Annotated in this window: 50 protein-coding genes (2 of these 50 cut by a window edge); 15 read left to right on the forward strand and 35 right to left on the reverse strand. The window is 40.5% G+C overall.

Annotation, left to right across the window (positions count from 1 at the left end; translation table 11 throughout):
• The 5 genes from B5G52_RS01810 to B5G52_RS01830 all read left to right on the forward strand — a co-directional run.
• On the forward strand, positions 1 to 356 hold the 3' portion of the coding sequence (locus B5G52_RS01810) for a chloride channel protein (RefSeq protein WP_087530997.1). Its footprint begins 1,327 nt before the window's first position; only the last 356 of its 1,683 coding nucleotides appear in the window; its start codon lies beyond the left edge, outside the window; its stop codon occupies positions 354 to 356.
• A gap of 18 nt (positions 357 to 374) precedes the next feature.
• On the forward strand, positions 375 to 809 hold the full coding sequence (locus B5G52_RS01815; protein ID WP_087530998.1) for a CopD family protein: 435 nt from the start codon (positions 375 to 377) through the stop codon (positions 807 to 809).
• 81 nt (positions 810 to 890) lie between these two features.
• Positions 891 to 1,907, forward strand: a complete 1,017-nt coding sequence (locus B5G52_RS01820) for an aspartate carbamoyltransferase (RefSeq protein WP_087530999.1) — start codon at positions 891 to 893, stop codon at positions 1,905 to 1,907.
• 48 nt (positions 1,908 to 1,955) lie between these two features.
• Positions 1,956 to 3,236, forward strand: a complete 1,281-nt coding sequence (hemL, locus tag B5G52_RS01825; protein WP_087531000.1) for a glutamate-1-semialdehyde 2,1-aminomutase — start codon at positions 1,956 to 1,958, stop codon at positions 3,234 to 3,236.
• Between the two features lie 138 nt (positions 3,237 to 3,374).
• Positions 3,375 to 5,216 (forward strand): methyl-accepting chemotaxis protein, encoded by a 1,842-nt coding sequence (locus B5G52_RS01830; protein WP_087531001.1) that lies wholly within the window; start codon positions 3,375 to 3,377, stop codon positions 5,214 to 5,216.
• A gap of 18 nt (positions 5,217 to 5,234) precedes the next feature.
• On the opposite strand, the gene mrcB is transcribed toward B5G52_RS01830, so the two are convergent.
• From mrcB to B5G52_RS01880, 10 genes are all read right to left on the reverse strand, one after another.
• Positions 5,235 to 7,583 (reverse strand): penicillin-binding protein 1B, encoded by a 2,349-nt coding sequence (gene mrcB / locus B5G52_RS01835; RefSeq protein WP_087531002.1) that lies wholly within the window; start codon positions 7,581 to 7,583, stop codon positions 5,235 to 5,237.
• A gap of 132 nt (positions 7,584 to 7,715) precedes the next feature.
• Positions 7,716 to 7,877, reverse strand: a complete 162-nt coding sequence (locus tag B5G52_RS01840) for a YqaE/Pmp3 family membrane protein (RefSeq protein WP_087531003.1) — start codon at positions 7,875 to 7,877, stop codon at positions 7,716 to 7,718.
• Between the two features lie 148 nt (positions 7,878 to 8,025).
• Entirely contained in the window at positions 8,026 to 9,090 is a 1,065-nt protein-coding gene (gene fba, locus B5G52_RS01845; protein ID WP_087531004.1) for a class II fructose-bisphosphate aldolase, read from the reverse strand.
• Between the two features lie 217 nt (positions 9,091 to 9,307).
• A complete protein-coding gene (locus B5G52_RS01850; RefSeq protein WP_087531005.1) occupies positions 9,308 to 10,483 on the reverse strand; it encodes a phosphoglycerate kinase in 1,176 nt (391 codons plus the stop codon).
• Between the two features lie 94 nt (positions 10,484 to 10,577).
• The gene (epd, locus tag B5G52_RS01855) at positions 10,578 to 11,594 is read right to left on the reverse strand and encodes an erythrose-4-phosphate dehydrogenase (RefSeq protein WP_087531006.1); all 1,017 of its coding nucleotides are present in this window, start codon (positions 11,592 to 11,594) and stop codon (positions 10,578 to 10,580) included.
• A 180-nt stretch (positions 11,595 to 11,774) separates the two neighbouring features.
• On the reverse strand, positions 11,775 to 12,035 hold the full coding sequence (locus tag B5G52_RS01860) for a hypothetical protein (RefSeq protein WP_087531007.1): 261 nt from the start codon (positions 12,033 to 12,035) through the stop codon (positions 11,775 to 11,777).
• Between the two features lie 9 nt (positions 12,036 to 12,044).
• Positions 12,045 to 12,674: a 3'-5' exonuclease gene (locus tag B5G52_RS01865; protein WP_087531008.1), complete on the reverse strand. Its 630-nt coding sequence runs from the start codon at positions 12,672 to 12,674 to the stop codon at positions 12,045 to 12,047.
• A gap of 24 nt (positions 12,675 to 12,698) precedes the next feature.
• Complete coding sequence (locus B5G52_RS01870) at positions 12,699 to 14,537, reverse strand: DUF294 nucleotidyltransferase-like domain-containing protein (RefSeq protein WP_087531182.1); 1,839 nt, start codon at positions 14,535 to 14,537, stop codon at positions 12,699 to 12,701.
• A 109-nt stretch (positions 14,538 to 14,646) separates the two neighbouring features.
• Positions 14,647 to 16,371 (reverse strand): sodium:solute symporter family protein, encoded by a 1,725-nt coding sequence (locus B5G52_RS01875; RefSeq protein ID WP_087531009.1) that lies wholly within the window; start codon positions 16,369 to 16,371, stop codon positions 14,647 to 14,649.
• Between the two features lie 11 nt (positions 16,372 to 16,382).
• Positions 16,383 to 16,646 carry a DUF4212 domain-containing protein gene (locus B5G52_RS01880; protein ID WP_004586074.1) on the reverse strand — a complete coding sequence of 88 codons (264 nt, stop codon included), beginning with the start codon at positions 16,644 to 16,646 and terminating at the stop codon, positions 16,383 to 16,385.
• A gap of 383 nt (positions 16,647 to 17,029) precedes the next feature.
• Here B5G52_RS01880 and B5G52_RS01885 point away from each other — a divergent pair, with 383 nt between their 5' ends.
• Positions 17,030 to 20,470, forward strand: a complete 3,441-nt coding sequence (locus B5G52_RS01885) for a PAS-domain containing protein (RefSeq protein ID WP_087531010.1) — start codon at positions 17,030 to 17,032, stop codon at positions 20,468 to 20,470.
• 138 nt (positions 20,471 to 20,608) lie between these two features.
• On the opposite strand, the gene B5G52_RS01890 is transcribed toward B5G52_RS01885, so the two are convergent.
• Both B5G52_RS01890 and B5G52_RS01895 read right to left on the reverse strand, forming a co-directional pair.
• Positions 20,609 to 23,245 (reverse strand): DUF2339 domain-containing protein, encoded by a 2,637-nt coding sequence (locus B5G52_RS01890; RefSeq protein ID WP_087531011.1) that lies wholly within the window; start codon positions 23,243 to 23,245, stop codon positions 20,609 to 20,611.
• Between the two features lie 123 nt (positions 23,246 to 23,368).
• Positions 23,369 to 24,733 carry a hypothetical protein gene (locus tag B5G52_RS01895; RefSeq protein ID WP_087531012.1) on the reverse strand — a complete coding sequence of 455 codons (1,365 nt, stop codon included), beginning with the start codon at positions 24,731 to 24,733 and terminating at the stop codon, positions 23,369 to 23,371.
• 287 nt (positions 24,734 to 25,020) lie between these two features.
• On the opposite strand from B5G52_RS01895, the gene B5G52_RS01900 reads away from it, so the two are divergent.
• On the forward strand, positions 25,021 to 25,587 hold the full coding sequence (locus B5G52_RS01900) for an RNA polymerase sigma factor (protein ID WP_087531013.1): 567 nt from the start codon (positions 25,021 to 25,023) through the stop codon (positions 25,585 to 25,587).
• A gap of 17 nt (positions 25,588 to 25,604) precedes the next feature.
• Positions 25,605 to 28,373 (forward strand): serine/threonine-protein kinase, encoded by a 2,769-nt coding sequence (locus B5G52_RS01905; protein ID WP_087531014.1) that lies wholly within the window; start codon positions 25,605 to 25,607, stop codon positions 28,371 to 28,373.
• 144 nt (positions 28,374 to 28,517) lie between these two features.
• Here B5G52_RS01905 and B5G52_RS22260 read toward each other — a convergent pair whose 3' ends face one another.
• Entirely contained in the window at positions 28,518 to 29,876 is a 1,359-nt protein-coding gene (locus tag B5G52_RS22260) for a PQQ-binding-like beta-propeller repeat protein (protein ID WP_140394289.1), read from the reverse strand.
• Between the two features lie 229 nt (positions 29,877 to 30,105).
• On the opposite strand from B5G52_RS22260, the gene purU reads away from it, so the two are divergent.
• A complete protein-coding gene (gene purU, locus B5G52_RS01915; protein WP_087531015.1) occupies positions 30,106 to 30,936 on the forward strand; it encodes a formyltetrahydrofolate deformylase in 831 nt (276 codons plus the stop codon).
• A 54-nt stretch (positions 30,937 to 30,990) separates the two neighbouring features.
• On the opposite strand, the gene B5G52_RS01920 is transcribed toward purU, so the two are convergent.
• Both B5G52_RS01920 and acs read right to left on the reverse strand, forming a co-directional pair.
• Positions 30,991 to 31,644 (reverse strand): response regulator transcription factor, encoded by a 654-nt coding sequence (locus B5G52_RS01920; RefSeq protein WP_087531016.1) that lies wholly within the window; start codon positions 31,642 to 31,644, stop codon positions 30,991 to 30,993.
• Positions 31,645 to 31,741: 97 nt separating this feature from the next.
• Positions 31,742 to 33,682 (reverse strand): acetate--CoA ligase, encoded by a 1,941-nt coding sequence (gene acs / locus B5G52_RS01925; RefSeq protein WP_087531017.1) that lies wholly within the window; start codon positions 33,680 to 33,682, stop codon positions 31,742 to 31,744.
• A gap of 295 nt (positions 33,683 to 33,977) precedes the next feature.
• Between acs and B5G52_RS01930 the strand changes: the two genes are divergently transcribed.
• Positions 33,978 to 35,141 carry a DcaP family trimeric outer membrane transporter gene (locus B5G52_RS01930; RefSeq protein WP_087531018.1) on the forward strand — a complete coding sequence of 388 codons (1,164 nt, stop codon included), beginning with the start codon at positions 33,978 to 33,980 and terminating at the stop codon, positions 35,139 to 35,141.
• A gap of 147 nt (positions 35,142 to 35,288) precedes the next feature.
• Here B5G52_RS01930 and recA read toward each other — a convergent pair whose 3' ends face one another.
• Positions 35,289 to 36,335 (reverse strand): recombinase RecA, encoded by a 1,047-nt coding sequence (gene recA, locus B5G52_RS01935; RefSeq protein ID WP_087531019.1) that lies wholly within the window; start codon positions 36,333 to 36,335, stop codon positions 35,289 to 35,291.
• A gap of 65 nt (positions 36,336 to 36,400) precedes the next feature.
• Positions 36,401 to 36,892: a CinA family protein gene (locus B5G52_RS01940; RefSeq protein WP_087531020.1), complete on the reverse strand. Its 492-nt coding sequence runs from the start codon at positions 36,890 to 36,892 to the stop codon at positions 36,401 to 36,403.
• A gap of 21 nt (positions 36,893 to 36,913) precedes the next feature.
• Between B5G52_RS01940 and mutS the strand changes: the two genes are divergently transcribed.
• Positions 36,914 to 39,484, forward strand: a complete 2,571-nt coding sequence (mutS, locus tag B5G52_RS01945) for a DNA mismatch repair protein MutS (protein WP_087531021.1) — start codon at positions 36,914 to 36,916, stop codon at positions 39,482 to 39,484.
• Positions 39,485 to 39,556: 72 nt separating this feature from the next.
• On the opposite strand, the gene rpoS is transcribed toward mutS, so the two are convergent.
• From rpoS to B5G52_RS02000, 11 genes are all read right to left on the reverse strand, one after another.
• Complete coding sequence (rpoS, locus tag B5G52_RS01950) at positions 39,557 to 40,537, reverse strand: RNA polymerase sigma factor RpoS (protein WP_087531022.1); 981 nt, start codon at positions 40,535 to 40,537, stop codon at positions 39,557 to 39,559.
• Between the two features lie 57 nt (positions 40,538 to 40,594).
• Complete coding sequence (locus B5G52_RS01955; RefSeq protein ID WP_087531023.1) at positions 40,595 to 41,419, reverse strand: peptidoglycan DD-metalloendopeptidase family protein; 825 nt, start codon at positions 41,417 to 41,419, stop codon at positions 40,595 to 40,597.
• 41 nt (positions 41,420 to 41,460) lie between these two features.
• The gene (locus tag B5G52_RS01960) at positions 41,461 to 42,039 is read right to left on the reverse strand and encodes a YqaA family protein (protein WP_087531024.1); all 579 of its coding nucleotides are present in this window, start codon (positions 42,037 to 42,039) and stop codon (positions 41,461 to 41,463) included.
• Between the two features lie 9 nt (positions 42,040 to 42,048).
• Positions 42,049 to 42,687, reverse strand: a complete 639-nt coding sequence (locus tag B5G52_RS01965; protein WP_087531183.1) for a protein-L-isoaspartate(D-aspartate) O-methyltransferase — start codon at positions 42,685 to 42,687, stop codon at positions 42,049 to 42,051.
• On the reverse strand, positions 42,677 to 43,441 hold the full coding sequence (gene surE, locus B5G52_RS01970) for a 5'/3'-nucleotidase SurE (RefSeq protein ID WP_087531025.1): 765 nt from the start codon (positions 43,439 to 43,441) through the stop codon (positions 42,677 to 42,679). The genes B5G52_RS01965 and surE overlap by 11 nt, the downstream gene beginning before the upstream one ends.
• Positions 43,442 to 44,470, reverse strand: a complete 1,029-nt coding sequence (truD, locus tag B5G52_RS01975; protein WP_087531026.1) for a tRNA pseudouridine(13) synthase TruD — start codon at positions 44,468 to 44,470, stop codon at positions 43,442 to 43,444.
• Complete coding sequence (gene ispF, locus B5G52_RS01980) at positions 44,467 to 44,949, reverse strand: 2-C-methyl-D-erythritol 2,4-cyclodiphosphate synthase (RefSeq protein ID WP_087531027.1); 483 nt, start codon at positions 44,947 to 44,949, stop codon at positions 44,467 to 44,469. The genes truD and ispF overlap by 4 nt, the downstream gene beginning before the upstream one ends.
• On the reverse strand, positions 44,946 to 45,647 hold the full coding sequence (gene ispD / locus B5G52_RS01985) for a 2-C-methyl-D-erythritol 4-phosphate cytidylyltransferase (protein ID WP_087531028.1): 702 nt from the start codon (positions 45,645 to 45,647) through the stop codon (positions 44,946 to 44,948). The genes ispF and ispD overlap by 4 nt, the downstream gene beginning before the upstream one ends.
• Positions 45,637 to 45,927 carry a cell division protein FtsB gene (gene ftsB, locus B5G52_RS01990; RefSeq protein ID WP_087531029.1) on the reverse strand — a complete coding sequence of 97 codons (291 nt, stop codon included), beginning with the start codon at positions 45,925 to 45,927 and terminating at the stop codon, positions 45,637 to 45,639. Before ftsB ends, ispD begins: the two co-directional genes overlap by 11 nt.
• A gap of 72 nt (positions 45,928 to 45,999) precedes the next feature.
• Positions 46,000 to 46,617 (reverse strand): hypothetical protein, encoded by a 618-nt coding sequence (locus B5G52_RS01995; protein ID WP_087531030.1) that lies wholly within the window; start codon positions 46,615 to 46,617, stop codon positions 46,000 to 46,002.
• 63 nt (positions 46,618 to 46,680) lie between these two features.
• The gene (locus B5G52_RS02000) at positions 46,681 to 47,157 is read right to left on the reverse strand and encodes a DUF2947 domain-containing protein (protein WP_087531031.1); all 477 of its coding nucleotides are present in this window, start codon (positions 47,155 to 47,157) and stop codon (positions 46,681 to 46,683) included.
• 60 nt (positions 47,158 to 47,217) lie between these two features.
• Here B5G52_RS02000 and B5G52_RS02005 point away from each other — a divergent pair, with 60 nt between their 5' ends.
• Genes B5G52_RS02005 through B5G52_RS02015 form a run of 3 tightly spaced genes read left to right on the forward strand, consistent with a single transcriptional unit; the run spans position 47,218 to position 49,547 of the window.
• Positions 47,218 to 47,457, forward strand: a complete 240-nt coding sequence (locus B5G52_RS02005; RefSeq protein WP_087531032.1) for a DUF1653 domain-containing protein — start codon at positions 47,218 to 47,220, stop codon at positions 47,455 to 47,457.
• A gap of 52 nt (positions 47,458 to 47,509) precedes the next feature.
• Entirely contained in the window at positions 47,510 to 48,358 is an 849-nt protein-coding gene (locus tag B5G52_RS02010; RefSeq protein ID WP_087531033.1) for a MoxR family ATPase, read from the forward strand.
• A 1-nt stretch (position 48,359) separates the two neighbouring features.
• On the forward strand, positions 48,360 to 49,547 hold the full coding sequence (locus tag B5G52_RS02015) for a VWA domain-containing protein (protein WP_087531034.1): 1,188 nt from the start codon (positions 48,360 to 48,362) through the stop codon (positions 49,545 to 49,547).
• A gap of 74 nt (positions 49,548 to 49,621) precedes the next feature.
• Here B5G52_RS02015 and B5G52_RS02020 read toward each other — a convergent pair whose 3' ends face one another.
• From B5G52_RS02020 to tkt, 5 genes are all read right to left on the reverse strand, one after another.
• On the reverse strand, positions 49,622 to 50,284 hold the full coding sequence (locus B5G52_RS02020) for a hypothetical protein (RefSeq protein ID WP_087531035.1): 663 nt from the start codon (positions 50,282 to 50,284) through the stop codon (positions 49,622 to 49,624).
• Between the two features lie 45 nt (positions 50,285 to 50,329).
• Positions 50,330 to 51,562, reverse strand: coding sequence for an NRAMP family divalent metal transporter (locus tag B5G52_RS02025; RefSeq protein ID WP_087531036.1), 1,233 nt, complete (start codon positions 51,560 to 51,562; stop codon positions 50,330 to 50,332).
• 132 nt (positions 51,563 to 51,694) lie between these two features.
• Complete coding sequence (gene raiA, locus B5G52_RS02030; protein WP_087531037.1) at positions 51,695 to 52,051, reverse strand: ribosome-associated translation inhibitor RaiA; 357 nt, start codon at positions 52,049 to 52,051, stop codon at positions 51,695 to 51,697.
• Positions 52,052 to 52,234: 183 nt separating this feature from the next.
• Positions 52,235 to 52,546: a pyrimidine/purine nucleoside phosphorylase gene (locus B5G52_RS02035; protein WP_087531038.1), complete on the reverse strand. Its 312-nt coding sequence runs from the start codon at positions 52,544 to 52,546 to the stop codon at positions 52,235 to 52,237.
• A gap of 503 nt (positions 52,547 to 53,049) precedes the next feature.
• Positions 53,050 to 55,041, reverse strand: coding sequence for a transketolase (gene tkt / locus B5G52_RS02040; RefSeq protein ID WP_087531039.1), 1,992 nt, complete (start codon positions 55,039 to 55,041; stop codon positions 53,050 to 53,052).
• Between the two features lie 276 nt (positions 55,042 to 55,317).
• Here tkt and metK point away from each other — a divergent pair, with 276 nt between their 5' ends.
• Positions 55,318 to 56,469, forward strand: a complete 1,152-nt coding sequence (gene metK / locus B5G52_RS02045; RefSeq protein ID WP_087531040.1) for a methionine adenosyltransferase — start codon at positions 55,318 to 55,320, stop codon at positions 56,467 to 56,469.
• A 241-nt stretch (positions 56,470 to 56,710) separates the two neighbouring features.
• On the opposite strand, the gene B5G52_RS02050 is transcribed toward metK, so the two are convergent.
• Positions 56,711 to 57,103, reverse strand: coding sequence for a diacylglycerol kinase (locus B5G52_RS02050; RefSeq protein ID WP_087531184.1), 393 nt, complete (start codon positions 57,101 to 57,103; stop codon positions 56,711 to 56,713).
• Positions 57,104 to 57,275: 172 nt separating this feature from the next.
• Positions 57,276 to 57,671, reverse strand: partial view of an START domain-containing protein gene (locus B5G52_RS02055; protein ID WP_087531041.1) — the 3' portion only. 264 nt of this gene lie beyond the right edge of the window; the window shows 396 of its 660 coding nt (coding positions 265–660); its start codon lies beyond the right edge, outside the window — the gene reads right to left on this strand; it ends in the stop codon at positions 57,276 to 57,278.

Raw genomic sequence — 57,671 nt, forward strand, 5'->3', positions numbered from 1 at the left:
TGGATGAAATGGATGAGAACTTTAAGTTACTCTACTCTGATGACAAAGAACAAATTAAATCAAGCCTTGATGCAGTTAACAGTCAAACCCCGTTAATTGTTTATGATGAAGAAAATGGTTATCGTTTAGCTGAATATGACTTGAGTTTAATGTCAGATCAAAATATCTCGATAAATTATATCAATTTACAAGGTGTAAGCAGCCAAGCCACACTCGCTGATGCATTTGATATATTAAAAGATAAGCGCACAGGCGCCGTGTATATATATAATTTACTCGACAACCAACAGATTATGGGAATTATGCGTTGGGATCAGATCCGCCATATCCTCACCATACGTAATAGCTTACTGTAACAAACTAAAGAGAACATTATGAGCGCCTTACTCGTTTACAAAGCCTTGCATGTATTTTTTATGATAGCCTGGTTTGCTGGCATTTTTTACTTACCTCGGCTTTTTGTCTATCACGCAATGAACGAAGAAAAATCATGTAGCTCGATGCTGAAGATAATGGAGCGCCGTTTATTACTATTTGTTACTCCCTTTGCCGTATTAACAGCCGTTTTTGGTGTATTGATGATTGTTGAATACGGCCGTGAGTGGTTTAAATACAGCATGTGGTTACATTACAAGTTAGTTTTGGTCATTATTTTGTACCTTTATCATGCATATTGCTTTAAGTTATTGGCTGACTTTAAACACGACCGTAATAAGCGCAGTGATCGTTTTTATCGTATTTTCAATGAACTCCCTGTTTTAGTGCTGCTTGCTATCGTATTTTTAGCCATCACTAAACCAAGCTTGTAAAATTTGATATAATATCGCGCGATTGCGTGTCCATCATTAATGGTTGATCGCGCCCCTTTTCAATGTAATAGGATAACCCCAATGTTAAGTTTCGAAGGTGAAAATATTCTTTCTGTTAATCAGCTCAACCGAGACTGTATTGAACGTATTTTTTCAGTAGCCAAAAAAATGGAACCATACGCTAAAAAGCAAAAGCGTACCAATGTGTTAGAAGGCGCAATCTTAGCAAACCTATTCTTTGAACCAAGTACCCGTACCCGCGTAAGCTTCGGTACTGCCTTTAATTTATTAGGCGGCCTAGTACGTGAAACCACTGGAATGCAAAGCTCTGCTTTGGCAAAAGGTGAATCACTTTACGATACCGCCCGTGTGATTTCAGCTTATGCTGACGCCGTAGCTATGCGTCATCCTGATGCCGGCTCTGTGGCTGAGTTTGCAACCGGTTGCTCAGTTCCGGTTATTAACGGCGGTGATGGTCCAAATGAACACCCAACTCAAGCCCTCCTTGACCTACTAACCATCGAACGTGAGCTTAATCGCTTTCAGCAGGGTATTGATGGCATGCATATAGCTTTAGTGGGTGACTTAAAATATGGCCGTACCGTTCATTCATTATCTAAATTGCTGTGTCATTATAAGGACGTAAAATTTTCAATGGTCGCACCTGATGGCTTGCAAATGCCGAGCTATATTTTAGACGCTGTTGATAATGCCGGTCATAAAATCGAAATTGTCGATAAAATGGAAGGCAATTTAGCTGCCGATATTGTTTACCAAACTCGCATTCAAGAAGAGCGCTTCCCATCACAAGAAGAAGCCAATAAATACCGCGGAGGTTTCCGCATTAGTCAGTCAATTTATAACGCTCACTGCAAGCCTAACTCAGTGCTTATGCACCCATTACCTCGTGATAGCCGCTTAGAAGCCAATGAGCTAGATAACGATTTAAACAGTAATGACAACCTAGCAATTTTCCGCCAAGTACAAAACGGAGTATTGATCCGCATGGCATTATTTGCATTAACGTTAGATGTTGCTGACAAAGTAGAAAACTATGAAGTTGAAGTACCTTGGTTTAGCCGTAAACGTAACGACTAAACAAGAAATGTATTTTAATGTAACCATGAAAACTCAATAGGAATATTCATGACAATTAGCCAAGATTTATTTGCCCGCGCCCAAGCCTCAATCCCTGGTGGCGTAAATTCACCGGTACGTGCTTTTAACGGTGTAGGTGGTACGCCACTGTTTATTACCAAAGCCCAAGGGCCATTTACTTTTGATGCCGATGGCAATCGCTATATCGATTATGTAGGTTCATGGGGACCTATGATCATGGGTCACAACCACCCTGCAATCAAACAGGCTGTACTTGAAGCCGTTGAAAATGGCTTAAGCTATGGCGCGCCTACCGAAACCGAAATTTTCATGGCGGAGAAAGTAAAACAGCTGGTGCCATCAATTGAAAAAGTACGCATGGTAAGCTCTGGTACAGAAGCGACCATGAGCGCCATTCGCTTAGCACGTGGTTACACTGGCCGTGATAAAATTCTTAAGTTCGAAGGTTGCTACCATGGTCACGCCGACTCTTTATTAGTTAAAGCGGGATCTGGCGCACTGACTATGGGTGTACCTAACTCCCCAGGTATCCCTGAAGACTTTGCCAAACATACATTAACGGTTTCGTTTAATAACTTGGATGAAGTAAAAGCTATTTTTGCAAAATACGCCGATGAAATCGCGTGTATCATCGTAGAACCAGTTGCTGGTAACATGAACTGTATTCCACCAGTACCAGGCTTTTTAGAAGGCCTGCGTGCAATCTGTGATCAATATAAATCAGTGCTTATTTTTGATGAAGTTATGACTGGATTTCGTGTCGCACTTGGTGGCGCACAGGCGTATTACAACATCAAGCCAGACTTAACCTGTTTAGGCAAAGTCATTGGCGGCGGCATGCCTGTAGGCGCGTTTGGTGGTAAGAATGAAATCATGGATTACATCGCCCCTGTAGGCCCTGTGTATCAAGCTGGCACACTTTCTGGTAACCCTATTGCTATGGCTGCTGGCTTAAAAGCGCTTGAGCTACTTGAGGTTGCCGGTCTTCATGATGAGCTTGAAGCAAAAAGCAAAGCGATTTGTGAAGGCTTTGAAGCGGCAGCGAAAAAAGCGGGTATCCCACTGACCACTAACTACGCCGGTGGTATGTATGGATTTTTCTTCACAGAGCAAGAAAAAGTAACCACTTACCAACAAGCGACACAATGTGACTTAGAACGCTTTAAAAAGTTCTTCCACTTAATGCTAGAAGAAGGTGTCTACTTAGCACCATCAGCATTTGAAGCAGGCTTTGTTTGCTCTGAACACTCAGAGCAAGAAATAGCCGATACCATTGCAGCCGCTGATCGAGTATTCGCCAAGCTTTAACACATTGTTTAACGCTCTTTATAAAAAAGCCCGTAAGGGCTTTTTTTTGTTTTTAGGCTAATATTAGTGAATGAAAGTAGTAAGCTCTTCGGTCTTATATTACTTACCCAGCCCATTTGCCCATAACAAGAGAGCATTATGCCAGGATTACGACACTTTACGGCCCCTGCCATCAACTTGATGGAACACTTAAAATATAAAACTAAAATCGGTTTAGTGTTTGGTATTTTACTCGCTCCGCTGGCATTAAGTTTATTTTTCTTGCTCAGCTTACTAACTGAAAGCATACATATTTCCACAATGAAGCGTCAAGGCCTACAAACCTATGAAACTTTACTTAATAACCAAATGGCTGGAAAAGTTAATAAAAGCGCTGTAATTGCTCGCGAATATGGTTTTAATGTAAGGGATGAGCAATATACTGATGCGCTAGAGTTAATCTCCATTCAATCTCAACTCGCTGTTGATGAACACTTATCAAGTGCTTACTTAAACCGCGTATTGGTTACTAGAATCCCCGCGCTCATCAAGCAAATAAATTTAGCTAATGATAGTGCTAATACTGTTCTAAATAACCAAGCGTTTACTCCGACGACCTTTATAGCGTTATCAAATTTAACGAAGTCATTACCTCAGTACCAAGCACAAGTGCAAAAAACACTTACTATAGCGACAGATGCAAACCCCTTGGTTGATGAAAAGCTATCCCCTTTACTATCAAAACTGCAAAAAAGTGTTACTCAATTTAAAAACATTATCGATAATAAAATGCTGGAGCCAGACAATTTATCGATATCTAAAATTGAATTTTCCCGTTACTACAGCACCGTCCAAAATGACTTACAACAACTTATAAACCAAAGCATCCCAACCCTTACAAAGCTAATAACTGATAAACTGCAGCAGCAGCGCATGATAAGAAATATCGTGTTAATTGCTTCATTCATATGCTTACTTAGCGCAGCTTACCTATTGATTGGCTTTTATTTGGCTGTTGTTGGTGGAATCACTCGCTTCGCTAATGCGGCTGAACAAGCTGCTGATGGTGATTTAAGTGCGACCTTAGCATCCCTCGGTAATGATGAAATGAGTATAATTACAGCTCGTTACAATGCACTACTTAAAGCATTTACTCAATTATTAGCGGACGTAAAAACCACAACTGTCGATTTAAGTGAAGCTACACACTCTTTAGAACAAACAAGCTATAAAACAAGTGAAGATGTGACTGAACAACAAAGTCGCGTGAGTGCGATACACAGTGCCCTTAGTGATATGTCAAACAGTGCTCACGCTGTCGAGGAGTCGGCAGTTCAAGCAATGCATATTGCACAAGGCGCTGCCGGACATGTTAAAGAAAGTTCAACTAATACCATGGAACTTGCTAGGTACATGGAAGACTTACAAATTGAATTTAAAGAAAATCAAAAAGCATTAGACCGATTAGCAACGGATAGCCAAAACATCGGTAATGTAAGTAAGGGAATTAGTGAAATAGCCGATCAAACCAACTTACTCGCTCTCAACGCTGCCATTGAAGCTGCTCGAGCTGGCGAGCAAGGTCGTGGATTTGCTGTGGTCGCTGATGAAGTACGTACTTTGGCATCACGCACCCAACTACAAACTCAAGAAATCCATCAGATTATCAGCTCATTACAAAAAGCTTCCGATGATACTCAACAAAAAATGCAAACTAGCGTAACTAAAATGGCTGAATGCGTTAACTCAGCTAACAGTACCAATTCTGTACTACAAAATGCGCAAACCAGTATGTTAGAAATAGAGCAACAAGGTGAGCTTATTGCCCAAAGAGTTCAGGAGCAATCAAAGGCAACAGCTCAAGCACTCAATGACGCAGAGCAAATAAGTACTCTTGCGATACAGACACAAGCATCTGCTCAATCAGGCCTTGGTGATGCTCAGAAGTTAAGCCTGTTATCAGAGCGGCTATCAAATGCAATGAGTAAGTTTAAAGCTTAACAGCTTTAAACTTACTCCTTAGCGCTGACAACTTGGCCTAGGTTCAAACTCTGCAGCGCGCAGTGGTAATTGGATTACCTTGCCACACCCTGGTGGGGCTTGCATTCCTGTTTGTTCATTAACAAATGCCCAACGAATTGTTGGAGGCCGAGTATCAGCAATCGATTCCGGGTTCAATGGTTTTAAATAGCGAATATACGTTTCTAGTGCGCCAACACTGCCCGTTAGCCCAGTACTTTTATTATCGTCTCGGCCAATCCAAGCTACTGTAACTGTGCTTTGATCAAACCCGGCAAACCAACTATCACGTAAATCATTACTGGTGCCTGTTTTACCTGCTAATTGAACTGAAGGAAAATGCGCATTTAATCGCTTGGCGGTACCATCTTTGGTCACCCGTTTCATAGCATATTTAGTCATATAAGCAGCCGCTTGATCAAACCGTGGTTCTGAGCGAACATGGTGCTGATACAGAACCTTCCCCACTGAATCAGTCAATGCTGAAATAGAGGTTAACTCTCGGTATTCTCCATCAGCGGCAAGCGTTGTATAAAGTTGAGCGACCTCTAAGCTCGACATCTCAATCGCCCCTAATAGCAATGATGGGTATTGCTCAATATCCTGTTTAGCGCCAAGTTTAGATAATGTAGTTGCCACTTTATCAACTCCCACATCTAACCCCAAATTAACCGCTGGAATATTAATACTTTTACTGAATGCTTTATAAAGTGGCATCATGCCGCGATATTGGTGATCAAAATTTTCAGGCTGCCAAACTTTACCTTGCTGATTTGTTACTTGAACAGGAGAGTCATCTAATAATGTAGCTAAGTTATAATTAGCTGACTCAAGTGCTGTTAAATAAACTGCAGGCTTAACTAACGAGCCAATATTTCGCTTTGTATCCAGTACCCGGTTAAAACCTAGAAAGCGTGGATCTCGACCAGCTACTAACGCTGATACACCACCTTTTTCAACATTAACAGACACCATAGCGGCTTCTAGTTGTTCTGTTGTAGCTCGCCTTTCAAGATACGGTAGACTTTCTGTGATGGCTTCTTCCATCGCCGCTTGCTTTTGTAAATCAAAATATGTAAATACTCTGACCCCCGCATCAAGTACCTCTTGATCTGGGAGTAATCGTTTAAGCTCACGGTCCACTAACTCTAAATAACCTGGGTATGATTTAGGAAGGCTATCTTTCATTGGAGCGATATCAATTGGCCGCTGCAATGCAGCTCGGTATTCGCGAGTATCAATAAGTTTATTATCAACCATGAGTCGTAATACGAGATCACGGCGCTCCATCGTGCGCTCGCTGTATCTTCGCGGGTTGTAGTACGATGGTCCTTTCACCATTGCAACAAGCAGGGCTATTTGGTCAAACTCCAGCTCATCTACTGGTTTAGAAAAATAAAACTCAGATGCTAAACCCATGCCATGTACACCCTGGTTATATGATTGACCAAGATACACTTCATTTAAATAAGCCTCTAAGATTTGGTCTTTAGAATAGCGATAATCCAAGATCAATGCGATAAGTGCTTCGTTGAATTTACGAATAAGGGTACGATCACGGGTTAAATAGATATTTTTAGCTAATTGCTGAGTTAACGTGCTGCCCCCTTGAACGGTGCGGCCAGCTTTAATATTACTATATAAAGCGCGCATAATAGATAATACAGACACCCCATGGTGCTCATAAAACTTTTGATCTTCTACCACTAACAAGGTGTCTTTAAGCATTGCTGGAAATTTATCAAGAGGCACAAACTCACGATCCTGTTTTGAATCATTCCCAATTCGGGCTATTTGCACTGGCTCTAAACGTGCGCTGTTTAGTCGTCTGCCAAATTTATCTTTGATCGTTGCTAATTTTTTCCCTGTAAAGCGCAGCTCAATGACTTGTGCACTCTCTAAGCCATCAAAAAACTCAAACTCACGGCGAAAAATTTTAATGCTATCGCCACTTTTTATATACTGACCAGTACGACTTAGCTTATTAACTGACGAGTAATTTAACCGATCAAGCTCCCAAAGCACTTCTTGGCTTGATAAAAACTGCCCTGGATAAAAGCTCATTGCACGAGCATATACCTGTGCTGGCAGTTGCCACTTATTACCTTCAAACTGACGAGTTATTTTGGCATCAAGATAGATTAAATAAAGAGCCATAGCGACAACTCCTGCAAGACTCAATTTCCAAAAAATAGAGAATAGTTTACGGCCAAAGCTTCGCGTACTAGTGTTTTTTACCGTTTTTTTCTTGGAGGCTTTTTTTGCAGTTTTAGCCGTATTGCTAGCCGCCTTTTTTACAGGGCGCTTTGTTGAGGTTTTCGATGAGCGAGGTTCTTTTTTATCAGCCATTGATGTTGTTATTAATTTCCAGAGGTTAATTTACAGGTGCGAGCTTAGCATATAGCTATACACGCTAACACCTGTAAAGTTAACAGTAACTGAAACTTAATCGAAGCTACTGAATTTATTTCCAGCGATGCCTTAACGTGTACACAGCCAAAGGGCATGAATTACCGCGGGTATAAAAAAGATAAAACACAGAACAATATTAATGATCAAATCTTTACCTACTCCAGCCTTTAAAAAAACCGCAACTGGAGGTAAAAACAACGACAAAATAATGAGTAGTAATTTATTATCCATGATAGTCCTTGTAATTGATATTTAACTCTTTTAAAGCATAGTCTGTAATGAAAAATTAGCTACATGTATTTGTTTTAATAGTTTTTGACTGGCTTAAAAAAAGCCAGAAACTCACAGAGACTCTGGCTTTTTGATTCAATTACTTAAATTATTTAATTTGCGGATCTAATTCGCCAGTTAAATATTTAAGGTGCATTTCATCAAGTGAGATTGGCTTAATCTTGCTTGCTTGGCCTGCTGTACCAAATGACTCATAACGCGCAACACATATTTCTGTCATTGCTTTAGTTGCTTCAGCTAGGTATTTACGTGGGTCAAAGTTTGCAGGGTTTTGTGCTAAATGACGACGAATAGCCCCTGTTGATGCTAAACGTAAATCAGTATCAATATTGACTTTACGCACACCAAACTTGATACCTTCAACGATCTGCTCAACTGGCACGCCATAAGTTTCAGGGATTTCACCACCGTATTGGTTGATGATTTCAAGCCACTCTTGTGGTACTGACGAAGAACCATGCATAACTAAGTGCGTATTAGGAATACGCGCATGAATCGCTTTAATACGATCAATTGCTAAAATATCGTCTGTTGGTGGGCGAGTAAATTTATAAGCGCCATGTGAAGTACCACACGCAATTGCTAGTGCATCAACATGTGTTTTACTTACAAAGTCAGCAGCTTCTTCAGGATCTGTTAGCATTTGATCTGTAGTTAATTTACCTTCAGCACCAACGCCATCTTCTTCGCCAGCTTCACCCGTTTCAAGTGAACCTAATACACCTAACTCGCCTTCTACTGATACACCACATGAGTGTGCAAGTTCAACGGTTTTACGTGTAACATCAACGTTATAATCATAACTTGAAGGTGTTTTACCATCGGTCATTAATGAGCCATCCATCATGACTGATGAAAAGCCTAATTGAATAGAACGTTGGCAAACGCCAGGTGATGTGCCGTGATCTTGGTGCATTACCACAGGAATATGTGGCCATTCTTCAATGGCTGCTAAAATCATATGACGAATAAATGGGGCACCAGCGTAGGCACGAGCACCTGCTGAGCCTTGCACAATTACAGGGCTGTTTGTTTTATCAGCCGCCATCATAATAGCGCGGATTTGCTCTTGGTTATTAACGTTAAATGCTGGTACGCCGTAACCATTTTCAGCTGCATGATCAAGAAGTTGTCGCATACTGATTAAAGCCATTGGGTATTCTCCAAATTGTCGATAGCTGCGCGCACGCACAAACTACCTAGTTCGAACGGAATAGTTTAATTCGATGCAATCACTACATCACGATAGAATCGACACTCGCCAAACCTACCGGTAAACCAAAACCAACAATTAAATAAGGGTGAGAGGTATTTAATTAATGGTCTTTGCTGGTGCAAGTAATACTACTCACACCAGCGAGCAACTAATTTTACTTAGCGCGCTCTTCTAGCATAGCAACAGCTGGCAGTTTTTTCCCTTCTAAAAATTCAAGGAAAGCACCACCGCCTGTTGAAATATATGAAACTTTATCTGCAATACCATATTTATCAATGGCTGCTAGCGTGTCACCGCCTCCTGCTATCGAAAACGCATTTGAGTCTGCAATCGCTTGTGCAATAGCACGTGTACCATTACCAAATTGATCAAATTCAAACACACCAACCGGACCATTCCAAACCACAGTACCTGCATTAGCAATGATTTTTGCCAGTTGGTTTGCCGTATCTGGGCCGATATCAAAAATCATGTCTTCGCTGGTTACTTCGCTCACATCTTTCAATGTTGCAACCGCTGACTCTGAAAACTCATTTCCTACAACCACATCAGTTGGGACAGGAATTTCACCATTATTGCTTTTAGCAGCAGCACTTAATTTATTTGCTTCATCAATTAAATCAGCTTCATAAAGTGACTTACCTACAGGGTAGCCAGCAGCTGCAATAAAGGTATTCGCGATACCGCCACCTGTTACTAATTGATCAACAATGGTAGAAAGTGAATCAAGTACAGTTAACTTAGTAGACACTTTAGAACCACCTACAATAGCTACTAAAGGACGTGCAGGGTTATCAAGTGCTTTACCTAATGCGTCAAGTTCAGCAGCCAGTAATGGGCCTGCACAAGCAACATCAGCATATACGCCAACACCATGAGTAGAAGCTTGTGCGCGGTGAGCCGTACCAAATGCATCCATTACATACACGTCACATAATGCAGCCAGTTTCTTAGCTAGTGTTTCATCATTCTTCTTTTCACCAACATTAAAGCGCACGTTTTCAAAAACAACCACTTCATTATCAGCAACTTCAACGCCATCTAAATAATCTTTTTCAAGACGCACTGTCTGCTCTAGTGCTTCATTTAGATAATCAACAACAGGAGCAAGTGAAAACTCTTCGTTGTATTCCCCTTCCGTAGGGCGGCCAAGGTGTGACATCACCATTACTTTTGCGCCTTTTTCAAGGGCTAATTTAATACTAGGTAATGCTGCACGAATACGTGCATCAGAGGTCACTTTACCTGCTTTTACGGGTACATTTAAATCTTCACGAATTAACACGCGTTTGCCGTTTAAATCTAAATCTGCCATATTTATGACCGACATGGACTTCTCCTTAGTTAACGATACTGACTTGAGTAAAAACTTTTAATTATAATATTTAGCTATTTAATTTAGCTTTTTAATTTAGCTCTTTAATTTAGTTACTTGCAACCATCATGCACTTTGCTGTGTCGAGCATTCGGTTGGCAAATCCCCATTCATTGTCACACCAGACTAATAACTTTATCAGTCGTTTATGACTAACACGTGTCTGTGTGCCATCAATAATACAAGAGTGTGCATCATGGTTAAAATCGACAGACACTAATGGTTCTTCGGTGTAACTTAAAATCCCTTCGAGACGATCTTTCGCTGCGGCCTTTAATACTTTATTAACCGCAAGTAAATCCACATCGGTATTCACTGTTACGCTTAAATCCATCGCAGTTACATTGATAGTCGGTACGCGTACAGCAATCGCTTCAAAACGGCCATGGAATTTAGGCAAAATACGCTCAATACCACGGGCTAGTTTGGTATCAACTGGAATAATAGATTGACTCGCAGCACGGGTGCGACGTAAGTCATGATGATACGCATCAATCACTTGTTGATCGTTCATTGACGCATGAATTGTGGTAATCGCCCCTGACTCAATCGCAAAGGCATCATCAAGTACTTTTATAACTGGCACTATGCAGTTAGTCGTGCATGAACCATTTGAAACAATTGTTTGCGCTGCGGTTAATTCATCATCATTAATACCATACACGATTGTGGCATCAACATCAGCATCTGCAGGTTGAGAAAATAGCACTTTCTTCGCACCAGCATTTAGATGTAACTGAGCATGTTCGCGAGAGTGAAACACACCGGTACACTCTAAAACAACATCCACATCTAATATTTGCCAAGGCAGTTCAGCGGGATTTTCCTCGCAGAATAAGGCGATAGAATCATTAGCAACGGTAATACTATCTTCGCCAAGTGTTACGGGAAACTTAAAGCGTCCATGCGAAGTATCGTATTTAAGGAGATGCGCGATCCCTTGAGGATCCGCCAGTTCATTTATTGCAACAATTTTGATCTCATCGTTTAAGCCTGACTCATACAGGGCACGAACAATATTCCGACCAATTCGACCAAAACCATTGATTGCAAGTTTGATTGCCATTCGTTAGAAAATCCACTCTATTTGCTTGCAGATAAAGGCCACCTGCCTTTTTGATGCGCGTATTGTAATCGACCTTGCTGTTGAATATAAGAGGTAACGTTAAATAAATGTGTAGCACAAGTTTTATATCGCCCCAAACTTCCTAAGGCTTAGGCTCTACAGTTAGAAAAGGTAAATTGTTTAACGCTTAAGTAGCTTGCGTATTAAACTTCCGGATACTAATGAAACTGTCATAATCACAATACAATAAATGGCTAATACGCCTGATGACGTTGCCAGTTCTATTACTTGACCGTTTTCACCCATGCATAAGTTAGTTTTATGATTAATCGCGCCACCACTATCTAAACAACGATCCACTAATAAAAACCCATGTAACCACCATACTGTAATTAAACTGACTATCACACCGACTAAAGATGGCAGTAAATTATTTTTCATTAAAAGAACCTATAAATAAACTAAATCAACTAACTTTAAATCTTTACCTTGGCCTATTTGATAACACTGCGCAAGTAATAACTCAGCCGTTGCAGTCGCATCGGTTAAAGCGTGATGGTTATGATAGTCAGGTAACTGATAACGTGCTCTACAAGCGGCTAATGTTAAATCATCGAGGCCAATTTCTTGCCCTTGCTGATGTAAGCGCTTTTTTTCTATTAAAAAAGTATCAAGAATCAATCTGGGTTTAGCCACCATTCCCTGCGCTTTAAACGCATGTTTTAAAAATCCCCAATCTAAGCTGGCATTATGGAACACTAAAATAGCATCATCAAAGTAATCACTTAGCTTAGTGAGAATAATGTCTAAACTTTGCCCTGTAATAATATCTTTTTGTGCGATACCATGAAAAACTGGGCTTTGCTCTAATTGTTGTACGTCTTTATTAATATAATGTGCTGCTTGGCTGAGCTTAATACACTGTTGCTCAATCAAAACCCATGCAACAGAGACTATCTCATGCTGTTTTACATCAAGTCCTGTTAGCTCTAAATCGATAACAATATAACGCTGGCTCGCAGCACTTGTAGCTAACAATTTCTTTTTTGATAAATAACGATCTAACCAACGCTTAACCACTTTGAGTCCTTAACGCTTTGTGCATTACAAACTCCCTCTTGCAAATTTAAATGCAGCCGCTTGCTGTGCTTGTTTTATTAGGTAAAACGCTTCTTTGAGCTGATGACGCTCCAAAGAATTTAACTTATCAGGATTAATACAATTACTCGGCAAGCCCTCTTCGTTAATTTGAGTGCGTAAACGCAATTGGGTTAAGAAACGCCAGCAATCTTTTAGGTTATATAAATCCTGATTATTTAACAGTGGATACTTTAATAGTGCATCAAGACGCTCTTGGGTATTTGCTCGCCTTACTCCTGCTTTTAACGCATATAACCGCACTATGTCGTTAATGATCACCACTCCGCGTTTCTTTAAATCAATAAACTTGTGCTGCTTAGCATCTTTCTCTAACTTAAATTGATTAAACAAACCAATGGGTACTGCATTACTTTTTATATCATTGGCCATCGCAGCATAAAATAAGTCGTTGCGAGATATACGGGTTAACTGCTCACAAAAACTGGTATAAAGCGAGTTTGAGCCTTCAATAAACCGTAAATCAAAAAATATTTTACAGTTTAGCATCGCCTCAGGTGTCGGACTTTTTATCCACTTGAAAAAACGCTCACACCAATCTGAAATACCCATTCTACACAATTCACTGCTGGCCATGATGTTACCGGGGCAACGCCTAATTCCGCATTCTACAAGTTGCTCACACACAAACTCTCCCATTCGGCGAAAGTAATTTTGATGCTGATCACTTAAATCATCTGGTAATAACAAACCATTATCTTGATCTGAGTGCAGAGTTTGCTCTTCTCGTGCTTGTGAGCCAAAACATATAAAGCTAAAACTGGTCGGTGCCGCACCATTGTCTTCTTGAAATAAGTGAATAAGCCGTGACGTTAATGCATCGGTTAGCCCACTAAGTAATTTACCAATCAAAGAAATATCATCAATATTATGCGAAAAGCCACGAAGTAACTCAGGTATTTCATCAGCATAACGCTTTAAATCACTAATATTATGCGCTTTATAAATACGACCAATTAATTGTACTGGGTCACTTTTTTGTTGGCGTAACAAGTCCGTACTGGTGATCATACCCAGTGCTTTATGATGTTCATCTAATACTGGTAAGTGATGAATATTATGTTTAAGCATTAAATGCAGAGCTGAAAAAACCCGATTATTCTCAAATATATATTTGGGCTTTTTACTCATTATTGTGCTCACAGCTTCTTTTGGCTCAACCTCATCTGCAAGCACGCGATTACGTAAATCACGATCAGTCACAACCCCAACCAGCTGTTCAAACTCTGTGATCATTATTGACGAAACACCGTGCATTTTCATTTTTTTAGCTGTTTGACGAATGCTCGCATCAGGAGGCAATGTAACCGCTTTACGTGACATCAACTCTGATATTTTTTTCTCAGACCAACTTTCGTTTTGACTTTTATAATGGGAGGAAAGTAGCCTATTAGCATGGGCACGAACAAAATATTGTTCAAACGACTTATATTCTCGACGCAAGAAATCAAAACTCTCTTGATTGAGCATATACACTATGCCCTCTTTTTGCGTTTCTAAACGGTTTTGTATTGCCTCACCTGTTAACAAAGATGGAAAGCCAAAATAATCGCCTTGTGCTAAACGCGTGATCACATCGCCTTTGGCATCGACTAAGTCATATAATCCAGAGCGAATTAAAAACAACCTCGGCGAGTCAGACTGCAGCCATTGCGATTGATTTTCTCGGGTCAAATAAATGCTATCTATATGGGTTACAAAATAATTGGTTGCGCTACTATAAATTTGACTAAATGGTGTTTGTGTTTTGACAAACTGGGCGACTTCCTGCTGCTCGTTATTCATAACTGTACTCGCAAATAATAAGGCCAGAGTGACTACATTACTCATATTCATAAAAAATAAAAAGCCCGACAAAAGTCGGGCTTTGGCTTAAATAACAATCAAGTCATTGCTAGTGAGCATGCGCCTCACTAGAGCCTTTAGGATTACGAATACCTTCAACCATTTCTTGGATTTCAACTGGGGTTTCAGCAGTTAGCTTTAATACTATAGCTGCAACAGCAAAGTTAATAACCATACCAACTAAGCCAATACCTTCTGGTGAAATACCTAGGAACCAATGTTCAGGGCTGTTAAGTTCAGGACTAACAAATTTGAAGAAGATAATATATGCCGCAGTAAAGGTAATACCTGTCACCATACCTGCAATCGCACCTTCTTTATTCATCGTCTTAGAGAAAATACCCATAATAATCGCCGGGAAGAAACTTGCAGCAGCTAAGCCAAATGCAAATGCCACCACCGACGCCACAAATCCAGGCGGGTTAATACCAAAGTAAGCGGAAATAACAATGGCAATCATCGCTGCTAACCTCGCTGCGAGTAATTCTTGTTTATCGCTAATATCAGGCTTGAGAGTTCGCTTAAGTAAATCATGCGAGACCGACGTTGAAATAACCAATAATAAACCAGCCGTTGTTGATAGCGCTGCTGCAATACCACCGGCAGCCACTAATGCAATAACCCATGCAGGTAAGTTAGCAATTTCAGGATTTGCTAATACCATGATATCACGGTCAACGTTTACCTCATTTGCACTGTTAGGATCGTCAATCTTACCGGCTGTGTAGAACATTTTGCCATCACCGTTTTTATCATTAAAAGTAATAAGACCTGTTCTTTCCCAGTTTTTAACCCAGGTTGGCGCTTGTGCATACTCAGTACCACTGCCATCTTTACCGTTAATCGTATCAATCATGTTAACACGTGCAAACGATGCAACTGCTGGCGCAGTGGTGTAAACAATCGCGATAAATACTAACGTCCACGCTGCAGAAATACGCGTATCTTTAACACGAGGTACAGTGAAGAAACGTACAATAACGTGTGGTAAACCTGCAGTACCCACCATCAATGCACCTGTGATTGCAAATACGTCAATTATGCTCTTAGAGCCTTCGGTGTATTGAGCAAATCCCAGTTCAGCGCTTAAGCCATCAAGCTTATCCAGTACATACATGCCAGAGCCATCACTTAGTGTGGCACCAAAGCCTGTTTGCGGGAAGAAGTGCCCTGTCATCATCATTGAGATAAATATTGCAGGCACTAAGTATGCGAATACTAATACGCAATACTGTGCTACTTGAGTGTAAGTAATCCCTTTCATACCGCCAAGCACTGCGTAGAAGAATACAATCACCATACCAATGTAAACACCGGTCTCGATCTCAACTTCTAAAAAGCGTGAAAACACCACACCTACACCGCGCATTTGCCCTGCAATATAAGTAAAGCAGATAAAAATAGCACATAAAATTGCCACTAAACGAGCGGTGCGTGAATAGTAACGATCGCCGATAAAGTCAGGCACTGTGAACTTACCAAATTTACGTAAGTAAGGCGCTAAACACATAGCTAATAAAACATAGCCACCTGTCCACCCCATTAAGTAAACACCGCCATCATAACCTGCAAAAGAGATGATACCCGCCATTGAAATAAATGACGCCGCACTCATCCAATCAGCGGCGGTTGCCATACCATTAGCTAATGGCGGAACACCACCTCCCGCTACATAAAATTCTTTTGTTGACCCTGCACGGGCCCATATTGCTATGCCGATATACAGCGCGAAGCTTAAACCAACAATTAAAAACGTGAGTGTTTGAACATCCATTACTTAAGCTCCTATTCGTCTACGCCGTATTTTTTATCTAACGTATTCATTTTGAAAACGTAAACAAAAATCAAAGCCACAAAGGTGTAAATCGCGCCTTGCTGGGAAAACCAGAAACCAAGTTTAAACCCAAAAAAGCGTACTTCATTAAGTACATCTACCAGTAAAATACCAAAACCGAAGGATACGACAAACCAAACTGCTAATAATTTAAACAGCAGTGAAATGTTTTCCGCCCAATAAGCTTTTGCTTGTTCTTCATCTTTAAAAGCCATTTTATATTCCTCATTAACACCGAAAAATGATGTGTGTGTTTTATGTTCGTATATAAAGTTAGCAATGCCTGAGCAAGATTGAATTGAGACCATGGTCGTAACAAAAGATTAACGTTTACGTAAACTGCAAATTGAGGCTTGTTAAATAAAAGTAAAAAACATTAAATATCATCACGTTAAACATTTTCACCAAGTGATAATCACTATTCAGCAAGGCTATATTGTCGATCTGCGACATTAGTCGAATACATTTACAAAAATCAAAAACACCATCTATATCAATCACTTGAAAATTTAGGTGAATAAGCATAATAATTGACAGCTCAAATTATTTTCAATTTCTGGTATGGTATTAACTATCATAATAAAAACTGAATTATTATATGACTGCTGCTCTAATTTTTGTTGCATTAGCCTATATTGGCGTGCTGTTCTGGCTTGCAAACTGGGGAGATAAAACCACTCCATTAGCAAAGCGCATTAGCCATCACCCATTTGTTTATTCATTCTCTTTAGGGATTTATTGCACCTCGTGGACTTACTATGGCTCAGTGGGCACAGCTGCCACCAGCAGTTGGAGTTACCTACCTATTTTACTTGGCCCTGCGCTGTTGTTTTTTTTCGGCCAAGGCTTTTTACGTAAGCTTGTACTGGTAAGTAAGAAACAAAATATCACCACCATTGCTGACTTTATTTCAGCTCGGTACGGCAAACGTCAAACAACGGCGATTATGGTTACTGTTATCGCTTTACTTGCCACTATTCCTTACATCGCTCTGCAGTTAAAAGCCCTTAGTAGCAGTTTTTTACTGTTACAAAGCGATAATAAAATATCTGGCTCTATGGTTGCGTTATCAGCCACATTGATTATGACCATGTTTGCTATTTTCTTTGGCACACGCAAAGTCGATGTAACTGAATACCGCTCGGGTTTAATGCTAGCGGTAGCATTTGAATCTTTAATTAAGCTACTTGCACTGGTCGCTGTAGCGGGCTTAGCGGTTTATACCCTATTTAACTTACCCACAGAGCGCGAAGTGTTAAGCACTGAATCTTTATGGCAGCATTGGAGTAGTTTCAACTTTTTTAGTTTTAACTTTATTGGTCAATCATTAATGGCAGCCGCAGCGATTATTTGTTTACCACGACAGTTTCATGTCACCGTAGTAGATAACCAAGACAAACGCCATTTATTTACCGCACGTTGGGCTTTCCCACTGTATTTATTACTCACAGCCGCGATGATTTTGCCTATCGCCACAGCTGCTATTCATCCAAATATTGGCAGTGACTTTTCACCAGATAGCTTTGTACTGGCACTCCCTTTAATGCACGACAATGTTTTACTTACCACTTTTGTATTTATTGGTGGAATTTCGGCAGCGACTGCCATGATAGTGGTCGCTACACTCACGCTCAGCACCATGATATCTAACGACGTTGTATTACCATTAATGCTACGCCGTAAGTTTAAACGCAACCTGATCACTACCAGCTATAGGTCGCGTATTTTATTAGTAAGGCGCTTTACCATCGCGGGCATATTAATTTTGTCGTATTTTTATCAGCAATGGTTTGGCCATGGTAAAGCACTTGCGAGTATGGGCTTAGTTGCATTCTCACTGGTCACCCAATTATTACCCGCTATTATTGGCGGATTATACTGGCGTAAAGGCCATGCTTATGGAGTTTACGCAGGCCTTTTGGCTGGTTTTATTTGCTGGATTTTATTTTTAATGTTGCCAATTTTAGACGCCGGTAACAGCCTTGATACCGAGCTACAGCAAACCTTAATAACCCGAGGTACACTTATTGCCCTATTTGCTAATATTGGTTGCTATATCAGTTTTTCACTCGGAGCCGATGAACGGTTAATAGATAAAATTCAAGCTGCTGCTTTTGTTAACCCTAAAGAGCAAGCTGTGCTGGCAAGGCGTTTAAATAAAAACGTAAAAGCCACTGTGTATGACTTTAAAATTTTGCTACAAACGTTTTTAGGCGTTCAGCGTAGTCAGCAAGTATTAGCACATTTCTCGCTCAGCCATCAATTGGGTGATAATAACAACCATCCTGATCCTGAATTTATTGCCTATTGTGAACGCGCATTAACGGGGGTTTTAGGTGCCTCTTCTGCGCAAGCTCTTATTCATACTGTGGCTTCGGGTAAGCGCATGGCCTTTGAAGAAGTGGTTAACTTTTTTGATGAAACCACTCAAGCGCTGCAGTTTAACCAAAACCTTTTGTTCACGTCACTTGAGAACTTAAGCCATGGTATTTCAGTAGTCGATAAAGACCTCAAACTAGTTGCATGGAATAAGCGCTACGCTGAAATGTTTAACTACCCAGCCGACTTTTTAGAAGTAGGCCAACCCATCGAAGAGATTATTCGCTACAACGCAGAGCGCGGAGAATGTGGCCCAGGCGAAATAGAGCGACAAGTTGAAAAACGTGTACAGCATTTAAAAAACGGCACATCTCACCACTTTATTCGACACCGCAGAAATGGGCAAGTATATGAAATGATTGGTAATCCACTGCCTGATGGCGGCTTTGTTACCAGCTTTTCAGACATTACCACGCATATTGCCACACAAAATGCGTTGGAAGAAGTGAACATGGATCTTGAAAACCGCATTGAAGCTCGTACTCAAGAAATACGTACTATTAATAAAGATCTCGAAGCTCAAATAGAAAGTCGCGTACAAACAGAGCAAGCACTCACTTTAGCCAAACGTGAGGCAGAACAGGCAAATGACAGTAAAACACGATTTTTAGCCTTGGCAAGCCATGATATTTTACAACCACTAAATGCGGCGCGTTTGTACTTAGCAGCCATTGATGAGACTTCGTTGGCAGACAACAATATCAACAACTTTGAAAAGCTAGGTGCAAGTCTCGATTCAACTGTACATTTAATGTCAGCCTTACTTGAAATTGCAAAACTTGAACAAGGCGCTATGACCCCTTCTCCACGTCATTTCAGTATTGATGATATTTTAGCGCCGCTACGTAACGAATACGCTATTTTATCGAGCGAAAAAGGCTTGCAGCTGCATGTCCGCTCTGGGCAACAAATAGTCCATAGTGACATCACTTACTTACGCAGGATTATCCAAAACTTAGTGTCTAACGCGGTTAAATACACTGAAAAAGGCCGTGTGTTAGTCGCATGTCGTAAACGAAAACACCACCTTCGCATTGAAGTTTGGGATACCGGGCCTGGCATTAGCGAAGTAGAACAAGCAAAGATATTTAATGATTTTTACCGTATAGAAGCCGGCGACAATAAAGGTGTAGGTCTTGGTTTAGGTGTGGTTAAACGTATGGTTGATTTACTCAGCCTACGGTTAGAAGTACATTCAACCATCCACAAAGGCAGTCGTTTTAGCATTGAAGTTCCTTACGGCGACAGCCAATTTGTACAGCAAAAAACTGCCACTAACAGCTTATTTGAAAACCGCGCGGCAATGAATGTAATAGCTGTGGATGATGACCCTGAAAATTTAAATGCCATGGCGAGCTTATTACAGAAGTGGCAAGCCGATTATCAACTGTTTGACCAAGTTGAGACTGTTTTAGAATATGCAAAAGCAAATAAAGCGCCAGATGTTATTTTAATGGATTACCAACTCGGCCATAACTGCGACGGTATAACACTTATTAAAACATTACGCGAAATTTGGCAAAGTCCTGTGCCCGCTATTTTAATTACCGCAGTACGTGATGATGAACTAAAACAAACAACTAAAGCCGCTAATATTCATTATTTATCCAAACCGATAAAGCCTGGCAAATTAAAAGCACTGCTTAATCACAGTACGTGACGTGCTAGGCGCTAGGTGCTAGGTGCTAGGTGCTAGGTGCTAGGTGCTAGGTGCTAGGCAAAAAATAAAACAGATCCGTGCTAAACAACATAGCTAAGTACATCTAGCAATTTTGCTAGGTGTACTGCTTTAGTTTAATCACCCCGATAGTGCTTTACTTCTGAGCTTTTGAAACAGCCAACTCAAACCGACAAGCGAAAGTCCCAGTCCAATAAATGATATCGCCTTAAGTAAACCAGTCAGGTTTGCCATATCAATTAAGAACACTTTAACTATTACTGCGCCAAGAATACCTAACCCGACTTTTTGTAACAGCAGTTGTTGTTCTAAATGCCCCCAAATGACCACCGGCGCGCCGAGAAAAAGCCAAATAATCGAATAACTATAAAGCTCTGCGTCACTGGTTGTTTTATCTAGGTAGATATACGCCCCTTGCCAATACTGGCGTATAAGTACAGTTATTGCTAATACAGCTAAAACGCCGGCTACTGCCAATATTATTTTACTAAGTTGAGCATTAACAGGTTTAACTAATTTAGTTAACCACAGCGCTAAAGCACTTGGCACCAACCACATTAATAGCACCCAGTTAAATATTGGAGTTTCCCCTACATACAAGGATGTTAGTAATGGATTGTCATTCAGTGCAGTGCTTAACAACAGCAACCCTGCTAAAGCTGATAATATTAAACCCGCTACTTGGTATAATTTAGCCAACTGCGCTGCACTTTGCGCGCGATATAAATAAACACAACCTAACGCGAGCCAATTACAGCTAAGTAATACTTGCTCATAAAAACTTAAAGAGCCAAGTTGTGGATAATGCCCAACTAATTGATAACTCGTTTCAGTAGTTATAAATAATGCCAAACAATGTAGCGCAGCGCCTTTAAGCCATAGCTTCATATCGGTTTGTTGCCATTGCTTGGCCGCAAACCAAAACAATCCAACAGCAATGGGGTAAACCACTATGCTCCAATGCATTGAAAGAAGCGTTAGATCTGCATAACTCTCAATCCACGGTGCAAACGTCAAACGTGCAAGTACTGCTGCCACGAGCGCTTTAATAGGCCAGTGCGGCATAGGCACTTTATGGCGTTTAACAAGAAAACTTATAACCAACACTTGAATTGCAAGCGCAAGCGTGAGGCCGCTATCAGCTAATAACATCGTTAAGCAAAGTGTGATATTGGCATTAGCACCAATCCAATAACTAAACTGCTGCCATTGCGTATAGGCATTTTGCGCACGTTTGATCAATACGCCACTGCCAAGTAGTAATAGTACTGTCCATAATGAATACGCTACCGCTAACTCTTGCTCTGAGGTGAGAGTATAAAGCGTTGCTATAAGTACAAACAGACTAAAGGCAGCCACTAAGTGAAAACTTAAACGTTTATAGTAATATGTGCCAAAATACAGCCCGTACAAACAAAAGCCTATACCAAGCAATAAACCAAACCCATACATATCTTTAAATATAAATAAGTGGTCGTTACTATCAATATTATAATTATGCTGAGTTACAACCAATAACACAGCAATTAGCAACGCTAAACCTTGCCATAGATCCCAACGGCTATTTTTCAGCACCAAAAATAGCAGCATGACAATTAAACACACCATCATAATTTGCCATTGCATACTCGCCATAGAAATTGCTATCGCTATCAATAATGGCGCCACAATCGCTAACAATAATGGATTATCAGGCTGTAATTTTAGTAGTCGCTGTAAACTATGTGGGCGACATTCTAATAACCGCAATGTTAAACCTAAACGCATCATCGCGATTAAACCTATGATAGATAAAAGGGAAAAACCACCCACAAGCCAATATTCAGTTGACTTAACAACACTTAAGGCCACCCAATACCAGCCAATATGCCCTGCCCAAAGTAAATACCATAGCCAATTACGGTTTACCCTTTTCGCCACAAGCACAGCTGATAAAGTAACAAATCCAATATAGGTTAGCAGCGCTGCCAAATTGCCACTTCCCGTATTAACCCATATAGGCACGCTATACGCGCCAACGATACCTAATAGAGCTAACAATGGCCCTAAGCGCAGTGCCATAGAGCTAGCTGCTAGTGCAATAACAGCTAGCATCACAAAAGCAGTGGTTGCGCTTAACATTTCATAACTTGAATAGGCAAGCAGCGTTAATGCAAAGCAACTAATAAACCCGCCTCCCGCTAAAGCTGCTGGAATATAATTATTAAATCCTTCAAAAACAATACCTTTACGGTGCAAAAAATCAGCAACTGTAATTAGCGCTATACCAAATAACCCGCCTAAGGTGAGGCGTAAACTAGGTGATAATAGACCTGCATCTAAACTGTACTTTGCTAAAAATATGCCACCGAAGGCCAGTGCGACACCACCAATCCAAGTCATCCAATTTTGTTGCAGTTGATTTTTTAATTGAGCCAAAAAAGTGCTAACTGCAGAGTGAGAACGCTTATTCGTTTCTCGGGAACTAATAACTGTATGCGTTGATATAGTTTGATTTAATGTAACAGATTGCTGATTAGTAGCATGAGACTGTAGTTCAGATTCAATTGGGGGCGTATGTGATTGCTCAGATGCAAACCTTGCCACAGCAGTTGCTGGCTGACTCGAGGTTTTAGAAATCACTGAGTGCAGTTGTTTTTTTAAAAGCGTAACTTCTTGTTGTAGCGCACTGACCTTTGTTAAAGCGATTAAACCGGCGATAGATCCGATTACAACCACTAACGATAGAATAACAATTAAACCAAGCACGTCGTCCATTTTTTAATCCCTGACTACTTTTATTCCTCCCTTATAACGTAAACTGTAGTGAAAATATAGCCAAAAAAATCCCAGCATCATATAACGAAGCTGAGATTTAATAAATTTACTACTCTACTGAGATTACTCTACAGAATCAGTCACAGTGCGCTCTAAGGTCATTTTAAAACCTGTGCTACTCGTTTCATCATGCTCTAGGATTAAAATGTAATTACCTTCTTGAGTAAAATCCATATCCCCTTGCTGCATTAAGACTATTTGCTGCCCATTGTCTTCATACAACACATAAGTGGTATAGACTTCATTATCAACCACTTCATCTTCTTGGTCGTACTTATCCAGGCTATCAATATAGTTACTGGCATCATCGACTGTCTCACCGTCTAAAGTAAATGCAATATCAACATCCGTAATGTCTTGTCCGGCATAGGTATCAAGTAAGTTGACCACTGTTACATTATGGTTATAACTGCTAGGCGTCAGTGATTCAACAACGGTAAGCATATGCGGGCCGTAGTCTTTATCATTGTAAAAAATCCCCACGTTACTTTGCTCTCGCTCCAATGTCAGTAGGTAATTATCAACAATTGACGTACCCTCATTATCCATCATCGCAATGCTGAAGCTATTTGGGTTAAGCTCAATATAATCAGAAAAAGTATCATTTTGCGTTAGTTCTGTTACATGACTTTCGTCACCACGGGTTACTGTAAAACTGGCTTGTGGGTAGTCATCTATCGTATTAATAAAGCGCAACTGCCCCTGCGCAGATTGATGCTTAAGTGATGTCACTGAGTTACTCGAAGTAACAATATCCAATGTTATCCCTTCCTCTTCAGTTGCATAACTTGGACGGATCATCACTACATAGCTTGATTCATCATTAAAATATACAGTGGCTGATTCAAAAATAACATCTGTGCTACCACTTTGAGTAATGTAAATAGTGTAATAACCTTCTTCGAAAGCTTGTAGCGATAGCTCGTTCAAATAAGTGGGTGATGCAATGAGTTCTGCGGTATCGAATAAACCATCCTCAGTCGCAATATAGACATCATAATTACTACCCTCACCTGAAATATTAAACCAGCCTAAGTTAAACTCATCTTCGTCACTGCTGGTCGGTACAGCTAATTCAGTAAAATTAGGTTCTGAAAAATCTCCGCTCATAACCCATAACTGTGTTTGATCATCTTTTATAGAAACTGATTCTTCTTGAATTGTAATATAGCTATCGTTAGCATCTACATATTCAAAAGAAACATCGTAGCTTGTAGAGCTATAATTGTGGCGCGTTGTAACATCACCAAAGTAAGTACCAGAGCGTTCAGTTTCATCTACAAACAAACGTGTATACGGACTATTGTAAGAACCGTTATAAAGTTGAATGTAGCCACTACTGCTACTTGATGAGTCATCCCCAGAACAAGCAGCTAATGTTGCTGCCAAGGTAGTTACTAAAACAGTTTTAAGTAAAGAGCTGTGCATGGAATCATTCCTTATTGTTAATAGTGCTAATGAGACTATAAAAACAACTAAAAATTCCAACCTTTACAAAGCATTACCCACACTTACAGTTCCTTACATATTCGTAATAAAGTGTACGAATGTGCAAATAAAACGCACATTTTATTACATATAACCTCACTTACATATTCTAAACAACTAAATTTAAAATATAGTTGTAAAAAACCAGAACAAAAACACAAGGTTAACAGTTGTAATCAAAAGCGTACAACTGTACCTTTATAGCCTATGATCTTGAGGACTTTGAAATGCAAACACCATTAGAAAAGTTAATACATGGATGGCAGAGCGGCTGTACAAAAAGCGCTGACGAATTAAAATCACGTATTTATTACCACTTAAAACAAATTTGCCATGTACATCTACAAAGCTACCGCGATGATATTGACTCTACTTATGTAATACAGCATTTACCCCATACAGGATCCTTGTTACATCAATCATTGATTGAGCTGATCCCACCGCAAAAAACACTCGCGCACGAAACTCAATTTAATGCTTACCTTAGTGTATTTATTCGCAATGTTTTACGTGATGAAATTCGTAAATTTCAATCAAAAAAACGAATACCAAATGATGTTGACGCAGCTCAAGAGGATAGCCAATTAAAGCATCAGGAAAATTTTTTAGCTCTGGATAGCGCATTAAATCACCTCGAAAAAAACCACCCGCAAAAAGCACAAATTTTTTCGATGCACTACTTTTTAGGCATTGACAGTAAAGCTCTCGCTGAACAGTTTAAAGTATCTCTTGCCACTATTTACCGCGAGTTAGACGCCGCTAAAGCGTTTTTAAGAGTGCATATAGAACAATAATTAAAAAAGAAGAAAACATGAAATTTAATGATTCACTCAGTGTATTTGAATACTTACTTAAAGAGCACCCTAACAACCTTATTGCTGGGTTAGAAAGCCTCGAAAATATAAACAGCACTCTCTTTAGCGAAGTGGAACAGCTAATTCTTGCTCATAATCAAAATCAACAACAAACACAGTTCCATCAATCTATTAGCCATTCAACCGAGCTATTAAATGACAATAGCAAAATAGAGGACTTGATAGGTAAGAATATCAGCCATTTCACATTACAGAGACTATTAGGCTCTGGGGGGATGGGCGTTGTTTATTTAGCGCACAGAAATGATGGTAAATTTGAGCAAACCGTTGCTATAAAAATTATATACCCAACTATTACTGCATTACATGGCCCGCAAAATCTAACCCGCGAAGCACAATATTTAGCATTATTGAACCACCCAAATATAGCAGGAGTACTAGACGCAGGTGAATGTGAATTTGGCATGTACATGGTGATGGAATACATCGAAGGCACAACGCTTGTAAGTTACTGTAATGAACAAAAGTTAAACACCAAACAGCGCTTAACTTTATTTTGTAAAGTCTGTGATGCCGTTAGCTATGCTCACCAGAACAGAGTGATCCATGCAGATTTAAAACCATCGAACATCCTTGTTAACAAGCAAGGTGAACCTAAGCTCGTTGATTTTGGCGTTGCTCGTACAATAAATAATGAACAAACCGATTTTGTTGTTAACGAGTATATTAAGGCTCTAAGCCAAGAGTACGCCAGCCCTGAGCAGCTTGCAGGCCAAACGCTTACGACTCAAAGTGACGTGTATAGTTTAGGGAAGATACTAGAGACATTAAGTCGTCACACAAACAATGATCTCAAAACAATTATAGATGAATCGCTTTTAGAAATAGAGAAAAGGTACCCAAGTGCCTTTCACCTCAAGAGCGATATAATAAACTTTCTAGCAAACAGACCTATTAGCAGTAATAAAAGACCAATAAACAGGGCTTTAAAACTACTTAAGAGAAACCCTATATCGAGCGCACTAAGTATAGGACTCATTACCTCTATTTGCATTTTTTCATATTCACTTTGGAATAAAAATCTCGAGTTACAAATTGAAAAACAAACCTCAGATAATATCGCAAATTTTATGGTCAACGTTTTTGATATTTCTAATCCATATAATGGTGAAAATTTCAATATACCTATTAAAGATGTATTACTAAGTGCTAAAAATAAACTAGATGCTCTTCCAACTGATAACAATGGCATCAAAGAGTCTGTAAGTATTTCTTTAGCTAAAGCTTATATAGGTGCTGGGGTATTTATACCTGCAAAAGAAATGCTCGAACAGCTATCGAATAACCAGTATGTAAATAAGCAAGAACTTAACTATTTGCAAAGTAAAATCGATGTAAAAACAGGTAAATATAAACTAGCAATTAATAAGTTAGAGCTATATCAAAATATTAAACTCACGAAAAGCGAATTAGTAGACAATAGTAAGCTACTGTCAGAAGCCTATCGCGAGATTGGCGATTATAGCAAGTCAACTAATCTACTCCTTGAAACGCTTACCAAGAAGCTTACACCGACCCAACAGATAAATATCTATCTAGAACTAGCTACAACCTCTTTCACAATCTCAAACTTTGCACAGATGCTAGAATATGCAGAAAAGGCAATGAGCTTATATAACAATAGTCAAATAAACCGAAAACCACTGCTATCTGAAGTTCTCTCAGTTTACGCCGGTGCCTTAGAAGAATTTGATAGAATGGAAGAAGCAGAAAAACTCTATAAACAGAAACTCGCTCTTGATTTAGAAGTATTTGGCGAAAATCACCCGCATACCGCTATTATTTATAATTTACTATCTTACTTTCATGACACAAAAGGTGAGTTTCAAACAGCCCTAAACTTTGCAGAAAAAGCAATTACGCTCCACAAAAAACATACACCAGACGGAAGTAATTTATATATTGCAACGTTATTTAACAAAGCATCTTCTTTGGGGCAATTAAGAAAAGATAAAGAAACAATGGAAGTTTTGTTAGAAGCAGAAAAATTATGTAATAATTTTTTACCAACAAACCACTTTAACTATGTAGTGATCTATAACGGATTAGGGGCTTTATATAGAAAGCAAGGAGATTTAGAGAAAAGTAAAGAGTACTTATATAAAGCACTAGATACGCTTCTTCTATCAAATGAAAATCACAACCAAATGCTCTCCTATATTTATGGCAACCTCGCAAGTTTAGCTATAGAAAACGAAGACTACACTGAGGCGAGAACATTATACGAAAAAAACCTAACAATTAACAAAACGGAATTTGGAGGAAAAGGCAAACGTGTCGCTCAAAATATGAAACACCTTGGTAGAGTAATGCGGATGCAAGCAAACTATGATGAAGCAATACCTATGTTAATACATGCATTAGATACAGCTCTAGAAGCTTACAAGCCCCAACACGCTAGACTTGCAGAGTTTCACACCCAACTTGCACTCGCATACAAAGACACAGAACAATTAAAGCAAGCTTTAAATCATCAAATAACTGCTGTCAGCATTGCAGAAAAGGGTTATGGTTTTGATAATTATATAACCCAATCGATGCAGCTAATTTTAGCAGAAATCTACCTTGCACAAAGTAATTTTAAAAGTGCACTGCCTATTGCGCAACAAACTTACAATTATTTATTGGAAAATAAAGGTAGCACCCACTCACAAACAATAGAAGCAAAACATATTTTGGACAATATACAGTCACAGATGCTGTAAGTTGTTACATCACTTAAATTTCATGTATTGAATAATAAAAAACACTTTACCTAAAACACAAAAATATTTACGGCAACAACCACGATTGGGCTAATTTTCAGGCCCAATCGAAGCTTAATACAACTCTGTTATGTACATAGTGAGTTACTTAACCATACCACTATTTTGATTATCTCGGTGTATTTTAGACCAAGTATTAGACATTAAACCCGTGCTATCAGTTTGAATAGCTACAAGTTTACCGGTGGCATTTGCATCATTACGGTCTCCCTCTGAAAGAGTACCAATATACAAGATGCCTTGACTATCAATTGCAGGGGATGACCAAGTAGCACTGGCTTTTAGATCATACTGCCATACAAGCTCACCATTAGGTGAATACACATGCATTAAATCATTTTCTGTCGCGAAATAAATATTACCATTGTCACCGATTGCTGGTGATACCTTCACGTTACCAGTAATTTGGGTTTGCCATTTTATTGCTTTTGAATTGAGTTCAAGCGCATAAATTTCACTATCGTCATTATTACTTGTGCCAAAGTAAATATTCCCGCGTGATTCATCTATCGCAACTGATGAACGAATATGTGGCGTTTCAAATACCTGCGGATTTGGTAATTCAAACTTCCAGCGCAGATCCAAATTATCATCAAAGCTGTATAAAATCCCGGCTTCAGAACCAAAATAAATATTATTGTTAGAATCAATAGCCGGGGTGGAGTAAACCAAGTCACCTGCAAAGGTGTCTATATCTTTGAACTCACCCACTAACTCATAGCTATTTAAATCAAGCTTAAGTACGCGACCTTCATCATAAAAAACAAGCTCACCGTTATAATTTACCGCCCCATTTACAAATCGGTCTTGTCGTTCTTCACAATTACAAAAACGCTCAAACAAGCTCTCACCCGTTTGCGCATTAAAAGCACGGATATCTAAACCAGTATAAATAACTTGCTCTTTATAAGCCGCAACCTTAGTTAATCCAGAACTTGTTTGCAAAGCATAATCTGATACACGTTGGCGCCATATTTGCTCGCCGCTACTATTAAGAGCCACTAAATCGCGATATGCTTTATCAAACTCACCAGTGCGCTTATCGACTGTAAAATAAATATTGTCATTGTGTACAACAGGGCTTGAGCGTACCTCTTCACCATTAGGTAAGGTGTAACGCCACTTTTCACTGCCATCGAGGTTATAGGCCACCATTACATCACTGCCAGCAGGATCATTACGGACATTCTTGGCCGTGCCTATATAAATTGTTTGCTCATCAGCACTGAGTGCCGGTGACGAGTAATAAGCAAAGCTTGTAGTTGGTAATAATTTTTCCCACACTAAGCGCGACTCTTCAACCTTATCAGGTTGTTTGTCAGCATCGGACTTCGTAGTTTGTGGATCATCGCTGCCGCCTCCCCCTCCACATGCCGATAAAAAAAGACTTAACGCGAATATAATTGGTGCTTTCGTTTTATGGGATTCAAACTGTAAACTCATGTAATTCCTGATAGTTATTATTTATTGTTAAATAAATTTTACGAATAAAATTACAATAATGACAGACACGAAAAATGTTTTTATTTTTCTCATATATTTAAAATATTTTTATCTGTCTAAATGTTGCAGCGACTCATGAGTAATTATCAATTATCTAATAAAGGGCTTGCAATAGTGGCTAATTAACAAATAATGGATGCTTGGGTTCACGGGATTTGAATGAGGAAAAATGAACACGATACTAACTACGCAATGTGCGGATGATGTGGGCTTAATAGCTAAGATCACCGGGCTTTGCCATGAACATAATTTAAATATTACCCGCAATAATGAATTTGTAGATAAAGACGCAAAACGTTTTTTTATGCGTACCGAGTTGAGCGACCAACCAAATGGTGAATTTTTAACCCAACTTGAAGGCCTGCTGCCTACTGGCGCGAAGGTTACTTTACATAGTAACGAAAAAACCAAAGTTGTACTGCTTGCCACCAAAGAAGCCCATTGTTTAGGCGGTGTGTTACTCAAACAGTTTGAGCAAGCCCTTAACATTGAAGTGCTTGCTGTAATTGCTAATTACCCAGATTTAGCGCCTTTAGCAAAAGGCTTTAATGTGCCTTTTCACGTTGTTAGCCATGAAGGACTAAGCCGTTTAGAGCATGATCAACAAGTGGGTGATTTAATTGCTAGTTATAAGCCTGATATTATTGGCCTTGCTAAATATATGCGTATTTTGAGCCCAGAGTTTGTCGCCCGCTTTGATGGTAAAATTATTAATATTCACCACTCATTTTTACCGGCGTTTATTGGGGCAAAGCCATATCACCAAGCATTTGAACGAGGTGTAAAAATCATTGGTGCAACGGCACATTTTGTTAATAATGAGCTCGATGAAGGGCCAATTATCATGCAGGACGTGACCCATGTTAATCATGCCAATACCGCAGAAATGATGGCTAAAATGGGGAAAGATGTTGAAAAAACAGTGTTTTGTAAAGCACTGCAATTAGCGTCTGAACATAAGTTATTTATCAACGGTAATAAAACTGTCGTGTTTAGCTAGGTGATAGATTTGATCTAGAAATGAAGAGGCTATTTGCCTCTTTATTTTTGAAGGTTAAGACGCTGACTCAATCGGTTCTAGTTGTAATTTTGCTGCAATGAGTACAGCTTGAGTACGATTATATACGCCTAGTTTTCTAAATATTGCTGTAATGTGTGCTTTTACTGTTGCCTCAGAAATATGTAACTCGTAAGCTATTTGCTTATTGAGTAAGCCTTCATGTAAGTATTGTAATACTTTATATTGTTGTGGCGTCAAAGATGCCACTTGTGCGGCGATTTCTTTATCTTCGCCTTTTATGGTCTCGACTTTGTCTTTAAGCTCAACAGGGAGCCATACATCGCCATCAAGTATTTGATTTATTGCCAGGGCAATGTCTTCTGACGACGATGACTTAGGAATAAATCCCATCGCACCATAGCTCATTACTTTGGAAACAATATTGATATCTTCACTACCTGAAACCACCGCAATAGGTAAACTTGGGTAGTCTTCACGGATACGAATAAGGCCGTATAAATCGCCACTGCCTGGCATGTGTAGGTCTAGTAGTAAGATGTCTAGATCTTCTTGTTCGTTGAGCACTTTTAGTGTGGTATCAAAATCTTCTGATTCAAAAACTTCTAAATCAGCAAATTTGCTACTTAACGCCCCTTTTAGTGCTTCACGAAATAACGGGTGGTCATCCGCTATTAAAAACTGACTCATGGTTCACTCCTAATAAATTCGGCTGTCACCTATCGAATAGCTGACAGCCGATATACTACGTTTAGAATCAACTTCTAATCAAGTTTTTAACGCATATTTAACGATTTAATCGGTTCTCGATTAACTCATCAACCACGCTAGGATCTGCAAGCGTTGAGGTGTCACCTAGTTGTTGGTGCTCATTTGCTGCGATTTTACGTAAAATGCGACGCATAATCTTACCAGAACGAGTTTTTGGTAAACCTGGTGACCATTGAATCATATCTGGTGAAGCTATTGGGCTTAGCTCTTTACGAACCCAGTTACGTACCTCTTTAGTGAGCTCGTCACTGACTGTTATCCCTTCATTTGGCGTAATGTAAACATAAATACCTTGACCTTTAATGTCATGAGGGAAGCCAACAACAGCGGCTTCTGCTACAGCCTCATGAGCAACAAGGGCACTTTCTATTTCAGCGGTACCTAAACGATGCCCTGATACATTGAGTACATCATCGACACGCCCGGTTATCCAATAGTAGCCGTCTTCATCACGACGACAACCATCGCCTGTAAAATAAACACCTGGGTATGCTGAGAAATAAGTTTGTTCAAAACGTTCATGATCACCATAAACAGTACGCGCTTGTGATGGCCAGCTGTCTAAAATGACTAAGTTACCATCTACAGCACCCTCTAATGTATTACCTTCAGCATCAAATAGTGCTGGAGCAATACCAAAAAACGGGCGAGTCGCTGAGCCTGGTTTCATATCAGTAGCACCTGGTAGTGGCGTGATCATTATACCGCCAGTTTCTGTTTGCCACCAAGTGTCCACAATCGGACAGTTACTCTTACCTATATTTTCGTAATACCACGACCATGCTTCTGGATTTATTGGTTCACCCACCGAGCCTAAAATACGAAGGCTATCACGGTTAGATGTAGACGTTGGTTCGTCGCCTTTGGCCATAAGTGCACGAATAGCCGTAGGTGCAGTATAAAGAATAGTTACACCATGCTTATCAACTACTTCACCCATACGTCCTGCTGTAGGATACGTTGGAACACCTTCAAATAACACTTGTGTACAACCATTTACTAATGGCCCATAAGCAATATAACTATGACCTGTGATCCAACCAACATCAGCACTACACCAAAAAACATCATCTTCTTTCAGGTCAAATACGTATTCATGGGTCATTGATGCGTAAACAAGGTAACCACCAGTTGTGTGTACAACACCTTTAGGTTGACCTGTTGAGCCAGATGTATACAGAATAAATAGTGGGTCTTCTGCATTCATTGGCTCTGGGTCACACTGTGCTGGCACATCAGCAACTAAATCGTGCCACCAAACATCGTGCTCATTCCAATCGACTTCTCCGCCTGTAAGCTGATGAACAACAACATGTTCAATAGTCGTTACAGACTCTTGTGCAACCGCTTCATCAACGTTGGCTTTTAATGGTACTGTGTTACCTGCGCGTCGCCCTTCATCAGAGGTAATAACAACTTTAGCGCCAGAGTCCTTAATACGATCAGCAATCGCTGATGGCGAAAAGCCACCAAATACCACTGAGTGAATTGCACCTAAACGTGCGCATGCTTGCATGGCATAAACGGCTTGTGGCGACATAGGCATATAAATCGCAATACGATCACCTTTTTCTACACCTAATTTTTTAAGACCATTTGCAAATTTAGCCACTTCATCATGCAATTTCTGATAGCTAATATGTTCACTTTGTTCTGGGTTATCACCTTCCCAAATCAATGCTGTTTTATCTGCTTTGGTTGCAAGGTGACGGTCAATACAGTTATAAGAAGCGTTCAGTTCGCCATCTTCATACCACTTAATATTGATATGCCCTTTATCAAATGAGGTGTTTTTTACCTTAGTATAAGGAGTAGACCAATCAAGGCGTTTACCATGCTCTGACCAAAAACTTTCTGGATCATCAATAGATTGCTTGTACAGTGTATTATAATTATCGTTATCAACTAAGGCTGCATTCTTGATATGTGCAGGAACTGGATAGATACTTTGTGACATAGTCGTCTCCATTTGTAATTACTTGCCAAAGGCCTATCTCAAGGATCACTCAGCATGGCTGATGAAAGTATTAGACCTTAGTTGTAATGCTATTTTTATTGGCCCTAAATTAGAGCAAAATTAGCGTTTACTGCTTTAAACTTTTTAATAACATAAGGTTAACAACCTTGTTTTTACAAGTCTACTGTTGTCAAACATTAGTCTAATAGACCAATAGGTAATTGAGTAAAAAGCGTACATCATCAAAAGTGGCATTAGTAGAAGTATAACAACTGCACCGAATAGGAAACCAATCATGACAACACAAACAACACTAATAAGATCCCTCACCGCAACCGCTGTTTTATGCGCACTGAGCACGACAACACAAGCTGCCACAATTGGTGACACAGATGTTAATTATGGCGGTTACGTAAAAATTGATGCAATGTGGAGTGATTATTCAGCTGGTGCTCCTGCTGGAACAAATGTAGGGCGTGACTTTTATGTACCAAGTACATTAACAGTTGGCACCGACGACGACTCTGATGCTGTATTTGATATGCACGCACGCCAGTCTCGTTTTAATTTTGGCACATCAACACTCTTAGACAACGGCAAAACCATAAACAGTAAAATCGAAATAGATTTTTTAGCGTCTGCTGCTGGTGGTAATGAACGAGTTTCTAACTCATACGCGCCACGTATTCGCCACGCTTTTATTTCTTATGATGGATGGTTATTTGGTCAAACATGGTCAAACTTCCAAAATGTGGGTGCACTGCCTGAAACACTTGATTTTGTAGGTCCAGCTGAAGGCACGGTGTTTGTTCGCCAAGCACAAGTTAAATACACCACCGGTGCATGGTCTTTCTCACTAGAAAACCCTGAAAGTACAATTACAACTTCAAATGGTATGGCTGTAACCGATGATGCATCATTACCGGATTTTACAGCACGTTATACGCATAAAGCAGATTGGGGTAACTTAGTGGTTGCAGCGCTTGCTCGGCAACTTACGTATAAAGTGGGTGGTCTTGACGCTGATGAAACCTCAATTGGTCTTAGTGCATCAGGTATGGTTAAAGTTGGTCAAGATAACCTTAAATTTATGCTTACCCAAGGCAAAGGCTTAGGTCGTTACGTCGGTTTAAATGTTGCCCATGGAGCCGTATTAAATGGCGATGAACTCGATGCCATTGACTCAACCTCAGGTTTTGTTGCTTATCAGCATAATTGGAATAACCAATGGCGCTCAACATTCCTCTACTCATTCTTCTCAGCTGACAATAACATTGATTTACTTACAATTACAGGTGACCCAACTGAATCTAGCCAAAGCTACAGCGCTAATATTCTCTACTCACCCGTTAAAAAACTAACCTTTGGTGCTGAATTTAAACACGCTGAACGTGAACTCGAAAGTGGCAATGATGGTGATATGGATCGCTTGCAGTTCTCTGTTAAGTATGCATTTTAGCCCTAACTTGCTAACTTGCTAACTTGCTAACTTGCTAACTTGCTAACTTGCTAATAAAGTATAAATACAAAAAAGCCGCTAAATTTAATTATTTAGCGGCTTTTTTAATTGTTAAGTGCGGGTCAAATCGCGCTTACTCTTTAATTTTTATAACTCATCTTCTGCAATTAAGCCCGAGTCTTCACCGTCTTCCGGTTTAATTTCAGCTTTAAGCAAAAGCATATCGCGCAATTTACCTTCAATTTCGTCTGAAATCTCTGGGTTCTCTTTTAAGAACTTAATTGAGTTAGATTTACCTTGCCCTACTTTGCTGCCATTGTAGCTGTACCATGCACCGGCTTTTTCAACAATTTTGTGCTTAACACCCAAATCAATAAGTTCGCCATGCTTAGAAATACCTTCACCATACATAATGATGAATTCAGCTTGTTTAAATGGTGGTGCAACTTTGTTTTTAACCACTTTTACGCGAGTTTCGTTACCAACAACTTCATCGCCTTCTTTCACAGAACCAATACGACGAATATCTAAACGAACTGAAGCGTAAAACTTAAGTGCATTACCACCGGTTGTTGTTTCAGGGTTACCAAACATAACACCAATTTTCATACGTATTTGGTTGATGAAAATACATAATGTGTTTGAGCGTTTAATGTTACCCGTTAGCTTACGTAATGCTTGTGACATTAAGCGAGCTTGTAAGCCCATGTGTGAATCACCCATGTCGCCTTCAATTTCAGCTTTTGGTGTTAGGGCTGCTACTGAATCGACAATCACAACATCAACAGCACTTGAGCGTACTAACATGTCACAAATCTCTAGCGCTTGCTCACCCGTATCTGGTTGAGACACTAGTAAATCATCAATATTTACGCCTAACTTTTGCGCGTAAACTGGATCAAGTGCGTGCTCAGCATCTACGAATGCACAGGTTTTGCCTTCTTTTTGTGCTTGAGCGATAACTTGTAGCGTTAAAGTTGTTTTACCTGATGATTCAGGGCCATACACTTCAACAATACGACCCATAGGTAAGCCACCTATGCCTAAAGCAATATCGATACCTAGTGAACCTGTCGATACAGCCTCAATGTCTAGTGCTTTATTGTCACCCAATTTCATGATTGAGCCTTTACCAAATTGACGCTCAATTTGAGATAAAGCTGCATCTAATGCTTTTTGTTTGTTATCGTTCATTTTGTTCTCCAAATCCGGCTAATGCAGACAAGTATACTGTATGAAATTACAGTATCAAGCTTATTTTATAAATTTATCTTCTCTATGACTTCTTTTAAAGCATAAACAATAGCTTGGGATCGAACACAGGCTCTATGACCAAAAAACAATTGCTGACTTGGGTACTGTTTATTACCTATTTGAATGCAAAACCAGACAAGCCCAACTGGCTTTTCTTTTGTGCCGCCACCAGGCCCAGCAACGCCAGAAACTGCAATACTAATATCTGCATTGGTGGCTTTACATGCGCCCGCTGCCATCTCTAGCACTGTTTGCTCACTCACAGCGCCATATTCTGCAAGCGTTGCAGCCGTTACTTTAAGTAAATCTTGTTTTGCTTGATTGCTATAAGTAACGAACGCACGGTCAATATAAGCAGAGCTTCCGGGTGTGTCGGTAAGCGCATAACTCACCCCGCCACCAGTACATGACTCAGCGGTAGTGATCCATAAGCGTTTATCCGTTAAAATAGCGCCTAATTGCGCAGCAAGTGTTTTAATCTCTTGATGTAACTCCATATTCAGCCTTTGGGTAAATACATGTCGTTTGATCTTTATGCACCACAGACAATAAGTCAACAAACTCCGATGATGCAGCAGTATCTAAAAATAAAATCTGAGCATCGTGATATTTTATTGTTCTATCGAATGGGTGATTTCTACGAACTCTTTTTTGATGATGCAAAACGTGCCGCGCAGCTTTTAGATATCTCACAAACTCATCGTGGTAAAGCCGGTGGTGATCCTATCCCTATGGCTGGGGTACCTTATCATGCAGTTGAAAACTATTTGGCGCGATTAGTACAAATGGGTGAATCTGTAGCGATTTGTGAACAAGTTGGCGACCCTGCAACCAGCAAAGGACCTGTAGAGCGCAAAGTGGTACGTATTGTTACGCCAGGAACTATTTCTGATGAAGCCCTGCTACAAGAGCGTCAAGATAATTTACTTACCAGTGTATGGCAAAGTAAAAAAGGTTTATACGGAATTGCCTATTTAGATATCAATTCTGGGCGTTTTAATATTGTTGAAGTAAATACCGATGAAGCTTTTAGCTCAACACTGCAACGTTTAGCACCAGCAGAATTACTCTATAGTGAAGATTTTTCTAACGTACATTTAATAGAGCATATTAAAGGCATTCGCCGCCGCCCTGAATGGGAATTTGACCTAGACACTGCACAGCATCTTTTATGCGATCAATTTGGCACTAAAGATTTAGTCGGCTTTGGGGTTGATAAAGCCAAAGCGGCGTTAATTGCCGCCGGATGCTTAATGCAATACGTTAAAGACACGCAACGAATTGCCTTGCCTCATATTCGTGCGATCACCCTTGAACATAACGAACATGCGGTAATTTTAGATGCTGCCACCCGAAAAAATTTAGAGCTCACACTCAACCTATCTGGCGGGTACGAAAATACCCTTGCTCAAGTACTTGATAAAACCGCAACAGCGATGGGGTCACGGTTACTAAAGCGTCGCATTCACACTCCTATTCGTTCAAAACCCGAACTTAATGCTCGCCTGAATGCTATTAGTGCCATAATCGATGCGCAATTATGTGGTGAATTACACGAGTCACTTAAGCAAATAGGCGATATAGAACGTGTTATAGCGCGCTTAGCATTATGGACCGCAAGACCTCGCGATCTAACTCGCCTACGCGGTGCATTACAAGCGTTAAGCCCGCTGCATGCATTATTAAATGACGCTAGTGACCCTCGCATTGCACAAATTATTGCTGACTCTGCAGCTTTACCTGAACTGCAAGATTTATTAGAACGTGCTGTTATTGATAACCCACCTGTGCTTATTCGTGACGGAGGCGTAATTGCCCCAGGCTATAACAGTGAGCTCGACGAATGGCGTGCACTCAGCCAAGGTGCCACTGATGTGCTTGATCAATTAGAATTACGTGAGCGCGAACGTACAGGCATTAGTACCCTTAAAATTGGCTACAACAAAGTGCATGGCTTTTTTATAGAAGTAAGCCGTGCTAACTCACATTTAGTGCCAGCAGATTATATTCGACGCCAAACGCTTAAAAATAACGAGCGCTATATTATTCCAGAGCTAAAAGAGCATGAAGACAAAGTGCTTGGCAGCCAATCAAAGGCACTCGCACTGGAGAAGCAACTCTATGAGCAATTGTTCGAGTTTATCGCCCCACACATAGAGCAGCTGCAAACAATGGCTGCAGCCCTTGCTGATTTAGACGTACTTAATAATTTAGCTGAGCGTGCAATAGCTCTTAATTATGCAAAGCCACAGCTTTGCGATAACGACGATATTAGCATTAAGCAAGGCCGTCACCCTGTGGTTGAACAAGTAATGAAAGACCCATTCATTGCCAACCCTGTTGAACTTAACAATCAACGTAAAATGTTGATTATTACTGGGCCAAATATGGGTGGTAAATCAACCTATATGCGTCAAACAGCCTTGATTGTATTAATGGCTCATATTGGCAGTTTTGTGCCTGCAGATAGCGCGAAAATTGGTAATATTGACCGAATATTCACTCGCATCGGTGCCAGCGATGATTTAGCCTCTGGCCGCTCAACTTTTATGGTTGAGATGACCGAAACCGCAACAATTCTAAACAATGCAACCACGCAATCACTGGTATTAATGGATGAAATAGGCCGTGGTACAAGTACTTATGATGGTCTGTCACTCGCCTATGCAACCGCTGATCACTTAGCATCAAAAATTGCAGCAAAAACACTGTTTGCCACCCATTACTTTGAACTGACCGAACTAGCCGAGCAACAAACGGGGCTGGTAAATGTGCATTTAGATGCGATTGAGCACAATGACACTATCGCGTTTATGCACACTGTACTTGATGGCGCGGCGAGTAAAAGCTTTGGTTTACAAGTTGCGGCATTAGCTGGTGTGCCAAAAGCAGTTATAAAACAGGCTAAGCAAAAGCTAAAGATGCTCGAAAACCATCAACCTGTTACCGCAGATATAAACACGCAACAAGTATCATTATTTGAAAGCGAACCGAGTGAAGTAGAAACTCAGCTGGCTGAAATCGATTTAGATAATTTAAGCCCGCGCCAAGCGCAAGATTTACTGTATAAATTAAAAGCACTGTTGTAATAATTGCAGACATTAAAAAGCCGAAGCGATAATCGCTTCGGTTTTTTAATTTATGTATTAATATTTATATAGTTACGAAAACTGTTCAAATAAACTATCTGTACTTAACCCTTCATGTTGCAAAATGTCTTTAAGTCGGCGTAATGCTTCAACTTGAATTTGGCGAACTCGCTCACGCGTTAAGCCAATTTCACGGCCTACATCTTCCAGCGTTGATGGCTCATAACCAAGCAAACCAAAGCGACGAGCTAATACTTCACGTTGTTTAGGATTAAGTTCACCTAACCAATCTACAATATGCTTATTAATATCATTGTTTTGTACTTCGCCTTCAGGGCTAAAACCTTTTTCATCTGCGATAATATCAAGTAATGCTTTATCGTTTTCGCCACCAATTGGTGTATCGACTGAGGTAATTTTTTCATTTAAGCGCAGCATTTTTGTGACGTCTTCAACCGGTCTATCTAAACACTCTGCAATTTCTTCTGCGGTTGGCTCATGATCAAGTTTTTGTGTCAATTCTCTCGCTGTACGTAGGTATACATTTAACTCTTTCACTACATGGATAGGTAATCGAATGGTACGCGTTTGATTCATAATCGCACGCTCAATAGTTTGACGGATCCACCAAGTAGCATAGGTTGAGAATCTAAAGCCACGTTCGGGATCAAACTTTTCAACAGCACGAATAAGTCCTAAATTACCTTCTTCAATTAAATCAAGTAATGCAAGACCACGGTTATTATAGCGACGGGCAATTTTTACAACTAAACGTAGGTTACTTTCAATCATGCGTTTGCGGGATGCTTCACAGCCTTTTAACGCTTTGCGGGCAAAAAACACTTCTTCTTCAGCACTCAATAAAGGAGAGAATCCAATTTCACCTAAATACAATTGAGTGGCGTCTAAATTTTTGGTTACCTCCTCTTTAGCGAATATATCATCTTCTTTATCGACTTCCTCTAATAATGCTGTAGCTTCTTCAACTACTACATCATCAAATTTTTCATCAGCCGCGGACTTCGTTTTTTCTACTTTTGCTGTGTTACCCATTAGCGTACCCTCAAGCAAATAAGTGATTATTCAATCACTGGTGTCAATACCCGATAGCTAAGGCAAGTATTTTTGGGGATTAACAGCTTTTCCTCTATAACGGATCTCAAAACGCAATGCCGTAACATCAGAATCTGAACTGCCAATCTCTGCTATTTTTTGCCCTGCTTTCACATTCTGTTTCTCTTTAACTAACAGCTTCGAATTGTGTGCATAGGCACTAAGGTAATCATCATTGTGTTTCAAAATGATTAAATTACCATATCCTCGAAGTGCGTTACCCGCATATACCACGGTCCCTTGTGCTGCTGCTAAAACAGACGACCCTTTTTTGTTAGTAATTTGTAGCCCTTTATACCCATTTTCCCTAGTCGAAAAACGTTGTGTTACTTTACCTTTAGCGGGCCAAGACCAACGTACCTTTCTTGGGTTTAACTGGCTAGTATTACTAACTTTTTTACTGGCTTGCTTTTGAACATACTCTCGTTGTTTTGGCTGATCAAGCTCTTTTTTTAATTTTTTGTTATTTTTTAGTTTTAATTTTGTAGACTTTCTGCTCGAATTCGTATATTTTTCCTGCTTTTTATTTTTTTCTGTAACACGAATAAAAGAGATCACTTGACCAGGATGAATAATGTAAGGGGCTGGTATAGCATTATTTTTTGCTAATGTTCGAAAATCTTGGCGGGCACTAAATGCTATAGAGTAAAGCGTATCTCCCTTTTTAACGGTGTACTTGTCCCCATTTATATTTATTCTGCTGGTGTATGGTTTAACACTTGTATCCAAGCTACTAACAGGTGCAGGGGCTTGGCGGGAAGAGCAAGCGCTGAGCAAAACACTCATAAATAAAGTAACATAGAGCACATATTGTTTATTCATGGTGCTTTACCCTTAATTTCAAAAGTTGTAACTTTTAGCGGTTAACGTAATAAAAAGTAAGCAATGACGATTAAAATGACTAAGCCCCAGCCAAGTGCTTCAACGTATTGACGTAATTTTTGCTCCATTTTCACACCGCCCCACTTCATTAGCGCTGCGACCAAAAAGAACCTCGCGCCTCTGCCAACCGCTGAAGCGAGTAAAAAAGGTAAAAAGGCCATATGTAAAAGCCCTGCACCTATAGTGAATACTTTATAAGGAATGGGTGAGAAACCAGCTAAAAAAACCACCCAAACGCCGTAGCTTTTAAACCACTCAAGAGCGATATTAAATTTGTCTTGCCAACCCATTTGGCTAATAAGCGGTTCAACCACAGGTTCAAATAACCAAAACCCCAACAAATAACCTAAAACACCACCAATCACAGATGCAATCGTAGTAAAACTGGCAAAACGCCAAGCTTTGCTAGGTTGCGCAAGTGCCATAGGTGCTAACATTACATCAGGCGGAACCGGGAAAAAAACAGATTCAGCAAAACTCATTCCGGCTAAATAACGCTCTGCATGGCGATGTTTTGCCCACACTAACGCCATATCGTATAACTTAGTAAACAATTTCAAAGTGACTTCCTATTCAATATCACCAGGGACAAGTGGAACAAATCTCACTGGTGCAATTACATGTTGGGTAAATTTATTATCTTTTCTAACAACCATTACCAGTTGTTGTTCTTCGTTGCCAATTGGTGCAATCATTACTCCCCCATCGGCGAGTTGGTCAAGTAATGCTTGGGGAACTTGCGATGCTGCAGCTGTAACAATAATCCCTTGAAACGGGGCTTGTGATTGCCAGCCTTGCCAGCCATCTCCGTGTTTCATTGCTACGTTGTACAAATCAAGGTTATGTAATCGCCGTTTGGCTTGCCATTGCAGCGCCTTTATACGTTCAACTGAACATACTTTGGTAAAGGTTTTTGCCAGTACTGCAGTTTGATAACCCGACCCAGTACCAATTTCAAGAACTTTATCACGAACCCCAGCCAAGCGCAGTAATTCTGTCATGCGGGCAACTATATAAGGCTGTGAAATAGTCTGTCCTTGCCCTATTGGTAATGCTGTATTTTGATAAGCTTTGTGCTTTAGTACATCGTCGATGAATATATGTCTAGGAATAGCAGCAATCGCATCGAGAACCTGCCTATCCTCAACGCCTTCTCGCGCTAATAAATCAGCCAGAGCCTGCGCACTGCGAGTATAATTAGACAGCACCATTGATCTCCATTGTTTTAAGCCAATCGCCAACCGCTTGTATGCTTTCTTTCGCGGTCATATCAACACTTAAAGGTGTAACTGATGCATACCCATTATTAATGGCATAAAAATCTGTGCCATTGCTGGCATCACTTTCTGCACCTAAGGTGCCATACCAGAATATATCGCGGCCCCATGGGTCTTGTTGCTTGGTCATGGTTTCAGCTTTGTGGCGAGCACCTAAGCGGGTTACCTGAACACCTTTTAGTTCACTCAATGGAATATCTGGTACATTAATATTTATAATTTGATCTTTTGGTAATGGATGCGAAGTGAGCTCTTTGATAATACTAACAGCCACCGCAGCCGCGGTTTCAAAGTAGTTACCTTCTTTTGAGCATAAGGATACAGCCACAGCAGGCAAGCCTAAATGACGACCTTCGGTGGCAGCAGCAACAGTGCCAGAATAAAGCGTGTCATCACCTAAATTAGCGCCATGGTTAATACCCGCAACAACTAAGTCTGGCTTTTCATCTAGCAACTCATTAACACCTAAATGCACACAATCTGTTGGTGTGCCGTTTACTGATATAAAACCATTTTCAAGCTTGGTCGCACGCAAAGGGTTCATCAGCGTTAAAGAATTACTTGCGCCACTGCAATTACGATCAGGTGCCACCAAAGTGACATCAGCAATTTGTGTCAAAGCTTGATAAAGTACGGCAATTCCTTTCGCGTTTACACCATCATCATTACTCAATAAAATTTTCATTTACGCGTCCTTTTCTTTGTGTAATTTGGGGCTCGCATCGGTGTAATCCACCAACTCACGAAGTAGTGCTGTAGCAAAGGTGCCTTTAGGCAAACCAAAGCTTAATTTTATCGTGGTTTCATCAATTGTTTCTACCGCTAAATCTTGTGGTATTAAGCGTAACATTCTGCGTTCGTTTTTAAGGCCCAGCTCACCAAGCCCTTCACACCATTCTTGGTATGGTTCTAGCCATTCTTTCTCTTGCTCTGTTAAGCCTTTTTCGCTTTTACCTACCATAGGTGCCGACATCATAATGTCGCCAGAGGCAAGCCGAGCAATATTTTCATCGCTAATGGCGTCTTCAAAAAAGGCATTACTACCGCTGAGCATAAATACTTCACGGTGCATGGTTTTAGCCAAACCGTGCTCGGCAACACGTAAGTTAACAATTTGATTAAACACATAGGAGCGTGCCGCTGAAATAACCAAGCCACGTAATTTTTTATCACGAATACGCTCGCCAGCGAACATTCGCTTTGCCATATCAAGGTTATGCCCGCCATGACCAAAGCGCTGCTCACCAAAATAGTTAGGTACGCCGGCACGAACGGCATTAATTCTACAAAGAATATCTAACGGCTGTGTGACATTGCGCAGCGTAATTGTAAATTTATTACCCCTATGGCATCCCGTACGCAGTTTACGATTGTGTCGTTGCTGAGAAACTATAAATACCGAGTCACTATTAAGCTCAGTAAAATCAATCTCTTTTTTTATTGGCACTGGCACGCTAAACCATTGGCTACATACGCCGTGGCGATCTTTCATACCCGCATAACTGACATCCCGTGGTGAAATCCCCGCTTTTTGCGCCAGTAACTTAGCAACATATTGGGTGTTTTCGCCTTTTTTTACGACTTGCAAACACACATGTTCACCACTGCCAGTAAATTCAATGCCAAGGTCTTCATCAACCATGAAGTCTTCAGCCGAGGTTTTAAAGTCCGCTTGAGATAAAGGCTTACCATACAAATAGTTTAATTCACTCATACTGAGAGCTTACTCATGATCACTACTGCATGGCTTGAAATACCTTCTTTACGTCCTTCAAAACCCAGCTTTTCCGTAGTAGTTGCTTTTACATTCACTTGGCTCAGCTCGGCCTTTAAATCGGCGGCTAAGTTTTCACGCATAGCCTGTATATGAGGCAACATTTTTGGTGCTTGAGCCACAATAGTGACATCTGCATTACCGAGTACGTAGCCTTGCTGCTTAGCTAAATCAACTACATGGCGTAATAAAATACGGCTGTCGATATTTTCATATTCGCTGGCAGTATCAGGAAAGTGTTTACCAATATCCCCCATCGCAAGCGAACCTAAAATCGCATCACACAATGCATGAATTGCCACATCACCATCGGAATGGGCTAAAAAACCTTGTGGGTAAGCTATTTTTTCACCACAAATAGTTAACGGGCCTTCGCCGCCAAATTTATGAACATCAAAGCCATGGCCAATTCTAATCATGATGCGTTCTCGCTGTGTTGTTTTTGGAGTAAAAAGTGGGCTAAATCTAAATCTTCTGGTGTGGTTATTTTTATATTATCGCTGCGCCCAGGCACTAACTTGACTGGTTTTTTCGTCCACTCAATAGCTGATGCTTCATCGGTGATTGCTACTTGCTGTGCCAATGCACCTTGTAGTGCGTTCGTTAAATCTGTGTATTTAAAAAATTGTGGCGTCAATGCCTGCCATAAGTCATCTCGTGGCACCGTTTGTTCACTGTGGGTATCACCACGCTTTATTGTGTCTTTGACCTTAGTCGCTAAAATGCCACCTTCATCAGCGCTTAGGCATTGCAGTATTAAGTGTTCGATATCAGTTGTATTAACTAACGGTCTAGCAGCATCATGCACTAACACCCAATCAGGTGGATCAGCATGCAAGGTTAATAACCCATTTAGTACTGAATCAGCACGCTCTTTACCACCACAGGCTCGAACGATTCGCTTGTCCATCTGGGGTATCTGTTCGTAAAAGGGGTCATCATCACTGACCACCACAATTATTTTATCGAGCTGTGAAAGCTTAGCCAACTTAGCTAATGTATGCTCTAAAATAGTTTTCCCGGCCAGAGTTATGTATTGTTTTGGCGCGCTATGTTTCATCCGACTACCTACACCAGCGGCAGGGACAATAGCAGCGATTGTATGTTTATTTTTCATTGAGTTGTTGTCCAGGTAACACACGTATAAATGTCTCACCTGGCTTGATCATTCCTAATTCGTTACGAGCGCGCTCTTCAACGCCTTCTTGACCTAACTTTAAGTCTTCAATATCAGCTTTAAGTACTTTATTACGCTTTATTAAGTTGGCATTAGTGTCTTGGTGGGAAGTAACCGCTGATTTTAATCGACTATAATCTTGCACACCATTGTGACCAAACCACAATCGGTATTGTACAAACAACGCTAAACAAAGTAGCGCAAATTGAAACAGCCGCATTAAACACTCCTTGGTTGTTGCTTTATCAGTTTAAGTTAAAAATACACATTAGAAGACAACTGATGTTAAGTTTTACTGAACATGAGTGCGCTTTAAATTACGCCAGTTAATATTACTAGCTAGCAGCATTTCTCTCAACGACAACACACGCGGAGCGCATCGCTTATTAAAACGCCACTGGTGGCCACAACAAGCAGCGCTCATCGTTGCTTTTGTTGGTTTTAATAGTAACGCAGTTTGCCCTTCAAGCGACCTACCTTGGCAATCAAACCAACCATGTTCATTACAATGAAGTTTATTGTCGCTTACTTGGTCGATACTGTCTATTGCTACCCGAGTTTGATTGGCGTTATCGAGTAATAACGGCACAATTAAGCCTAATTTTTTATAGCGGGAATAAAAATCGGCAAGATCATCTTGGCTAGGTGGTTTAGCCTTTTGTTTATCTAACCAACTACCATTTTGTGGATCAAGCACAAAAGGGACCTGGCCATTCACCACACGAGTGGCTGCACGTTCAATATAGTAAGGTAAACTTTTTAATATCGCGCGTAGGCGCTGTTCACTAGGTTCGCTAACTAATCGAGTTATTTCACGAGCATAAAACGCATTGCATAGTTGAGCATACAACACACGTTGTGCATCAGATTGCCAAATATCAACTTGTTGATCAGGGTTACTCGCAGTCAACGCTTCTACTCAATACACCTAGGTGTTTATTTTATAGCATAGTATTGACCGCTTTTTAAGCGTCTAAGCAGGCTTATTACCCAGCTTTGCATCACCGTTTTCTAAAAACTGCACAACAGCATCACGTTTTTTACCAAGTAATAAACTGCCGTCTGCTAAAAACATAAAGTTCTGCCAGTTACGTTTAAATACCGCAAAACTGGTTTCAATAATGTTATCTCGCGCCATACAAAAATACACAGTTGTATTTGCCTGCCAATCTAAGTGCGCCAAAATTTCTTCAGGTGGTAGCTCAGCCCCCTCTTCCCAGGCTGCTTCCCAGTGCACAGTTTGTGTAAAGCTTTCGTCTTTACCACACCAATCTGTTTTATCAAAAAAGTCTGGGTGGTCGTGCTCTCGGCTCACCATAGTGCTCCAAAGTACAGCGGCACGTTCATGGCTCATGGGTTTAATTAAATCAAGATCTTGCTCTGAGACAGGCGCATCTTGGTGGCGAAAAACCCACGCTTTTTTGTAATCATCTAACGGTATATAGTTCATAATAGTGGCAAATTAGTTAGCATTAAAAGTGCAAGCGCAAATTATACAAGAGATCAAAACATGACTACAGCAATAAAACCACTTTCCCTCAAATCAGGCTTATACCAACACTACAAAGGTCCGCAATATAAAGTGCTCCATGTTGCCACCCACAGCGAGACGCAAGAACAACTGGTTATTTACCAAGCCCTCTATGGCGAATTTGGCATTTGGGCGCGTCCATTGAGTATGTTTTTAGAAACCGTTGAAAAAAACGGCCAAACTATCCCCCGCTTTGCTTACCTTGGCGATGCCGAATAGTTATGGCATCATGATTAAAATCATTACTGCTCAGACCAGATAAGGTATTACCGTGCAATTTAATTCTACAGATAACTACATCGCAAGTAATTCGTTAAAACAAGCGGTTAATGCGGCAATTTTGCTTGAAAAGCCATTGCTAATAAAAGGCGAACCTGGCACAGGTAAAACCATGTTGGCCGAAGAGCTGGCGAAAAGTTTAGACACCACACTGATACAGTGGCATATCAAATCGACCACCAAAGCACAGCAAGGCTTATACGAGTACGATGCGGTGTCACGTCTACGTGATAGCCAACTCGGTGATGAGCGTGTGCACGACATCGGCAATTACATTGTTAAAGGTAAGCTTTGGCAAGCCTTTACCTACGGCGAAGAGAATAATAAACGCCCGGTATTGTTGATTGATGAAATCGACAAAGCCGACATCGAATTCCCGAACGACCTATTGCTTGAGCTGGATAAAATGGAGTTTCATGTTTATGAAACCGGCGAGCGCGTAGTTGCTAAACAGCGCCCTATTGTGATCATCACATCAAACAACGAAAAAGAACTGCCAGATGCATTTTTACGCCGCTGCTTTTTCCATTACATTGACTTTCCATCAAGTGACGAAATGCAGCAAATTGTCGACGTACATCACCCTCACGTTAAGCAAGATTTAGTACGCCAAGCGCTTGAAGTATTTTTTGGCCTACGCGAAGTTAACGGCATTAAGAAAAAACCTTCCACCAGCGAACTACTCGATTGGCTTAAATTATTAATGGCTGAAGACATCGACGCAAAAACGCTGCACGATAAAACTCAAAAAGGCGGCCTAATGCCTATGTTTGGTGCGCTTTTAAAGAACGAGCAAGACATCAGCCTAATCGAAAAACTTGCCTTTATGAGCCGCCGTTAAGATGTTGATTGCGTTTTTCTTCAAATTACGTGAATACCGCTTACCTGTGAGCATGCGCGAGCTGCTTGATTTAATCAACGCACTAAAAAAAGGCGCGGTATTTGCCGATGTTGACGGCTTTTATTATTTAGCCCGTACCATTATGGTTAAAGACGAAACCCACTTCGACCGTTTTGATAAAGCCTTTGCTGATTACTTTAGCGGCATTGCCGATCTCGACTTACTTGAGAGCTTAAAACAGCAACATGACTTACCCAATGAGTGGCTACGCAAAGAGTTTGAAAAACACCTAAGCGATGAAGAAAAAGCCCAGCTTAAAGCCATGGGCGGCCTTGATGAACTAATGAAAACCCTGAAAGAGCGCCTAGAAGAACAACAAAAACGCCATGCTGGCGGCAATAAATGGGTTGGCACCGGTGGTACATCACCTTTTGGCGCGTATGGTTATAACCCTGAGGGCGTGCGCATCGGTCAAGACGGTAACCGTAACCGCCGCGCGGTAAAAGTATGGGATAAGCGTGAATACCGTAACTTAGATTCAGATCGTGAAATAGGCTCACGTACCATAAAACTCGCCCTTAAAAAGCTACGTAAGTTTGCCCGCACTGGCGCAAGTGACACGTTAGATTTAAACGAGACCATTCGCGCGACCGCCAAACAAGGCGGTATGCTGGATGTAAAAATGGCACCAGAGCGCCATAACGCGGTAAAAGTACTCATGTTGTTTGATATTGGTGGCTCAATGGATGATTACATTCACACCTGCGAAGAATTATTTAGCGCCGCCCATAGCGAATTTAAACACTTAGAGTTTTACTACTTTCATAACTGTTTATACGAGCATGTTTGGCAAGATAACCAACGCCGCCACTCAAACGTCATCGACACCATGACGCTGATCAATAAGTTCACCAGCGACTATAAAGTAATATTTGTTGGCGACGCCACTATGGGCCCCTATGAAATCGCCTACCCCGGCGGCTCTGTAGAGCACTACAACGAAGAGCCCGGCAGTGCTTGGTTAAACCGTATCACCAACCACTTTGATAAAGTCGCGTGGCTCAACCCACAACCCGTTGAACACTGGCGTTACTATCAATCAATTGATTTTATAAAGCAGCTAATGAATAACCGCATGTACCCATTGAGCTTGGATGGCATTAGTAATGCGATTAGGGGGTTGAGTTAAAAAGTCAGCAGTCAAAATTGAAGGCGCGATTTTATATCGCGCAACTAACTTTAATGCTAATCAACTTTAGATACTTACAGACCTTCAAACTTTTTTATTAACCTATTAAGCTCAGCTATAGTTTCAACACAATTATTGTAGTGTAAAGTTTTCTGAATAGACTTCACTTCTAAATTATGCTTATAAAGTTTCATTTGCGCAATAACCTTTTCTTTATAGCCCATTAATACTTCTAACTTTTTCTTACAATATATAAGGATAGTTATACTGGAAAAAACACTAGAGAAACTATCTAGCTGCCAAAGAAACCTATCATTTTCTGCACCTAATATATGATTTTGGGAAATACTTTGGAATGCGGAGTTACCTGCCTCATTTATGAAATCAAACTCTTTAAGTGCTAAATTAAAAGCTTGATTCTGATCATCATACATCTGAGTATCTTTCAGTCTAGCTGATTTCATATTTTCAACCTGTAAGCTTAATTCTAAACTATCTTTCCTCGATTTATCAGATATTTTGTTACTTCTAGATTGTTCAGAAAGTGTGAAGCCAACTCCTATTAGTGAAAAATATGCCAATAGAGGTCCAAGTACACCACCAAAGAAACTTCCAAAGCTTCCCCATGATGATGGGTTTTCTACAATAGAAATACCTGGTCCAATGTCGTACAAAGTTATGAGAATTACAACTGGAGCAAGTGGTAATGCTAGTAAAAAAATCATCCTTTTTTTCATGTAACACCCTTTAATAAGAAAAGTATTAGATTCTCTCAAACCAACCTACATTATTTTCCAAACCAAAAACACCAGCGCAAAGCCTACTAGATAAAAGAAGCCAATCCAACTTAAAGTACGTACTAGTTTAGAGTTCTGAATACTGGGCTCTGAGCGCACTAGGCTGAAGTTTAGCCATGCAAATACCGGGGTGGTGACAAATGCAAGTGTCATGGCAAAGGTGAGCATAGGGCCGAGGGCTGATTTAAAAAACAAAATCACCGCAATGCCAGCGAGTGATTGCAGTATTAGCCAGATGTTTAAACTGTGTTTAGATTGCTTAAAGCCAAGCAGTTTGTGCGATTCGTTAAGCGTACGCGCATAACCGTCTAGCACAGTTAAAGTAGTACCAAACATACATAAAAAGGCGATAATCGATACTAGTGGCCTTGCCCACTCGCCGATTGTGAAGGCGTACATATCAATCAGCTGTTTTGCAAACGCCACGCCGCCTAGCTCTATAGTTGCGCTTTGTCCGTATTGCACTAACACACCGAGTGAAAAGAATACTAATGCCAGCCCTGCGGTTAACCAATAACCTAAATTAAAATCAAACAAACCTTGCGCTCGTGTTACCGTTTGTTGGCTTTGTTTTTCTTTTAGCCATAGCGAGCTTAAAGCTGAAATTTCAATGGGAGCAGGCATCCAGCCCATAAGTGCGACCATAAAACCCAGCATAGCAAGCTCATACGGTGAGGGGCCAACATAGCCTACAGGTGCCATTGGCCCATTACTAAATGCAATTATAAGGGCAATAACAGTAGCAAGGGTGAGTAAGCCCATAATAGCCTTTGCGACATTATCGAGCGCTTTAAAATGGCCAAGTAATAAAATAACTAAACACACGGTTAGTATTAACCAACATAATAGCGTCACAGAAATACTCACTGGCAAAGCATAATGCAGTAAGCTTGCTGTTAACAATAAAACCCCCGCGGTATTCACCACCGCAGCAATTATATTCAAACCAATAAAACTGTTAAAAAACCACGGACCTTTGCTTTGATAGCCTTCAACTAAACTTTTTTCAGTGGCTAGCGTGTACTCTATGCCAAAACGAAAAAACGGATATTTAAGAATATTTACCACCACAATTAGCCAAAAAAGCTGCCAACCAAAGATTGCACCTGCTTGGGTTGATGCCACTAAATGAGAGCCGCCAATTGCCGCTGTAGCCATTAAAATGCCAGGGCCTAGTGCGTTTAAACGGGTTTGCCAAGTTGATACTGCTGATTGCATGTGTGTGCTTACTATATTGTTTTTATTAATAAGCAAGTTACAGCGTTTTACTGAGGATTGAAAGTGAGAAAATTAGTGGAAGATTAAACAGTTCGCTAGATTCTAGTTACCTAGAACCTAGCGCCTTTATTTTTAACGCAAGTCCATTTCTTGAACTTTTTCGTGGGCAATTTCAGGTGTGGTGCTCACTGGTTTTTCGTGTAGGTTCGCTTTAATTTGTCCTTTACGATGTTTTAGTGCCGCATCGAGTTTTTTAGCCGCGTTTTTAATTGCAGGATAAAGAACTTCATCTTCACCTTTTACTGATAAACGCGCGCCTTCATAAATGGTGCTAATTTCGGCTTGGAGCTTATGATGCTCTTTTGAAAGAATAATATCGAGTGCGATCAGAGATGGAAAATGGCTCGCAATTTTTGAAAACTTTTCGTTGATGTGTTCTCTAATAGAGTCAGTAACGTCAACATGGTGACCAGAAAGATTAATTTTCATAGGGTATCCTTTTTTTTGTTACCTCAACCCTAGTATTGGGGGCTATTTGAATTAACACAAGCAGAAAACTCAGAAATATGACATTTATTTGTTATTAAAGGTGATTAAGATCAATCCGAGGGCATTAAATATGCAAAACCCCGCATGATGCGGGGCTTTCAGCGCGATTGTTGATTTTGTATATTAAGTGTACGAACAACAGTAATCGGCAAAATCAGCCACTTTTACTTGGAAAGTAACGTTCGCATCAACGTTAAATGACTCACCTGCTGACATTGTTTTCCATTCACTCTCGCCTGGTAGTAAAACTTGCCACTGACCGCCATTGAGTTCCATTAATTCTTTTTTGCTAGTGGCGAATTCAAACTCACCCGCTTGCATAAAGCCTAATGTTTTGGTGCTGCCATCTGCAAAAATTACCGTACGGCTTGAAACTTTACCGTCAAAGTACACGTTTGCTGTTTTAACAACACTTACATTATCAAACTGAGACATCCTCACTCCTGTTTATTTAAGTTTATAATTTTAATTAATGACACAGTGCCTGATACGTCTAAGGCTTGCAAGTGCAGTGATGTGAAAAAAGTTCATTTGATTTCGGGCTTCGGGCTTCGGGCTTCGGGCTAACAGTGCAGGTCGTGCTCTAGCGCGTCGAGATTTAAAGGTTAAATAAGTGATTAAATCCCCAGTTATCTTTTAATAAACAGATTCAATCATAACTGCCTTGTCTCACATTAGCAGTAATTCCACTACCCAGAACGATTATAATGAAACCTAAAAAGACTAAAAAAGGCACTAAAAATCGAGGCTAAAGCACCCTCCTACGATTTTTCCTTGGCACTGTCCTCAAATTAAAAACTGACGGCTTATGACTGACAGCTGTGGTTCTGGCCTGGGCTCTGGCTGTTGGGTTTCGCTACGCTCTACCCAACCTACCAATAAAAAAGCCCGCACTGCGTTTAGTACAGTGCGGGCTTTTAAATTTTAATCGTTAAAGCTTAAAACAAGTCGTTTGCTTTGTTTACGATGTTTTCTACTGTAAAGCCAAAGTGTTCAAACAGCTCGTTAGCAGGTGCAGACTCACCAAAGGTGGTCATACCTACTACAGCGCCGTTTAGGCCTACGTATTTGTACCAGTAATCAGCAATACCTGCTTCGACTGCTACGCGGCGTGTAACGCTTGCTGGTAATACGCTTTCTTTGTATGCAGCGTCTTGTGCATCAAACACATCGGTTGATGGCATTGATACAACGCGTACTTTTTTACCTTGCTTACGTAGCTCAGCCGCTGAGTCTTGCGCTAATTGCACCTCTGAGCCTGTGGCAATTAAGATAAGCTCTGGCTCGCCATCACAGCTCAGTACATAACCACCTTTTTTCACGTCGCTTAATTGCTGCGCTGAACGAGTTTGTTGAGCAAGACCTTGACGCGTAAAGATAAGTGAAGTTGGGCCGTCTTTACGTTCAATGGCTTGTTGCCAAGCAATCGCAGATTCAACTTGGTCACACGGGCGCCAGTTAACTAGGTTTGGCGTTAAACGCATGCTAGCAATTTGCTCTACTGGTTGGTGAGTTGGACCATCTTCACCTAAACCAATTGAATCGTGCGTGTATACAAAAATGCTTGGCACTTTCATTAATGCAGCCATACGTACAGCGTTACGTGCGTATTCCATAAACATTAAGAAAGTCGCACCGTAAGGAATAAAACCTTTATGCAGTGCAATACCATTCATAATCGCAGACATACCAAATTCACGTACACCGTAATAGATGTAGTTACCGCTAGCGTCATTTGCCTCAAGGCCTTTAGAGCCTTTCCAAATTGTTAGGTTTGAACCTGCTAAATCAGCAGAGCCGCCCATAAATTCAGGTAATAAAGGACCAAATGCATTGAGCGCATCTTGTGATGCTTTACGCGATGCTGGATTTGCTGGGTTTGCGTCAAGTTGCTCAATATACGCTTGTGATTTTTCAGCCCAATCAGCTGGTAGCTCACCACTTGTACGGCGTTTGAACTCTGCTGCTAGTTCTGGGTGTGCAGCTGCGTATGCGGCAAATTTTTCATCCCAATTAGCTTCTAGTTGCTTACCTTTTTCTTTGCCATCCCATTGTGCATAAATATCAGCTGGGATTTCAAATGCTTCACCGGTCCAACCAAGGAACTCACGTGCAGCTTTAATTTCGTCTTCACCTAGTGGTGCGCCGTGACAATCATGGCTACCCGATTTATTTGGTGAACCGTAACCAATCACAGTTTTACAACAAATTAGTGTTGGTTTGTCGGTGATGCTGCGTGCTTCTTCGATTGCGGTGCGAATTGCGTCTGAATCATGACCATCTACACCACTAATTACATGCCAGCCGTAGGCTTTAAAACGTGCTGGTGTATCATCGCTAAACCAACCTTCAACTTCACCATCGATTGAAATACCGTTGTCATCCCAAAATGCAACTAACTTACCAAGGCCTAATGTACCTGCAAGTGAACACGCTTCGTGAGAAATACCTTCCATTAGGCAACCATCGCCCAAGAACGTATAAGTATAGTGATCAACGATATCGTGACCTTCACGGTTAAATTGTGCCGCTAATGCTTTTTCAGCAATCGCCATACCTACCGCATTTGTGATCCCTTGACCTAATGGGCCCGTAGTAGTCTCAATACCGGGTGCATAACCATACTCCGGGTGTCCTGGTGTTTTTGAATGCATTTGACGGAAGTTTTTAATTTCCTCAATAGGCAAATCATAACCACTTAAATGCAAAAGAGAATAAATAAGCATTGAACCGTGGCCGTTTGAGAGTATAAATCGATCTCTGTCTACCCACTCTGGATTCGTTGGATTGTGATTTAGATAATCGCGCCATAGTACTTCTGCGATATCAGCCATGCCCATAGGGGCTCCAGGGTGGCCAGATTTGGCCTGTTGTACTGCGTCCATTGATAAGACGCGAATAGCATTTGCAAGTTCTTTGCGAGACGGCATGAATTCTCCTACCTTTAACTGTATTTGCGCTGGTTATTGTGTGTTTAACAAGAACACCCATTCTTACTTATTGTGGGGGCTGTGTGCAATTAAAAACCTGATTAAATTAGGCATTATGAATTTTTTTTAAGAACAAAATGTTATTAGTAATTTTATTTAGACGTCTAGGCGTAAAAAAACTATGCAAGTAACCTTGTTTTAGATAAAATACGTCCCTTAATTTTTTAGCGCTAATACCGACGTTTGTGAAGCGCAATATTTGTGAGCAGAAATACAATGGCAAAACATTTATTTACTTCTGAATCTGTTTCTGAAGGTCATCCGGATAAAATCGCCGATCAAATCTCTGATGCGGTACTTGATGCTATCCTAGAGCAAGACTCTCATGCCCGTGTTGCGTGCGAAACTTACGTAAAAACCGGTATGGTGATGGTTGGTGGTGAAATCACTACTAGCGCATGGGTTGATATTGAAGAGATCACCCGTAAAACAGTGCGTGAAATTGGCTACACGCATTCAGACATGGGTTTTGATGCAGACTCATGTGCAATTTTAAACACTATCGGTAAGCAATCACCTGACATTAACCAAGGTGTTGACCGTACTAGCCCAGAAGAGCAAGGCGCTGGCGACCAAGGCCTAATGTTTGGTTACGCATGTAACGAAACTGAAGTGCTAATGCCTGCACCAATCACTTATTCTCACCGTTTAGTACAGCGCCAAGCACAAGTACGTAAAAGCGGCGAGCTAAACTGGTTACGTCCAGATGCAAAATCACAGGTTACGTTTGCATACGAAAACGGCAAGCCAGTAGGCATTGATGCTGTGGTACTCTCTACTCAGCACAGTGAAGACATTTCACAAAAAGATTTAGTAGAAGCGGTGATGGAAACTATTATCAAGCCGGTACTACCTGCTGAGTTAATTACTAGCGCAACTAAGTTCTTTATCAACCCGACTGGCCGTTTTGTAATTGGTGGACCTATGGGTGACTGTGGTTTAACTGGCCGTAAAATCATCGTTGATACTTATGGCGGCATGGCACGCCATGGTGGTGGTGCATTCTCTGGTAAAGATCCATCAAAAGTTGACCGTTCAGCTGCATACGCTGCACGTTACGTTGCTAAGAACGTAGTAGCGGCTGGTCTTGCTGATAAGTGTGAGCTACAAGTGTCTTACGCTATTGGTGTTGCAGAGCCTACGTCAATCAGTGTTGAAACGTTTGGTACAAGTAAGCTTGAAGAATCACGTTTAATCGAACTTATTCGTGAACATTTTGACTTACGCCCTTACGGCTTAATTCAAATGCTTGATCTTGAGCGTCCTATTTATCAACCAACGGCGGCTTATGGTCACTTTGGTCGCGATGAATTCCCATGGGAACGCACAGATAAAGCTGACGCACTTCGCGCCGCTGCTGGCCTTTAATTCCAGTCTTTGTTCGAATTAAAAAAAGCGCCGTTTGGCGCTTTTTTTATGCTTATAAATCGTGTTGTTGTGTCGCGAGTTTACCCCGTGCAATTAAATTAAAAAGTAATTTATTCACAAAGAGCTTAAGAGGCGCTGCGCTTTAGAGAAGTAATTATAAAAATAATAGCTAGAACTGACTCGGTGCTAAGATCTATTCGAAGCTCGCCTCACGAAGCCCGTAGCCGTTTTACCTAACTTCCTAACCTATCAATGTAAGTATTTTCTCATACCCTGCTACCCCCCAAACTACCATTAATATCAACAAGGCTAAACTAACAGCCGCAGAGGCAATATCTTTCGCGCGGCCAGATAAAACATGGTACTCAACCCCAACTCTATCGGTTAACGCTTCAATGGCTGAGTTAAGTAGCTCAACAACTAATAAAAATAAAAAGCTAACAACCAATATCGCCCAGTGTTGTGGTGATTGCGCGAACCAAAATGATAATGGCAATAACACAATCCCTAACGCCAATTCGGTTCGAAAAGCTGACTCTTCTTTAAACGCTGCTTTAAAGCCTTTAATAGAGCATTTAGTTGCTTTAATAATACGCCCAAGACCAATGCCGTTGGGCTTATTAATTAAGTTTATTTCTGGTTTATTCATTTTTTTATATCTTAAATTTGCGTAATCTAAACTTAACTTTCAAAAGTTGTTCAGAATCGAATAACAGCGATAAAGATCGATTTTACCGGTTTATTAATCATCAACAATAAAAAGCTTATTATTAATTCAATATAACCCGAACTCAATGCAAAATACCTTAAGCACAATCACCTGCTTGGCTTATCTGTAACGCAGGAGTGTATGCTTTCATATTGAGCTGTCGGCGTAACTCAAGTAACGTTTTTAGGGCGCTTTTTAACCCAACTTTATTACTTATCCAATGCGGGATTGCACCACCGGGATCGGCATAAACGTCATGCGTTAGAGTTAAACTGCGACCTTGCTCGGTGTTTTCCTCATTTAACAACCAACGGGCTTGTAAATCCTTTATTCTAATTACTGAGTCAAGCTCTGCCTTATAATCGGGATAAGCTTTAATTATTAACTCGGTTTGAGAGGGGCTCAATCGTCGATAGCAAGAATAACTCACCATATCTCGATCTGTAACCGGCCACGGCGAATCAAGTTGCGTATATACTATTGTTTCTGAACT

The organism is Pseudoalteromonas sp. A601 (assembly GCF_002165575.1).
Lineage (GTDB): Bacteria > Pseudomonadota > Gammaproteobacteria > Enterobacterales > Alteromonadaceae > Pseudoalteromonas.

What these genes read in the sequence shown, in the direction of transcription:
- B5G52_RS01900 (WP_087531013.1), top strand. Translation starts at nt 25,021, where the DNA reads ATGCAAACACCATTAGAAAAGTTAATACATGGATGGCAGAGCGGCTGT.
- B5G52_RS02015 (WP_087531034.1), top strand. Translation starts at nt 48,360, where the DNA reads ATGTTGATTGCGTTTTTCTTCAAATTACGTGAATACCGCTTACCTGTG.
- B5G52_RS01880 (WP_004586074.1), bottom strand. Translation starts at nt 16,646, where the DNA reads ATGGCTTTTAAAGATGAAGAACAAGCAAAAGCTTATTGGGCGGAAAAC.
- B5G52_RS02020 (WP_087531035.1), bottom strand. Translation starts at nt 50,284, where the DNA reads ATGAAAAAAAGGATGATTTTTTTACTAGCATTACCACTTGCTCCAGTT.
- B5G52_RS01885 (WP_087531010.1), top strand. Translation starts at nt 17,030, where the DNA reads ATGACTGCTGCTCTAATTTTTGTTGCATTAGCCTATATTGGCGTGCTG.
- B5G52_RS01920 (WP_087531016.1), bottom strand. Translation starts at nt 31,644, where the DNA reads ATGAGTCAGTTTTTAATAGCGGATGACCACCCGTTATTTCGTGAAGCA.
- acs (WP_087531017.1), bottom strand. Translation starts at nt 33,682, where the DNA reads ATGTCACAAAGTATCTATCCAGTTCCTGCACATATCAAGAATGCAGCC.
- B5G52_RS01860 (WP_087531007.1), bottom strand. Translation starts at nt 12,035, where the DNA reads ATGAAAAATAATTTACTGCCATCTTTAGTCGGTGTGATAGTCAGTTTA.
- epd (WP_087531006.1), bottom strand. Translation starts at nt 11,594, where the DNA reads ATGGCAATCAAACTTGCAATCAATGGTTTTGGTCGAATTGGTCGGAAT.
- truD (WP_087531026.1), bottom strand. Translation starts at nt 44,470, where the DNA reads ATGAGTGAATTAAACTATTTGTATGGTAAGCCTTTATCTCAAGCGGAC.
- B5G52_RS01875 (WP_087531009.1), bottom strand. Translation starts at nt 16,371, where the DNA reads ATGGATGTTCAAACACTCACGTTTTTAATTGTTGGTTTAAGCTTCGCG.
- metK (WP_087531040.1), top strand. Translation starts at nt 55,318, where the DNA reads ATGGCAAAACATTTATTTACTTCTGAATCTGTTTCTGAAGGTCATCCG.
- tkt (WP_087531039.1), bottom strand. Translation starts at nt 55,041, where the DNA reads ATGCCGTCTCGCAAAGAACTTGCAAATGCTATTCGCGTCTTATCAATG.
- B5G52_RS02005 (WP_087531032.1), top strand. Translation starts at nt 47,218, where the DNA reads ATGACTACAGCAATAAAACCACTTTCCCTCAAATCAGGCTTATACCAA.
- B5G52_RS01870 (WP_087531182.1), bottom strand. Translation starts at nt 14,537, where the DNA reads ATGAATAACGAGCAGCAGGAAGTCGCCCAGTTTGTCAAAACACAAACA.
- hemL (WP_087531000.1), top strand. Translation starts at nt 1,956, where the DNA reads ATGACAATTAGCCAAGATTTATTTGCCCGCGCCCAAGCCTCAATCCCT.
- ispD (WP_087531028.1), bottom strand. Translation starts at nt 45,647, where the DNA reads ATGAAAAATAAACATACAATCGCTGCTATTGTCCCTGCCGCTGGTGTA.
- mutS (WP_087531021.1), top strand. Translation starts at nt 36,914, where the DNA reads ATGTCGTTTGATCTTTATGCACCACAGACAATAAGTCAACAAACTCCG.
- B5G52_RS01830 (WP_087531001.1), top strand. Translation starts at nt 3,375, where the DNA reads ATGCCAGGATTACGACACTTTACGGCCCCTGCCATCAACTTGATGGAA.
- ftsB (WP_087531029.1), bottom strand. Translation starts at nt 45,927, where the DNA reads ATGCGGCTGTTTCAATTTGCGCTACTTTGTTTAGCGTTGTTTGTACAA.
- B5G52_RS01930 (WP_087531018.1), top strand. Translation starts at nt 33,978, where the DNA reads ATGACAACACAAACAACACTAATAAGATCCCTCACCGCAACCGCTGTT.
- B5G52_RS01840 (WP_087531003.1), bottom strand. Translation starts at nt 7,877, where the DNA reads ATGGATAATAAATTACTACTCATTATTTTGTCGTTGTTTTTACCTCCA.
- B5G52_RS01940 (WP_087531020.1), bottom strand. Translation starts at nt 36,892, where the DNA reads ATGGAGTTACATCAAGAGATTAAAACACTTGCTGCGCAATTAGGCGCT.
- rpoS (WP_087531022.1), bottom strand. Translation starts at nt 40,537, where the DNA reads ATGGGTAACACAGCAAAAGTAGAAAAAACGAAGTCCGCGGCTGATGAA.
- surE (WP_087531025.1), bottom strand. Translation starts at nt 43,441, where the DNA reads ATGAAAATTTTATTGAGTAATGATGATGGTGTAAACGCGAAAGGAATT.
- B5G52_RS01815 (WP_087530998.1), top strand. Translation starts at nt 375, where the DNA reads ATGAGCGCCTTACTCGTTTACAAAGCCTTGCATGTATTTTTTATGATA.
- B5G52_RS01890 (WP_087531011.1), bottom strand. Translation starts at nt 23,245, where the DNA reads ATGGACGACGTGCTTGGTTTAATTGTTATTCTATCGTTAGTGGTTGTA.
- B5G52_RS01895 (WP_087531012.1), bottom strand. Translation starts at nt 24,733, where the DNA reads ATGCACAGCTCTTTACTTAAAACTGTTTTAGTAACTACCTTGGCAGCA.
- raiA (WP_087531037.1), bottom strand. Translation starts at nt 52,051, where the DNA reads ATGAAAATTAATCTTTCTGGTCACCATGTTGACGTTACTGACTCTATT.
- B5G52_RS01820 (WP_087530999.1), top strand. Translation starts at nt 891, where the DNA reads ATGTTAAGTTTCGAAGGTGAAAATATTCTTTCTGTTAATCAGCTCAAC.
- recA (WP_087531019.1), bottom strand. Translation starts at nt 36,335, where the DNA reads ATGAACGATAACAAACAAAAAGCATTAGATGCAGCTTTATCTCAAATT.
- B5G52_RS22260 (WP_140394289.1), bottom strand. Translation starts at nt 29,876, where the DNA reads ATGAGTTTACAGTTTGAATCCCATAAAACGAAAGCACCAATTATATTC.
- mrcB (WP_087531002.1), bottom strand. Translation starts at nt 7,583, where the DNA reads ATGGCTGATAAAAAAGAACCTCGCTCATCGAAAACCTCAACAAAGCGC.
- purU (WP_087531015.1), top strand. Translation starts at nt 30,106, where the DNA reads ATGAACACGATACTAACTACGCAATGTGCGGATGATGTGGGCTTAATA.
- B5G52_RS01955 (WP_087531023.1), bottom strand. Translation starts at nt 41,419, where the DNA reads ATGAATAAACAATATGTGCTCTATGTTACTTTATTTATGAGTGTTTTG.
- B5G52_RS01905 (WP_087531014.1), top strand. Translation starts at nt 25,605, where the DNA reads ATGAAATTTAATGATTCACTCAGTGTATTTGAATACTTACTTAAAGAG.
- B5G52_RS02000 (WP_087531031.1), bottom strand. Translation starts at nt 47,157, where the DNA reads ATGAACTATATACCGTTAGATGATTACAAAAAAGCGTGGGTTTTTCGC.
- ispF (WP_087531027.1), bottom strand. Translation starts at nt 44,949, where the DNA reads ATGATTAGAATTGGCCATGGCTTTGATGTTCATAAATTTGGCGGCGAA.
- B5G52_RS01850 (WP_087531005.1), bottom strand. Translation starts at nt 10,483, where the DNA reads ATGTCGGTCATAAATATGGCAGATTTAGATTTAAACGGCAAACGCGTG.
- fba (WP_087531004.1), bottom strand. Translation starts at nt 9,090, where the DNA reads ATGGCTTTAATCAGTATGCGACAACTTCTTGATCATGCAGCTGAAAAT.
- B5G52_RS02035 (WP_087531038.1), bottom strand. Translation starts at nt 52,546, where the DNA reads ATGTCTCAGTTTGATAATGTAAGTGTTGTTAAAACAGCAAACGTGTAC.
- B5G52_RS02025 (WP_087531036.1), bottom strand. Translation starts at nt 51,562, where the DNA reads ATGCAATCAGCAGTATCAACTTGGCAAACCCGTTTAAACGCACTAGGC.